This window comes from Mycobacterium sp. NPDC048908 (genome assembly GCF_043197955.1).
Classification (GTDB): Bacteria; Actinomycetota; Actinomycetes; order Mycobacteriales; family Mycobacteriaceae; genus Mycobacterium.
Genome location: NZ_JBICUE010000001.1, coordinates 84,239 through 140,109, shown reverse-complemented (window position 1 = coordinate 140,109; position 55,871 = coordinate 84,239). Strand labels below are relative to the sequence as shown.

The 55,871-nt window shown below is 66.0% G+C and carries 54 protein-coding genes, 1 other RNA gene and 1 pseudogene (1 of these 56 cut by a window edge); 32 read left to right on the top strand and 24 right to left on the bottom strand.

Going from position 1 to position 55,871, the window contains the following annotated elements:
• On the top strand, positions 1–1,840 hold the 3' portion of the coding sequence (locus tag ACGFK1_RS00645) for an ATP-binding cassette domain-containing protein (protein ID WP_393424065.1). It extends 512 nt beyond the left edge of the window; 1,840 of the gene's 2,352 nt are visible here — the last part of the coding sequence; its start codon lies beyond the left edge, outside the window; its stop codon occupies positions 1,838–1,840.
• Positions 1,841–2,432: 592 nt separating this feature from the next.
• On the opposite strand, the gene ACGFK1_RS00640 is transcribed toward ACGFK1_RS00645, so the two are convergent.
• Positions 2,433–3,164 (bottom strand): TIGR02206 family membrane protein, encoded by a 732-nt coding sequence (locus ACGFK1_RS00640; protein WP_393424062.1) that lies wholly within the window; start codon positions 3,162–3,164, stop codon positions 2,433–2,435.
• Positions 3,164–4,534 carry a wax ester/triacylglycerol synthase family O-acyltransferase gene (locus ACGFK1_RS00635; RefSeq protein WP_393424059.1) on the bottom strand — a complete coding sequence of 457 codons (1,371 nt, stop codon included), beginning with the start codon at positions 4,532–4,534 and terminating at the stop codon, positions 3,164–3,166. Before ACGFK1_RS00635 ends, ACGFK1_RS00640 begins: the two co-directional genes overlap by 1 nt.
• 75 nt (positions 4,535–4,609) lie before the next feature.
• On the opposite strand from ACGFK1_RS00635, the gene ACGFK1_RS00630 reads away from it, so the two are divergent.
• Complete coding sequence (locus ACGFK1_RS00630; RefSeq protein ID WP_393424056.1) at positions 4,610–5,455, top strand: mycofactocin-coupled SDR family oxidoreductase; 846 nt, start codon at positions 4,610–4,612, stop codon at positions 5,453–5,455.
• A gap of 97 nt (positions 5,456–5,552) precedes the next feature.
• Positions 5,553–6,683, top strand: a complete 1,131-nt coding sequence (locus ACGFK1_RS00625; protein ID WP_393424053.1) for an ABC transporter substrate-binding protein — start codon at positions 5,553–5,555, stop codon at positions 6,681–6,683.
• On the opposite strand, the gene ACGFK1_RS00620 is transcribed toward ACGFK1_RS00625, so the two are convergent.
• Entirely contained in the window at positions 6,676–8,046 is a 1,371-nt protein-coding gene (locus ACGFK1_RS00620) for an FAD-dependent oxidoreductase (protein WP_393424050.1), read from the bottom strand. The genes ACGFK1_RS00625 and ACGFK1_RS00620 overlap by 8 nt on opposite strands.
• 93 nt (positions 8,047–8,139) lie before the next feature.
• On the opposite strand from ACGFK1_RS00620, the gene ACGFK1_RS00615 reads away from it, so the two are divergent.
• Genes ACGFK1_RS00615 through ACGFK1_RS00605 form a run of 3 tightly spaced genes read left to right on the top strand, consistent with a single transcriptional unit; the run spans position 8,140 to position 13,409 of the window.
• Positions 8,140–9,876, top strand: coding sequence for a serine/threonine-protein kinase (locus ACGFK1_RS00615; RefSeq protein WP_393424047.1), 1,737 nt, complete (start codon positions 8,140–8,142; stop codon positions 9,874–9,876).
• A gap of 9 nt (positions 9,877–9,885) precedes the next feature.
• Positions 9,886–11,013 (top strand): DUF2855 family protein, encoded by a 1,128-nt coding sequence (locus ACGFK1_RS00610; protein ID WP_393424045.1) that lies wholly within the window; start codon positions 9,886–9,888, stop codon positions 11,011–11,013.
• Positions 11,014–11,069: 56 nt separating this feature from the next.
• Positions 11,070–13,409: an arylsulfatase gene (locus ACGFK1_RS00605; RefSeq protein ID WP_393424042.1), complete on the top strand. Its 2,340-nt coding sequence runs from the start codon at positions 11,070–11,072 to the stop codon at positions 13,407–13,409.
• Here the strand turns inward: ACGFK1_RS00605 and ACGFK1_RS00600 are convergent.
• On the bottom strand, positions 13,400–14,326 hold the full coding sequence (locus ACGFK1_RS00600; RefSeq protein WP_393424039.1) for an alpha/beta fold hydrolase: 927 nt from the start codon (positions 14,324–14,326) through the stop codon (positions 13,400–13,402). The two genes, ACGFK1_RS00605 and ACGFK1_RS00600, sit on opposite strands and share 10 nt — an antisense overlap.
• Before the next feature lie 80 nt (positions 14,327–14,406).
• Here ACGFK1_RS00600 and ACGFK1_RS00595 point away from each other — a divergent pair, with 80 nt between their 5' ends.
• Positions 14,407–14,913 carry a nuclear transport factor 2 family protein gene (locus tag ACGFK1_RS00595; protein ID WP_393424037.1) on the top strand — a complete coding sequence of 169 codons (507 nt, stop codon included), beginning with the start codon at positions 14,407–14,409 and terminating at the stop codon, positions 14,911–14,913.
• Positions 14,914–14,915: 2 nt separating this feature from the next.
• On the opposite strand, the gene ACGFK1_RS00590 is transcribed toward ACGFK1_RS00595, so the two are convergent.
• The 3 genes from ACGFK1_RS00590 to ACGFK1_RS00580 are packed head-to-tail and all read right to left on the bottom strand — an operon-like array spanning position 14,916 to position 17,695.
• Positions 14,916–16,136 carry an acyl-CoA dehydrogenase family protein gene (locus ACGFK1_RS00590; protein ID WP_393424034.1) on the bottom strand — a complete coding sequence of 407 codons (1,221 nt, stop codon included), beginning with the start codon at positions 16,134–16,136 and terminating at the stop codon, positions 14,916–14,918.
• Positions 16,129–17,316, bottom strand: coding sequence for an acyl-CoA dehydrogenase family protein (locus tag ACGFK1_RS00585; protein ID WP_393424031.1), 1,188 nt, complete (start codon positions 17,314–17,316; stop codon positions 16,129–16,131). The genes ACGFK1_RS00590 and ACGFK1_RS00585 overlap by 8 nt, the downstream gene beginning before the upstream one ends.
• Positions 17,317–17,374: 58 nt before the next feature.
• On the bottom strand, positions 17,375–17,695 hold the full coding sequence (locus ACGFK1_RS00580; protein ID WP_393424028.1) for a DUF732 domain-containing protein: 321 nt from the start codon (positions 17,693–17,695) through the stop codon (positions 17,375–17,377).
• A 179-nt stretch (positions 17,696–17,874) separates the two neighbouring features.
• On the opposite strand from ACGFK1_RS00580, the gene ACGFK1_RS00575 reads away from it, so the two are divergent.
• A complete protein-coding gene (locus tag ACGFK1_RS00575) occupies positions 17,875–19,239 on the top strand; it encodes an MFS transporter (protein ID WP_393426231.1) in 1,365 nt (454 codons plus the stop codon).
• A gap of 19 nt (positions 19,240–19,258) precedes the next feature.
• Here the strand turns inward: ACGFK1_RS00575 and ACGFK1_RS00570 are convergent, their stop codons facing one another.
• Genes ACGFK1_RS00570 through ACGFK1_RS00560 form a run of 3 tightly spaced genes read right to left on the bottom strand, consistent with a single transcriptional unit; the run spans position 19,259 to position 22,128 of the window.
• Complete coding sequence (locus ACGFK1_RS00570; protein ID WP_393424025.1) at positions 19,259–19,735, bottom strand: SRPBCC family protein; 477 nt, start codon at positions 19,733–19,735, stop codon at positions 19,259–19,261.
• 50 nt (positions 19,736–19,785) lie between these two features.
• A complete protein-coding gene (locus ACGFK1_RS00565; protein ID WP_393424022.1) occupies positions 19,786–21,225 on the bottom strand; it encodes an alpha/beta hydrolase in 1,440 nt (479 codons plus the stop codon).
• 48 nt (positions 21,226–21,273) lie between these two features.
• On the bottom strand, positions 21,274–22,128 hold the full coding sequence (locus ACGFK1_RS00560; protein ID WP_393424019.1) for an SDR family oxidoreductase: 855 nt from the start codon (positions 22,126–22,128) through the stop codon (positions 21,274–21,276).
• Between the two features lie 169 nt (positions 22,129–22,297).
• On the opposite strand from ACGFK1_RS00560, the gene ACGFK1_RS00555 reads away from it, so the two are divergent.
• From ACGFK1_RS00555 to ACGFK1_RS00545, 3 genes are read left to right on the top strand one after another with little or no spacing between them, the layout of a single operon-like run.
• Positions 22,298–23,155: an NmrA/HSCARG family protein gene (locus ACGFK1_RS00555; RefSeq protein ID WP_393424016.1), complete on the top strand. Its 858-nt coding sequence runs from the start codon at positions 22,298–22,300 to the stop codon at positions 23,153–23,155.
• A gap of 30 nt (positions 23,156–23,185) precedes the next feature.
• Positions 23,186–23,782 (top strand): TetR/AcrR family transcriptional regulator, encoded by a 597-nt coding sequence (locus ACGFK1_RS00550; RefSeq protein ID WP_393424013.1) that lies wholly within the window; start codon positions 23,186–23,188, stop codon positions 23,780–23,782.
• Entirely contained in the window at positions 23,779–25,152 is a 1,374-nt protein-coding gene (locus ACGFK1_RS00545) for an FAD-binding oxidoreductase (RefSeq protein ID WP_393424010.1), read from the top strand. Before ACGFK1_RS00550 ends, ACGFK1_RS00545 begins: the two co-directional genes overlap by 4 nt.
• 46 nt (positions 25,153–25,198) lie before the next feature.
• Here ACGFK1_RS00545 and ssrA read toward each other — a convergent pair.
• Both ssrA and ACGFK1_RS00535 read right to left on the bottom strand, forming a co-directional pair.
• Positions 25,199–25,567: a transfer-messenger RNA gene (ssrA, locus tag ACGFK1_RS00540) on the bottom strand.
• Positions 25,568–25,646: 79 nt separating this feature from the next.
• Positions 25,647–26,480, bottom strand: coding sequence for a maleylpyruvate isomerase family mycothiol-dependent enzyme (locus tag ACGFK1_RS00535; RefSeq protein WP_393424007.1), 834 nt, complete (start codon positions 26,478–26,480; stop codon positions 25,647–25,649).
• A 239-nt stretch (positions 26,481–26,719) separates the two neighbouring features.
• Here ACGFK1_RS00535 and ACGFK1_RS00530 point away from each other — a divergent pair, with 239 nt between their 5' ends.
• On the top strand, positions 26,720–27,220 hold the full coding sequence (locus tag ACGFK1_RS00530) for a DUF427 domain-containing protein (protein ID WP_393424004.1): 501 nt from the start codon (positions 26,720–26,722) through the stop codon (positions 27,218–27,220).
• Between the two features lie 31 nt (positions 27,221–27,251).
• Here ACGFK1_RS00530 and ACGFK1_RS00525 read toward each other — a convergent pair whose 3' ends face one another.
• From ACGFK1_RS00525 to prfB, 7 genes are read right to left on the bottom strand one after another with little or no spacing between them, the layout of a single operon-like run.
• A complete protein-coding gene (locus tag ACGFK1_RS00525) occupies positions 27,252–28,097 on the bottom strand; it encodes an EamA family transporter (protein WP_393426229.1) in 846 nt (281 codons plus the stop codon).
• Positions 28,098–28,102: 5 nt separating this feature from the next.
• The gene (smpB, locus tag ACGFK1_RS00520) at positions 28,103–28,594 is read right to left on the bottom strand and encodes an SsrA-binding protein SmpB (RefSeq protein WP_393424001.1); all 492 of its coding nucleotides are present in this window, start codon (positions 28,592–28,594) and stop codon (positions 28,103–28,105) included.
• A gap of 2 nt (positions 28,595–28,596) precedes the next feature.
• The gene (ftsX, locus tag ACGFK1_RS00515; protein ID WP_393423998.1) at positions 28,597–29,493 is read right to left on the bottom strand and encodes a permease-like cell division protein FtsX; all 897 of its coding nucleotides are present in this window, start codon (positions 29,491–29,493) and stop codon (positions 28,597–28,599) included.
• Positions 29,494–30,183 carry a cell division ATP-binding protein FtsE gene (ftsE, locus tag ACGFK1_RS00510; RefSeq protein ID WP_393426226.1) on the bottom strand — a complete coding sequence of 230 codons (690 nt, stop codon included), beginning with the start codon at positions 30,181–30,183 and terminating at the stop codon, positions 29,494–29,496. It abuts the gene before it with no gap.
• Positions 30,184–30,229: 46 nt separating this feature from the next.
• Positions 30,230–30,658 (bottom strand): hypothetical protein, encoded by a 429-nt coding sequence (locus tag ACGFK1_RS00505; RefSeq protein ID WP_393423995.1) that lies wholly within the window; start codon positions 30,656–30,658, stop codon positions 30,230–30,232.
• A complete protein-coding gene (locus ACGFK1_RS00500) occupies positions 30,658–31,635 on the bottom strand; it encodes a mechanosensitive ion channel family protein (RefSeq protein ID WP_393423992.1) in 978 nt (325 codons plus the stop codon). The genes ACGFK1_RS00505 and ACGFK1_RS00500 overlap by 1 nt, the downstream gene beginning before the upstream one ends.
• Positions 31,625–32,731, bottom strand: coding sequence for a peptide chain release factor 2 (prfB, locus tag ACGFK1_RS00495; protein WP_393423989.1), 1,107 nt, complete (start codon positions 32,729–32,731; stop codon positions 31,625–31,627). The genes ACGFK1_RS00500 and prfB overlap by 11 nt, the downstream gene beginning before the upstream one ends.
• Before the next feature lie 101 nt (positions 32,732–32,832).
• Here prfB and ACGFK1_RS00490 point away from each other — a divergent pair, with 101 nt between their 5' ends.
• Positions 32,833–34,197 carry an FAD-dependent oxidoreductase gene (locus ACGFK1_RS00490; protein WP_393423986.1) on the top strand — a complete coding sequence of 455 codons (1,365 nt, stop codon included), beginning with the start codon at positions 32,833–32,835 and terminating at the stop codon, positions 34,195–34,197.
• Between the two features lie 41 nt (positions 34,198–34,238).
• Here ACGFK1_RS00490 and ACGFK1_RS00485 read toward each other — a convergent pair whose 3' ends face one another.
• Positions 34,239–34,562 (bottom strand): hypothetical protein, encoded by a 324-nt coding sequence (locus ACGFK1_RS00485; RefSeq protein WP_393423983.1) that lies wholly within the window; start codon positions 34,560–34,562, stop codon positions 34,239–34,241.
• A gap of 23 nt (positions 34,563–34,585) precedes the next feature.
• Between ACGFK1_RS00485 and hisN the strand changes: the two genes are divergently transcribed.
• From hisN to ACGFK1_RS00465, 4 genes are all read left to right on the top strand, one after another.
• Positions 34,586–35,374: a histidinol-phosphatase gene (hisN, locus tag ACGFK1_RS00480; RefSeq protein ID WP_393423980.1), complete on the top strand. Its 789-nt coding sequence runs from the start codon at positions 34,586–34,588 to the stop codon at positions 35,372–35,374.
• A gap of 19 nt (positions 35,375–35,393) precedes the next feature.
• Positions 35,394–36,473: an AmmeMemoRadiSam system radical SAM enzyme gene (gene amrS, locus ACGFK1_RS00475; protein ID WP_393423977.1), complete on the top strand. Its 1,080-nt coding sequence runs from the start codon at positions 35,394–35,396 to the stop codon at positions 36,471–36,473.
• Between the two features lie 109 nt (positions 36,474–36,582).
• Positions 36,583–36,825, top strand: a complete 243-nt coding sequence (locus tag ACGFK1_RS00470; RefSeq protein ID WP_393423974.1) for a hypothetical protein — start codon at positions 36,583–36,585, stop codon at positions 36,823–36,825.
• Positions 36,826–36,866: 41 nt separating this feature from the next.
• On the top strand, positions 36,867–37,157 hold the full coding sequence (locus ACGFK1_RS00465) for a hypothetical protein (protein WP_393423971.1): 291 nt from the start codon (positions 36,867–36,869) through the stop codon (positions 37,155–37,157).
• A 3-nt stretch (positions 37,158–37,160) separates the two neighbouring features.
• Here ACGFK1_RS00465 and ACGFK1_RS00460 read toward each other — a convergent pair whose 3' ends face one another.
• On the bottom strand, positions 37,161–39,047 hold the full coding sequence (locus ACGFK1_RS00460; protein WP_393423968.1) for a CHASE3 domain-containing protein: 1,887 nt from the start codon (positions 39,045–39,047) through the stop codon (positions 37,161–37,163).
• Positions 39,048–39,196: 149 nt separating this feature from the next.
• On the opposite strand from ACGFK1_RS00460, the gene ACGFK1_RS00455 reads away from it, so the two are divergent.
• Positions 39,197–40,573, top strand: a complete 1,377-nt coding sequence (locus tag ACGFK1_RS00455; RefSeq protein ID WP_393423965.1) for an acyl-CoA dehydrogenase family protein — start codon at positions 39,197–39,199, stop codon at positions 40,571–40,573.
• A gap of 21 nt (positions 40,574–40,594) precedes the next feature.
• On the top strand, positions 40,595–41,806 hold the full coding sequence (locus tag ACGFK1_RS00450) for an acyl-CoA dehydrogenase family protein (protein ID WP_393423962.1): 1,212 nt from the start codon (positions 40,595–40,597) through the stop codon (positions 41,804–41,806).
• Positions 41,807–41,833: 27 nt separating this feature from the next.
• Here the strand turns inward: ACGFK1_RS00450 and ACGFK1_RS00445 are convergent, their stop codons facing one another.
• Together ACGFK1_RS00445 and ACGFK1_RS00440 are read right to left on the bottom strand one after the other, a co-directional pair.
• Positions 41,834–42,832, bottom strand: coding sequence for an MDR family oxidoreductase (locus ACGFK1_RS00445; RefSeq protein ID WP_393423959.1), 999 nt, complete (start codon positions 42,830–42,832; stop codon positions 41,834–41,836).
• A 67-nt stretch (positions 42,833–42,899) separates the two neighbouring features.
• Positions 42,900–43,874, bottom strand: coding sequence for an esterase family protein (locus ACGFK1_RS00440; RefSeq protein ID WP_393423956.1), 975 nt, complete (start codon positions 43,872–43,874; stop codon positions 42,900–42,902).
• A 292-nt stretch (positions 43,875–44,166) separates the two neighbouring features.
• Here ACGFK1_RS00440 and ACGFK1_RS00435 point away from each other — a divergent pair, with 292 nt between their 5' ends.
• The 11 genes and pseudogenes from ACGFK1_RS00435 to ACGFK1_RS00385 all read left to right on the top strand — a co-directional run bounded on the left by ACGFK1_RS00435 (position 44,167) and on the right by ACGFK1_RS00385 (position 54,059).
• On the top strand, positions 44,167–44,733 hold the full coding sequence (locus ACGFK1_RS00435) for a TetR/AcrR family transcriptional regulator (RefSeq protein ID WP_393423953.1): 567 nt from the start codon (positions 44,167–44,169) through the stop codon (positions 44,731–44,733).
• A 312-nt stretch (positions 44,734–45,045) separates the two neighbouring features.
• Positions 45,046–46,012: pseudogene (locus ACGFK1_RS00430) on the top strand (acyl-CoA dehydrogenase).
• Between the two features lie 11 nt (positions 46,013–46,023).
• Positions 46,024–46,413 (top strand): nitroreductase/quinone reductase family protein, encoded by a 390-nt coding sequence (locus ACGFK1_RS00425; RefSeq protein ID WP_393423950.1) that lies wholly within the window; start codon positions 46,024–46,026, stop codon positions 46,411–46,413.
• A gap of 65 nt (positions 46,414–46,478) precedes the next feature.
• On the top strand, positions 46,479–47,585 hold the full coding sequence (locus tag ACGFK1_RS00420) for a homogentisate 1,2-dioxygenase (RefSeq protein WP_393423947.1): 1,107 nt from the start codon (positions 46,479–46,481) through the stop codon (positions 47,583–47,585).
• A complete protein-coding gene (locus tag ACGFK1_RS00415) occupies positions 47,582–48,772 on the top strand; it encodes an alpha/beta hydrolase family protein (protein ID WP_393423944.1) in 1,191 nt (396 codons plus the stop codon). Before ACGFK1_RS00420 ends, ACGFK1_RS00415 begins: the two co-directional genes overlap by 4 nt.
• Entirely contained in the window at positions 48,769–49,974 is a 1,206-nt protein-coding gene (locus ACGFK1_RS00410; protein ID WP_393423942.1) for a CaiB/BaiF CoA transferase family protein, read from the top strand. Before ACGFK1_RS00415 ends, ACGFK1_RS00410 begins: the two co-directional genes overlap by 4 nt.
• Positions 49,971–50,879, top strand: coding sequence for a hydroxymethylglutaryl-CoA lyase (locus ACGFK1_RS00405; RefSeq protein ID WP_393423939.1), 909 nt, complete (start codon positions 49,971–49,973; stop codon positions 50,877–50,879). The genes ACGFK1_RS00410 and ACGFK1_RS00405 overlap by 4 nt, the downstream gene beginning before the upstream one ends.
• 1 nt (position 50,880) lies before the next feature.
• Positions 50,881–51,492, top strand: coding sequence for a TetR/AcrR family transcriptional regulator (locus tag ACGFK1_RS00400; RefSeq protein ID WP_393423936.1), 612 nt, complete (start codon positions 50,881–50,883; stop codon positions 51,490–51,492).
• Between the two features lie 16 nt (positions 51,493–51,508).
• On the top strand, positions 51,509–52,747 hold the full coding sequence (locus ACGFK1_RS00395) for an acyl-CoA dehydrogenase family protein (protein ID WP_393423933.1): 1,239 nt from the start codon (positions 51,509–51,511) through the stop codon (positions 52,745–52,747).
• A complete protein-coding gene (locus tag ACGFK1_RS00390; protein WP_393423930.1) occupies positions 52,744–53,697 on the top strand; it encodes a phosphotransferase family protein in 954 nt (317 codons plus the stop codon). Before ACGFK1_RS00395 ends, ACGFK1_RS00390 begins: the two co-directional genes overlap by 4 nt.
• Positions 53,694–54,059 (top strand): DUF6285 domain-containing protein, encoded by a 366-nt coding sequence (locus ACGFK1_RS00385; protein ID WP_393423927.1) that lies wholly within the window; start codon positions 53,694–53,696, stop codon positions 54,057–54,059. The genes ACGFK1_RS00390 and ACGFK1_RS00385 overlap by 4 nt, the downstream gene beginning before the upstream one ends.
• A 35-nt stretch (positions 54,060–54,094) precedes the next feature.
• Here the strand turns inward: ACGFK1_RS00385 and ACGFK1_RS00380 are convergent, their stop codons facing one another.
• The gene (locus tag ACGFK1_RS00380) at positions 54,095–54,724 is read right to left on the bottom strand and encodes a class I SAM-dependent methyltransferase (RefSeq protein ID WP_393423924.1); all 630 of its coding nucleotides are present in this window, start codon (positions 54,722–54,724) and stop codon (positions 54,095–54,097) included.
• 52 nt (positions 54,725–54,776) lie between these two features.
• Between ACGFK1_RS00380 and ACGFK1_RS00375 the strand changes: the two genes are divergently transcribed.
• Positions 54,777–55,166: a nuclear transport factor 2 family protein gene (locus tag ACGFK1_RS00375; RefSeq protein ID WP_393423921.1), complete on the top strand. Its 390-nt coding sequence runs from the start codon at positions 54,777–54,779 to the stop codon at positions 55,164–55,166.
• 11 nt (positions 55,167–55,177) lie between these two features.
• Positions 55,178–55,711 carry a YceI family protein gene (locus ACGFK1_RS00370; RefSeq protein WP_393423918.1) on the top strand — a complete coding sequence of 178 codons (534 nt, stop codon included), beginning with the start codon at positions 55,178–55,180 and terminating at the stop codon, positions 55,709–55,711.
• Positions 55,712–55,871: the final 160 nt, after the last annotated feature.

Here is a 55,871-nt window from a genome sequence, read left to right as displayed (position 1 = left end):
GCCGACACCGTCGGGCACGCGGATTCAGGACGCCCGCAGTATCAACGGCACGTTCGTCAACGGGCACCGGGTGAAAGACACCCTGCTGCGGGAGAACGACGTCGTCACGATCGGCAACATGGACCTGGTTTTCGCAGGGGGCACCCTCATCCGAAGCGCGGACCCGGCCACCACCACCGGCGGCCTCGAGGTACACGGCGTCAGCATGACGCGAAGACGCGGCACCGTGACGCTGCTGGACCGAGTGTCGTTGACCGCCAGACCCGGAACGCTGACGGCGGTGATCGGTCCGTCGGGCTCGGGCAAGACCACTCTGTTGACGGCGCTCGTCGGAACGTCGCATCCAAACGCAGGCACCGTGCTCTTCGACGGCCGCGACTTGCACGCCGACTACGCCGCACTGCGCAGCCGCATCGGCATGGTGCCGCAGGACGACGTCGCACACCGGGGACTCACCGTCGCCGAAACACTGAACTTCGCGGCGGAACTGCGGATGCCGCCCGACACCACCAAACACGATCGTCGACAAGTGGTTTCACGGGTGCTCGCCGAACTCGACATGACGGCGCACGCCGACAAGCGGGTGGACCAACTGTCAGGCGGGCAACGTAAGCGGGTGTCGATTGCCATGGAACTGCTGACCGAACCCTCGCTGCTCGTACTCGACGAACCCACAACGGGTTTGGACCCGGCGCTGGACCGTCAGGTGATGACCATGCTGCGCAAGCTCGCCGATGCGGGTCGCATCGTCGTGGTGGTCACACACTCGCTGACGTTCCTCGACGCGTGCGATCAGGTGCTGCTGCTGGCGCCGGGCGGGAAGACCGCCTACTGCGGTCCGCCCGAGGAACTCGGCTCGGCCATGGGCAGCACCGACTGGGCCGACATCTTCACCGGCCTCACCACCGACGCCGATGGGGCGCAACGGCGTTTCTTCGAACGCCAAGGCCCGCTGGCTGAGTCCCCCACCCCATCCGCGCCGTTCGTCAATGTCGGCAAGCCGGCGCGGACGAGCCTGTGGCGGCAGTTCTCGGCGTTGTCCCGCAGACAGGTTCGACTTCTGCTGAACAGCCGCCGCTACTTCGTGTTCCTGATCGCGCTGCCGATGCTCGTCGGGTTGCTGCCGCTGACAGTGGGCGGAACCGCGGGCTTCGGGAAGCCTCCGGCGGGTGCGGCGGCGCCGATGGAGCCGCGACAGATCATCGTCCTGCTCGGCTTCGGCGCCATCCTGATGGGCATCACGCTGACGGTCCGCGACTTGATCGGCGAGCGGGCCGCCTACCGACACGAGCAGGCAGCCGGACTGTCGGCGTCGGCGTACCTGTTGGCGAAGATCTTTGTATTCGGCGCGGCCGCAACGCTTCAGTCGGCGCTGCTGGTGCTAGTCGTCACGGCGCCGGGCATCGGAAAGCCCCCGCCGTCGAGTGCGGCGGCGCTCGGCAGCCCCATGCTGGAGCTGGTCGTGGACGTGGCGGCGACGGCAGTGGTGGCGGTCGTCCTCGGGCTGGTTGTCTCTTCGGTGTGCCGGTCCAGCGATCAATACATCCCGGTGCTGGCAGTGGTGTGCACAGCGCAACTCGTGCTTGCGGGCACCGTCGTTCCCGTTGCGGGCCGCCCCGTCCTGGAGGCGGTCGCGGCGCTCACCCCGGCCCGGTGGGGCGTCGCGGCGATGGCATCGACGATCGACCTACCGAATCTGGTGCCCGGCGCGACGGATCAACTCTGGGCACACAGCGCGTCGCGGTGGTTGGCGAACATGACGATGCTCGCGGTGCTCGGCGTGGTGTTCGCGGCATTCGTGCGCTGGCGGCTGCGGTTGAACGCCGCGTCGTCGCGCTGACCGTGGTTACGTCGGTGCGTCACTGCTGGGGTCGCCGGCTGTTTCCGTGGTTGTCGAAATCACCTCGGATCTCTTGCGAATCGCGATGATTCCGCCGCCGATCACCAATGCCATGCCAAGGATGACGAACATGGTCGGCGCCCGATCCCAAAGCACCCAGTCGATCAGTGCCGTGAAAACGATGACTGTTTAGATGAACGGGCTCACCTTGACCGCGGACGCGAAGCGGTTTGCTGCACATATTCCGCTCAGTCCGGGCCGGTGTCATCCGATCATGGCACCGACGAGAAGCCACGATCAACGATCCATCTACGCTTGGCCCGGTAACGCCCGACCTTCGGTTTGGTCACGACCGTCGCCGCGCACTACCGGGTCCCGGCGGGGCGATGGTTTCATGGCCCTATGAATGCGGCCGGACCGCTGCACTTGACCCTGCTCGTCGCGGTCGCGGGCGCAAGCGCACTGTCCGGCTTCATCGCCTCGGCGGTGGTTCTACAAAAGAAGCGTGCGCGCGGGTATTTCGTCCTCGGCATCCTGTCCGGGTTGATGGCAGGGGCTGTGACGCGGCGCAGGTATCGCAGGCTCAAGACCTTCAGAGCCGTAGCGCGTCGGCTGCCTTTCGCCGTGCCCGCTCCCACGGCCAGGTCATCAACGCCCACACGACGAGCACGATCGCGATCTCGGCGAGCAGATAGATCGGCCATGGGCCCAATACGTCAAGCACTGACGCGGTAGGCGGCTTCCTGTTGAGGTAGCCGTAGTTGGTGCCGGTGACTGCATTGAAGACGAAGGTGAACACCGCCCACGCCAAGGTCACCAGGACGGTGAAGCGGTAATCGCGCCAGCGTGGCCGATTCCGCTGCCCCCACGTGAGATAAATCGCGGCCCACACGACCAGAACGTGAAGTGTGAAGAACGTGAGGAAGAGGTGGTGCGGAAAATCCGGTGCGCCCTCCTCCGGCGTGCCGACGTCCGGGGTGATCAATGCCTGTGAACTCAGCACCAGTCCCCAGTAGTAGGCCAATGCGAAGGCCCAGTGCCGCTGCGACCACAACGCGTAAGCCGCAGTGAGTTCGGCGACGTCACAGAGTTGCAGCGGCACGGAGGTTTGGATGTCGGGCCGAATCAGCTTGTACATCAACGCCACCGCGAACGCCGCGACCAGCAGAACCGCCAGCACACGGCCGAGCACCCGCGATTGCGCTTCGGTCTGCCGCCGTCCGATCCAGACCAGCAGCACCGCGCCGACGGCGAACACCGCAAGCACCACCAAGTGCGACGGCCCGTACGCCGTGAACTCCCGTTGCGCAGCCAACGACAGCATCAGCCAGCGATTCCGACGGCCTGCTCCAGATCGGACAACGAGTCCTCGAGGTGAATGAGCAGGCGCTGCAGGTGGGGAACGCTGCGGCGGCACCCGACGAGGCCGAAGTCGAGGTTGTCGGCGTTGTTGGTCAACGTGATGTTGAGTGCTTGCCCGTCCAACGCGATGGACAGCGGATAATTGCCGTCGAGCCGAGCGCCGTTCCAGTACAACGGTTCTCGCGCGCCGGGAACGTTGGAGATGACAATGTTGAAAGGAGGCGGCGCCGACGAGACGAACCCCGGCACGAGGCCCAACGCGATGCCGGACATCAGGAACGCTGACAGCGCGAGCGCCTGGTTACGAGGCAACTCGGCGAACACCTTCTTGTTGTCGCGCATCGAGGTGTTGATTGCGTCCAGTCGCTTGGCGGGGTCAGCGGTATCGGTGGCGAGATTGCACAGGATCGTGCCGACCATGTTGCCGCCGGCGTCCTGCTCGTCAGCCGCGCGGAGGCTGATCGGAACCATTGCCACCAAAGGGGTTTGCGGCAGCGCATCCAACTCGACCAGGTAGGCCCGCAGCGCACCCGAGCACATGGCCAGCACGACATCGTTGACGGTCACGCCTGCTGCCGACTTGATGGCCCGGATCCGGGCCAACGGCCACGACTGTGCGGCGACCCGCCGCGCTCCCCCGATCGGCACGTTGAACATCGTCTTCGGCGCGCGGAACGGCAGCGTCAGCTGCTGCTCCAACAGCGCGGCCCTCGCGACCGAAAGAGTGGACGGCGCCAGCGAGGCGACCGACCCGACTGCCCCGGTGATCGACTGGAGAGCCGACTGCGACGCGCCCGAGTCCTTGCTTCTGCGTTTGGGGCCCAATGTCCACGGCACCCGGATCTCACGGTCGTCGGGGTCCGGCGTCATCGACCGGATGGTAAGGCGCTGCGCGGAGATACCGTCGAGCAGCGCGTGGTGGATCTTGGTGTAGATCGCGAATCGGCCGTCTTCTAGCCCCTCGACGAGATACGCCTCCCACAGCGGGCGGTGCCGATCGAGCAGCGTGCCGTGTAACCGCGAGGTGAGTTCGAGCAGTTCACGGATGCGCCCCGGACGCGGCAGTGCCGACCTGCGCAGGTGGTAGTCGATGTCGACGTCGTCGTCGAACGCCCAGGCGAGGTTTGCGACCGCGCCAAAAAGCCGACCCGGGTGCTTGCGGAACGTCGGCTGGAAGTCGTCGTTCTTGACGATCGTCTCGTGCAGGTCACGGACGAAATCCGGGCCGCTGCCCGTCGGGGGCTCGAATAGCGCCAGGCCCGCAACGTGCATGGGATGCTCGCGCGATTCGCCGATGAGGAACATCGAGTCGGTCGGCGATATCAGCTTCATTGATCCGACGGTACCTACGCCGGCTTTGCTTCGCGCAAGATATAGGAGCCAATCCTTTGCCCACGAGAGGTGACGATGACAAACGCAGTTGGCAGAGTGGCCGGCAAGGTCGCATTCATCACCGGTGCCGCGCGCGGACAGGGCCGTGAGCACGCGGTCCGGTTGGCGGAGGAAGGCGCAGACATCATCGCAGTCGATGTCTGCGCCGACATCGACGCCGCAGGTTATCCGGGCGCCACGGTGGCTGACCTCGACGAGACCGCGGCGCTCGTGGAAAAGCTGGACCGGCGCATCGTCACCGCACGAGCTGACGTCAGGGACCTCGACGGTCTACGCGCAGGGCTCCAGGAAGGCGTGGACGAGTTGGGCAGACCCGACATCGTCGTCGCCAATGCCGGCATCTCCGGGTCGCCCTCTCCGGCCGCCATGATCGACGAGACCGCTTGGCAGACAATGCTCGACATCAATCTGACCGGGGTCATGCACACCGTCAAGGTGGCGCTGCCGCACATGTCGGACGGCAGGGGCGGCTCCATCATCCTGGTGAGCTCGATGCTCGGATTGCGCGGCGGTGGCTACATGGCCGCCTACGCATCCGCCAAACACGCCGTGGTCGGCCTGATGAACTCGTTGGCCAATGAGCTTGCCCCGCAGTGGGTCAGGGTGAACTCCATCCATCCCGGCAACATCCTGACGCCGATGATCGACAACGATCACTTCCGTCGCACCGTGCGACCGGACGTCGCCCACCCCACAATGGCCGATGCGACACAAGCGATCGGACATTTCCACATGCTGCCCAAGCCCGTCATCGAGGCGCGCGCGGTCAGTGACGCCGTGCTGTTCCTCGCATCCGATGAGTCGCAGTACATTACCGGAGCGGCATTGCCCGTCGACGCCGGCGCGGTCGCAAAATTCTGACGCGCGCAAGCCGAAGGCCGGAAGCGGCCGCCCGCACCCAGATGTCGCGATAGTGTTCCAACGCCCAAGTCGGATCCGTTCAAGGCAGGTTCGGTTTATGACCACATCACGGCTTCTCGCAGCCGCAGCAGCGTCCGCACTCGTCGTCATCGGACTGGTAGGGTGCGCCCCGCCCGAGAAGAAGGACACCGGCGGCCAGACGGAATCCGGTGTGAACGCCAAAGAGGCCGCCTCGGCCGCCGACTTCGGTGGGATGGACGGCCTTGTGAAGGCGGCCAAGGCCGAGGGTGAGCTCAACGTGATTGCGCTCCCGCCGGATTGGGCCAACTACAAAGAGGTCATCGACACTTTCGCCAGCAAGTACGGCATCAAGGTGAACTCGGCTCAACCGGACGCCAACAGCCAGGACGAGATCAACGCCGCAAATCAGCAGAAGGGCAAGAGCACCGCGCCCGATGTCTTCGACCTCGGCCAGGCGATCGCGTTGGCGAACACCGCCATGTTCGCGCCGTACAAGGTGGCCACCTTCGACGACATCCCCGCGCAGTTCAAAGACCCGAACGGCACCTGGGTCAACGACTACGGCGGCTACATGTCCGTCGGCTACGACTCGTCGAAGGTTCCCGAGCTCACCGACCTCAACGACCTGATGAAGCCCGAGTTCAAGGGCAAGGTCGCGCTCAACGGCGACCCCACGACCGCGAGCGCCGCGGCCAACGGAGTGTTGATGGCCGCCATCGCCAACGGCGGGTCGGTGGACGACATCGCGCCCGGGGTCGAGTTCTTCGTCAAGCTCAAGCAGGCGGGCAACTTCGTGCCCGTCGATCCGACACCTGCGACCGTCGAATCCGGCCAGACGCCCGTCGTCGTCGACTGGGACTACCTCAATGCGGCCGAGACCAAGAAGCTGCCGACGTGGAAGGTGTTCGTCCCAGCCAACGCGCTCGTCGGCGGCTACTACTTCCAAGCCATCAACAAGGACGCGCCGCATCCGGCCGCGGCCCGGCTGTGGCAGGAGTTTCTCTACAGCGACGAGGGGCAGAACCTCTACCTGAAGGGCCTGGCGCGACCTGTGCGCGTCGACGCGATGGAGAAGGCGGGCACCGTCGACAAGAATCTGCTCTCCGCGCTTCCTGTTGTGCAGGGCACGCCGGTGTTGCCGACGGACGCGCAGAGCAAGAAGATGGCCGAGTACCTGGGGGCCAATTGGTTCAAGGTGATCAGCTGATCCGGACGCCCTGACGGGTCAGTTCCGCCTGCACCGCGACGATGTCCACCTCATCGAGGGCCAGGTCCGCACGGACCGACAGCGCGGCCGCGACTCCCGCGCCCTGCCCGGTGACGGCGCAGCATGACATGTTCCTGGTGGCGGCGTGCGCGATGCGGTCGCCTCCGGTCGCGCGCCCCGCGACGATCAGGTGCTGCACCGTCCGTGGCAGCAGCGAGCGATACGGGATCTGCAGGTAGCGCCCCGTGGTCGGCAGCACCAGCACGCCGTAGCCGTCGATGAACTCCGGGTAGATGCCGATGCTGTCGTCGAACCGGGCCTGCCCGCGCACATCGTCCTCGGTGAGGTTGTAGACCGCGTCGATCTTGCGGGTGTCGCGGATGCCGATGGTCATCCCGAAGTTGCGCAGGCGGGCGCCCTTACAACCCGGCGTGTAGCGCCGCAGCGCCTCGATCGCCAGCATCGCCTGCCTGCGGCCCTCGATCTCGAAGCGGGTCAGACTGTCGGGGTCGGTACCGTCGCACCCGGCGAGGTGGACGAGGTTCATATAGGTCAGTTCACCGGTGTCGTGCACCGCACCCCAGGTACCGCCGATGGTGTTGAGGTGAGCCGGAAGCAGGCCATCCGCAATGGCTTTCGCGAACGGCTTGCCAAGGTACGGCGAGTAGAGATCGGCATCCTTCTCGTCGGTATCGGCCGCGAATTCCCCTGCGGCCCAATCGCGGTACCGCTGCGGATCGTCGGCCACACCGGCGAGGAAAGCCGCCTTGTCGACACCAGCCAGATGGAACATCACCGATGCCGCCATCATCTGCTCAGGCGGAGTCTTGTGCACCGGCGCACCGGCGCGCGTCGCCACGTCGGCGTCCCCGGTGGCGTCGACGATCCGGCGGCCCAACACCGCCTCGCGGCCCGCCTTGGATTCGGTCACGATGCCGATGATCGTGTCCCCGTCCATCAGCGGTGCGACGAACTGACGGTGCAGCATCGGCTTGATGCCCGCCTCCTCGACAAGCCGGTCGGCAACCAGCTTGAACCCCTCCGAATCGAGTTCATATGACAGTGATTGGCTTTCCGGAACCGCTGCCCCCATCTCCTTCGCGCGCTGCTCGAACTCCCAACCGATGCCGCCGGCTTCCACTGTCCGCTCGTGGCGATACCAGGCGAACCCTTCGACGCCGACGGCGGTGAGGTTTCCGCCGAAACACCCGAAGCGTTCGACCAGAGCGACGTCTACGCCGGCCCGCGCCGCCGCGATGGCAGCAGCCAACCCGCCAGGGCCCGACCCGACGACGAGCACGTCGGTCTCGTGGACGACGTCGATCTCGCGGCTTGGCTCAGTGATGGTTCGGGGCGCCGACACGGAGCGACATCCTAACCGCGCGGCGTGGCGGGCCGGTGTCGTCCACCCGCGACGGATTCGCCGCCCTGCCGTGCCGGTTTGTAGGCTGCGGGGATGCCGTTCGACAACGGCGAGATTTTCGCTGGTTACGTGATTGAGCGGATGCTCGGAAAAGGCGGGGCGGGTGAGGTCTACCTCGCCCAGCATCCCCGCCTGCCGCGACATGACGCGCTCAAGATCTTGTCGGCTTCGAGCAACGACGACGAGTTCAGGGCGAGATTCAACCGCGAGGCCGAATTGGCCGCGTCGCTGTGGCACCCGCATATCGTGGGCGTTCTCGATCGCGGCGAGTTCAACGGCCGGCTGTGGATCTCGATGGAGTACGTCGACGGCACCGACGCGGGCCGATTGATCCGGGAGCGGTTTCCCGGCGGTATGCCCGAGCGAGATGTCACGGAAATCGTCACCGCAGTGGCCGATGCGCTCGACTTCGGCCATGAGCGCCGGCTGCTCCATCGCGACGTCAAGCCCGAGAACATCCTGGTGACCACGTCCGACGGCCACCGGCGAAGGGTGCTGTTGACCGACTTCGGCATCGCCCGCAGGATCGACGACGTCAGCAACCTCACCGACGACGGTGTCGCGCTGGGGACGATCAGTTACATCGCACCCGAGCAACTCCTCAACAAGCCGCTCGACGGGCGAGCCGACCAATACGCGCTTGCGGCCACCGCTTTCCACCTGCTCACCGGGGCGCCGCCGTTCGTCGATTCCAACCGCGCAGTCGTCATCAGCCACCATCTGTTCACGCCGCCCCCGCGAATCTCGGAGCGCCGACCCGACCTCGCGCACCTCGACGCCGTACTGGCCAGGGCGCTGGCCAAGGATCCCGGCGACCGGTACGCGAGTTGCATGGACTTCGCCCGCGCCCTCACGCGGCAGCACCGCCCACCAGCGGCAGGCCCGGCCGCTGATCCGTCGGGTAACCGCCCGCTCACCCAGCGTCTCGAGCGGGTGGTCGTGCACGGCACGGCGCGAGGTGTGCGGCGGCGCGCGGATAGCCGAAGCGAGTTCGGGACGCTGTCGTTTCACGTCGTGCCGCATGACTCGGTAGACACCCCGAGTGCGCCCATCCCCGTGGAGATCCAGACTCGACTGGTCGCGGATCAGCTTGCCGACGGGGACCAGGTCGAAGTCAGCGGGGTCTGGGACGGCGGCACTCTGGACGCCGACACGATCGTCAACATGTCGGCCGACGCGCGTCCCAAGCGGTCGCGAGCATGGACCCGCGGCCGGACGCGAACGGTCGCTGTGGCCGCACTCGCCGGTGTACTCGTCGTGTCCATAGCCGCCGCGCTGTGGTTCACCAACGGCTTCGGGCTTTTCAGAGGTGGCCCCGGGCCGGTCATCAAGCCGGCGAGCGCGACCGTGTTCTCGCCGACCGGCACCCCCGACAATCCGGACAAAGCGGGCTTGGCGATCGACGGCGACCCGGACACCGCGTGGTCCACCGTCACCTATCGGGACCCGGTTCCATTCCCGACTTTCATTGAGGGGGAAGGGCTTTTGCTGCATCTGGCGCAGCCGACCGCGCTCAGCGCCGTCACCATCGACTTGTCGAGCACGGGAACCGAGGTGCAGATCCGCTCGTCGCCGACCGAGCACCCGAGGACGTTGGCCGACACCGCCGAACTGACTCCGACAACGTCACTGCAGCCAGGGCACAACACGATAGAAGTTCACGACAGCACCAAGACGTCGAACGTGCTGGTGTGGATCACCAAACTCGGTACCACGGATGGACAGAGCAGGACCGCGATTTCCGAGGTCACGCTGCAGGCGGCCAAATAGGCTGGGCGAGTGGATCTTGAACTGCACCGCAATGATTTGCATCAGACCAGGTTTCTGCACGACGACCCGCCGTCACCGCAGGATGGGCGGGCACTCCTTCGCATCGAGTCGTTTGGCCTGACCTCCAACAACATCACCTACGCCGTATTTGGCGAAGCGATGAAGTACTGGGACTTCTTCCCGGCCTCCCATCCGGAGTGGGGCAAGCTGAACGTCTGGGGCTACGCCCATGTCGAGGATTCGCGCCATCCCGACCTGGCGGCGGGCACACGGGTTTACGGATACCTGCCGTGCGCCAGTCACCTGCTCGTGCATCCCGACCGCGTCGACGGCAACGGGTTCGTCGACGCCGCCCCGCACCGTGCCGACCTGCCGCCGGCGTATCAGAGTTACCGCAACGTCGAGACAGACGCCTTCTACTCGTCCGAACACGAGGCCGCTCACCTGGTGTTCTTTCCGCTGTTCATCACCGCGTTCTTGATCGACGACTTCCTCGCCGAAGAGGACTTCTTCGGTGCGGACACCGTCGTGATCTCCAGCGCCTCGGCGAAGACGGCGCTCATCGCGGCCCACCTCCTCGGGAAGCGCGACGGTGTCGCGACCGTGGGTCTGACCTCTGCGGCCAACAAGGAGTTCGTCGACGGCTTGCACGTCTACGATTCGGTGCTGCTCTACGACGACATCTCGGAGCTGCCAGGCCAACGCGCCGTCTATATCGACATCTCGGGCAGCGGCAAGGTGCGCACGGACGTCCACGCCCACTTCGGTAACCGTCTCGCCCACAGCGCAGCGGTCGGGGTGACCCATTGGACCGAGATGACGACCGGGGCAGGCCAACTCGAGGGCCCGAGTCCGGTGTTCTTCTTCGCGCCGGATCGAATCGTCAAGCGACGTGCGGATTGGGGCGCGACCCAACTGGACCGGAACCTGGCCGAGGCCTGGCATCCGTTCGCGAGTTGGTCGTCGGATTGGCTTCGCGTGAAGCGGGTTTCGAGCGAAGCCGATGTCCGCCGAGCCTACCTGGAGCTGCTCGACGGGAACGTCGACCCCGCTGTGGGGGCTGCGTCGTGGAGCTCTGAGGTTCGCTGCGGCCGCAGATGTTGTCAGGGTCGAGCAGTCCGCGAAGTTGCTGGGTGACACCTACTGACCGACTTCTGTGGCTAAGGTGACAAGACGCCGGTGAAAGGGACGAGATGGCCAAGGGCAACGACAGCAGCGTAGTGGCTCCGAAAACGCCTGGAGGCGAGACGTTGCCATTCGCACCCACTCCTTCGGCGAGTATTGCGGGGCGGACGCTGCAGGAGTCCACGTACGCACAGCGCGTCGTCCCGCGCCGCCTACCCGAGGACGCTCCGAACATCGTCATCGTGCTGATCGATGACGCCGGACCGGGGCTGCCGTCGACGTTCGGCGGTGAGGTGCGCACCGACACGATGGACCGGATCTGCGCCGAGGGGGTGTCCTACAACAGGTTTCACACCACCGCCATGTGCTCACCCACCCGGGCTTCGCTGCTGACCGGCCGCAACCACCACGAGATCGGCAACGGCCAGATCGCTGAACTGGCCAACGACTGGGATGGGTACGCCGGGAAGATACCGCGCAGCAGCGCAACGGTGGCCGAGGTGCTCAAACAGTACGGATACGCGACGTCGGCGTTCGGGAAATGGCACAACACCCCGGCAGAGGAAACGACCGCCGCGGGCCCGTTCGAAAACTGGCCGACCGGACTGGGATTCGAGTATTTCTACGGATTCCTGGCCGGCGAAGCCTCCCAGTACGAGCCGCATCTGGTTCGCAACACGACCGTCGTCGCACCGCCCAAGACGCCCGAGGAGGGCTACCACCTCTCCGAGGATCTCGCCGACGACGCCATCGGGTGGCTGCGCAGGCACAAAGCGTTCAATGCCGACAAGCCGTTCTTCATGTATTGGGCCAGCGGTTGTCTGCACGGTCCGCACCACATCATGAAGGAGTGGGCCGACAAGTACTCCGGAAAGTTCGACGACGGCTGGGACGCCTACCGCGAGCGGGTGTTCGCCCGGGCCAAAGACAAAGGCTGGATTCCGCAGGACTGCGAGCTCACCGACCGCGACGAATCGCTCGCATCGTGGGAGAGCATCCCCGACGACGAGAAGCCCTTCCAGCGGCGGCTGATGGAGGTGGCGGCCGGTTACGCCGAGCATGTCGACGTCCAGGTCGGCCGGATCGCCGACGAACTCGACGAACTCGGCTACGGCGACAACACGTTGTTCTTCTACATCTGGGGCGACAACGGATCGTCCGGTGAAGGTCAGAACGGAACGATCGCAGAACTGTTGGCGCAGAACGGGATTCCGACGACCGTCCGGCAGCACATCGACGCACTCGATGAACTCGGCGGGCTGGACGTGCTCGGCTCGCCGTTGGTCGACAACCAGTACCACGCCGCGTGGGCGTGGGCGGGCAGCACCCCGTACAAGGGGATGAAGCTCCTTGCCTCGCATCTCGGCGGCACCCGCAACCCGATGGCGGTCAAGTGGCCCACGAAGATCGGCGCCGACACCACACCACGGGATGTCTTCCTGCACTGCAATGACGTCGTGCCCACGATCTATGACGTGGTCGGCATCGCACCGCCACTGTTGGTCAACGGCGCACCGCAGATCCCGCTCGCGGGCGCCAGCTTTGCCAACACCCTGATCGACCGGTCCGCGGACGGCGGAAAGAAGACCCAGTACTTCGAGATCATGGGCAGTCGGGCGATCTACCACGACGGATGGTTGGCAAGCGCACGCGGTCCTCGACTGCCGTGGGTGCCCGGACAACCCGAGGGTATCGAAACCTGGACGCCAGACAACGATCAGTGGGAGCTCTACCATCTCGACGAAGACTGGTCACAGGCAAACGATCTCGCCGGAGAACGGCCGGACAAGCTCGCCCAGATGCGAGAGATGTTCGCGATCGAGGCGGCGCGCAACTCGGTGCTTCCCGTCGGCGGCGGCCTATGGGTACCCGTTTATCATCCCGAGTTACGCATCGCACCGCCGTACACGGAGTGGGAGTTCTCCGGTGACACCATACGCATGCCCGAGTTTTGTGCGCCTGCACTCGGCAACAAGAACAACACCGTCACGATCGACGCCGAACTGCCCGAAAACGCCAGCGGGGTGCTGTATGCCTTGGGTGCCGCCGCCGGAGGGCTGACGTGTTATCTCGACGACGGCTACCTCTGCTACGAGTACAACCTGTTCATCCTGATACGCACCAAGATCCGCTCGGCAGCGAAACTGCCCGCGGGTCAGGCCACCATCGTGGTCGACACCCGATATGCCGACCAGCGCCCCGCCGGGCCGCTCGACATCACACTGCGGGTCGGTGACGAAACCGTGGCCAGCGGACAGGTTCCGGTCAGCGCGCCGTTGCTGTTCACCGCCAACGACTGCCTCGACATCGGGACGTGCCTCGGCTCACCGGTCTCGCTGGACTACCGCGAGCGGGCTCCGTTTCCGTTCGAAGGTCGCATCAGTCGTGTCCACGTGGCCTACACGTGAGCGCGTAGGTCGGCGCCACGGCCGATGAATTCGAGGCCGGCGTTGATCGCGGGACGGTGCCGCAGAATGCGATAGTGCGCCAGCCGACCCAGCCCTCTAGTGGTGACGAGCTTCGCGTTGGGCCAAGCCGCCACGATCTTCTGGCTCATCTCGTACGGGCTGTCAGGGTCGTCGGGATCGTGGACGACCAGAAGCGGCGGCGGATTGTCCAGAGTGCCGGCGATTCGCGGGATGTCGGTGTCGAACAGAGGCATTTTCAACCGCCGATCCAGCCGGCGGTGCAGGCCGTCGAGGATGCGCGGTCCGAACCCATGCCGATCGGCGAAACTATCCAAGTACCAAGAGAAGTCGCCCATCGGCGCGAGAAACACCAGGCGTTCGACCTGAGCGCCGCGCGCCACCGCCAGTGCGGCCGCCTTGGCGCCAAGAGAATGCCCCACGATCGCACGCGCATCTCCGTGTGCGCGCACGACGGCTTTCACGGCTTCGGCGCACTCGGCGATTGTCGTGCGTCCCGGCGCGAGATCGCCGGGTTCGGAATCGTGGTGACTGGGCAGGTCGAAGGCGATAACCCGGTGGCCCGCCTCGACGAGCGGCTTGACGAAGACACCCAGATGCGCGCGGCAACCACCCCAGCCGTGCACGAGGTACACCGCGGGGCCGTTGCCCCAGGCTTCCCCCGCGACCCGGTGTCCCGACCACGTTGCCTCGACGGGCTCGCTCGGCGGCACTCCCGGCGGCATCCGCAGGCTGGCCTCCACGTCCGGCGGTGTACACCACAACTCGACGGCCCACTTGGAACCGATCGCGGGCGCAAACCGCTCGAGCAGCCCCAGTGCCCGCCGCACCCGCGGGTCAACGCGCGGTTCGATGCCAGATCCCGCCTCGTCAGGGGCCGGTTTCGTTCCGCTGGCCATCAACACTCCCCTCACGTTCGCCATCGCATCTTACTCATCAGTAGGTTTGGGGACGCTTGCCGCCCTGCTTGACTGTCGTGATGCAGGAGATGCTCGACGAGTTCGCGCTGCGAAAGCTCGTCCACACGTACTGCCGGGCAGTCGATCGCGGCGACTTCGCGACACTGCGGGGCCTCTACCATCATGATGCGCGCGACGCGCACGGCGAGTTCTCGGCCGGGTCAGTGGACGAGTTCCTCACGACGCTCGAAGCTTCCCGTCCGCATGTGCGGTCAATGCAGCATCACATCACCACCGTGAACTTCGTCGTCGACGGCGCCGCCGCGGAGGGCGAGATCTACACCATAGCCACGCACACGTTCGGGGCGGGTGACCGCGATGTTGACGTGATCGTCGGCGGCCGTTATCTCGACAAGTACGAGAAGCGCAGCGACACATGGAAGATCGTCGAACGCACGATCGTGACCGACTGGGCGCAGGTGAACGATCCGTCGTCAGTCGACCTCAGTCATCCGATCACCCGGGGCACGCTGGAAGGCAGTCCTGGACCCGATGATCCGTCGCACCAATTCTTTTCGCTGCTGTAGCGCTAGACCGCCGTGCCATCGGCCACCCACGGCACTCGGTCGGCGGTGGCCCCGTCGAGCACCATCGCGGCGACTCGATCCCGGTGCGCCTCGGCACCACCCAGCAGTACAGCGTCGGTGGCGGCGCGCTTGTAGTAGAGGTGCGCCTGGTGCTCCCAGGTGAATCCGATCCCGCCGTGCACTTGGATGGTGTCGGTGGCGACGTGGCTGAAGGCCGCCGAGCAGACCGCTTGCGCGATGGCTGTCGCCAACGCGGGATCGTCGGAGCTGTCGGTCAACGCCCAAACAGCATGATATGCAGTCGATCTGGCGTGCTCGACATCGACCAGAAGATCGGCCAGCCGGTGCTTGACCGCCTGGAACGACCCGATGGGCCTGCCGAATTGCAGACGTGACTTCGCATAGTCGACGGAGATGTCCAACAGATGCTGGGCGGCGCCGACCTGCTCGACGGCAAGCAACGCTGCGGCCACCTGTAACGCGTGGTTGAGCACACGTTCGGTCTCGTCGGGTCCGGCGATCAAGCTGCCACGGGCGTTGGAGAGCGTGATGTTGGCCTCCGACCGGGTCAGGTCGAGAGTGGCCAGCGCAGTGCGCTGCACGCCTTGGGCTGTGGCGTCGACGGCGTACAGGGCGACGCCATCGGATCCTCGGGCGGCGAGGAGCAGTATGTCGGCGATGCCACCGTCGACCACTTGAGTCACTGTGCCCGAGACCGCATCGCTGTCGGCGGTCACCGTGACCGCGTCAGGGTCGAACACGCCGGCCTTGTCGTTCACCGCGACGGCCGCGGTGCGCCGCCCTTCGATCAGGTCACCGAGCAACTCGTCACGCTCGGGACCGGACGACGCGGCGGCCAAGGCGGGCATCGCCAGATAGACGGTGCCGAATAGCGGTCCGCACGCCAGGTGCGCGCCGAGTTCCTCGACGGCCACCGCTTGGTCGACCAGTGTGCCGCCGACACCGCCGTCGGCTTCTGGCACGGACAGGCCGAGGACACCGAGCTCGCCGCCCAGTCGCGCCCAGACCTTCTGGTCGAACGGCGGATCGGACTCCATCAGCTTCCGGATCTTCTCCTCGGAGAAGTGCTCGGCGCTGAACTTGCGCACCGCGGCGCGTAATTGATTCTGCTCGTCGGTGAACTTGTACTCAGCCGAGTAGTTCGGCTGGTCGGAAAGCTTCTCAGCCCGGACTCCAGGCTGATCTGTGAACTTCTCAGCCACGGGGGATCTCCTTCCACGGCATTCCGGCATCGGCCCGCAAATCCCCGGGCAGCCCGAGAATGCGTTCGCCGAGGATGTTGCGCATCACCTCGGATGTGCCGCCTTCGATGGTGTTGGCTCGGCTGCGCAGAAACTTCTGCTGGATGGGGCCCTGCCAGTCGCGTTCGCCAGCGCCTTGCCCATATCCGCGATACAGAAGTCCTTCGGGCCCAAGAAAATCCATGCACCACTGATAGATGTGCTGATTCAGCTCGGCCCCAACAAGCTTGCCGATCGAGCCTTCTGGGCCTGGGCCTCCGACGGTCGCGGCGGCACGCGAGCGCTCTGAGGTGAGCCGCTGCGCCTCCGAGCGCAGCCACAGCTGGGTCAGCCGGTCCCTCAGCACCGGTGTCTGCCGCTCGGGTCGTGAGGCCCAGAGCGCGGTCGCGTCGGCAATGGTGCCCGCGCCGCGACGGCTACCGCTGCCTCCCAGGGCGGTGCGCTCGTTCATCAGCGTTGTCATCGCGACGCTCCAGCCGTTGCCCACGTCACCGAGGCGGTGCTTGTCCGGGATGCGCGCGTCGGTGAAGTACACCTCGTTGAACTCGGCCTGACCGGTCATCTGACGCAGTGGCCGGGTTTCGACGCCCGCGCCGTGCATGTCGATGACGAAGTAGGACAAGCCCTTGTGCTTGGGCACATCCGGATTCGTGCGCGCGAGCAGCAGCCCCCACCGCGCTCGGTGGGCGAGGCTGGTCCACACCTTCTGACCGTTGATCACCCAGTCGTCACCGTCGCGCACGGCGGAGGTGGCCAGCCCGGCCAGATCGGACCCGGCTCCAGGTTCGGAAAACAGTTGGCACCACAAGTCTTCGGTGGTGGCCAGCGGTCGCAGCCATTGCCGCTTCACGTCCTCGGACTGCGCGTGCTCGCGGATCGTCGGCGCGGCCATCCCGTATCCCATCGGATTGAGCCCGAGTGGCACCGGTCCGCCCGCCCCCTGCAGAATGCGGTCGGCGACCGCCTGTAGTCCGCGGGACACGCCCAGGCCGCCGAGGCCTTCGGGGAAGTGCACCCACGACAGTCCGGCGTCGTAACAGGCGCCGAGATACTCCTGGACCGGCACCTTGGTCGGGTCGTGATCGGCGACCACGGTCCGGGCCAAGTCGGCGACCCGTTCGGCATCAGCATCGTTGCTCATGCCAGTCACGATAGAAACTCGACACCCGTCGAGAATCAGCGGCCCCCCGTGGCGGCGCTCAGTTCGGGCAGTACGCGGCCTTCGAGATGGCGACAATGCGGGCCACCGTGTCGGGCTGCACGCCGGGTTTCTGTCGAAGGATCGCCTGCGACACCGCCAGCGAGGAGTTGCCATGGGTGAGTTGTCTGCATATCGCGCGCCCGATCGAGATCATGTCGCTGTCACCGGTAGGGCACTCGAAAGGTCCCTGCCCGCAGCCCAGCCCGCTGGCCTTGATCAGGCTGAGATAGTTGTCGTCGGCGGCGTCGGCGCTGGCCGGTCCCGCGAACAACAGCGAAGCGAACGCTGCAACGACGATCGATACGCACACGCCTCTCACGGGAACACCATAGATGGCGGCCGGGCCGCGCGCTCGTACCGCCCAGGATATTCCCAGGTGACGGGAACTACCCTGATGGCTTCGGCTTATCGGAGAAAGGGGCGTCGGCGTTGTCTCTGAGAAGCGACATCCCCGGCGAGGCAGCTGTCGGTTTCCGCTCCGAACGCGGACCGGTGCTCATGTCGGTGATGTTGAGCACCGGACTGGTCGCCATCGATTCGACAGTTCTCGCAACAGCGGTCCCGTCCATCGTCGGCGATTTGGGTGGCTTCAGCCAGTTCCCGTGGCTGTTCTCCGCCTATCTGCTGGGGCAGGCGGTCACCGTTCCCATCTACGCCAAGCTCTCCGACATCTTCGGCCGCAAACCCATCCTGCTACTCGGCATCGCGGCATTCCTTGCCGGCTCGATTCTGTGTGCGGTGGCGTGGAACATGCCCGCTCTGATCGTCTTTCGAGCCGTTCAGGGTCTCGGCGCGGGAGCCGTCCAACCGACCGCGATGACGATCGTCGGCGACATCTACACGGTCGCCGAGAGGGCAAGAGTGCAGGGCTATCTGGCGAGTGTGTGGGCGATCTCGCCGGTCGTCGGACCGCTATTGGGCGGCGTCTTCTCGCAACTGGGTATCTGGCGTGGCGTCTTCCTCATCAACATCCCGCTGTGCCTTCTGGCCGCATGGATGTTCAGCAGGCACTTCCGCGAGCAGGTCACCCACCGCCGTCGAAAAGTCGATGTCATCGGCGCGGCCCTGCTGGCCTGCGCGATGACATCGCTGATCCTGGCAATTCTCGGTGGCGGCCAGACATGGTCGTGGTCGTCGGCGCCCAGCATCACTGCATTCGCCACGGGCGCCGTGCTGCTCGCGGCTTTCGTCGTGGTGGAGCGCCGGGCCGCTGAGCCGATATTGCCGCTGTGGGTGTTCTCTCGCCGACTGTTGTCCGCGACCACCATCGTCGCGTTCGGCATCGGGGCCATTTTGATGGGCTTGACGTCTTATGTGCCAACGTTTCTCGAGGGTTCACTGCGGGTCCAACCGGTGATCGCGGGCCTCGCACTTGCCGCGCTGACGCTGGGCTGGCCTGCGACCGCCAGTGTCGCGGGGCGGTTCTATCTGCGGTGGGGCTTCAAGAACACTGCCGTCCTCGGCGTCACGCTGGTGATCGCCGGATCGGCAGTACTCGCCACGACCGCACACCGGCCCAACGTGGCGGTGGTGGCGTCGGTGTGTTTGGTGATCGGCGGCGGCATGGGTCTGCTCGCGGTGCCGACGCTCGTCGCGGCGCAGTCGAGCGTCGACTGGACCGAACGCGGCGTCGTCACGGGCAACAACATGTTCGCCCGGTCGCTCGGAAGCGCGGTCGGCGTCGCCGTTTTCGGCGCGATCGCCAACTCGATTTTCGGACCGGGCGACGTGCACTCGGTCGGCCCGGCGGCGATCAAGTCGGGTTCGGCGGCGGTGTTCATCGGTGTGCTCGTCGTCGCAGCGGCGACCGCCGTCGCGGTGCTGGCCATGCCACGGACTCCCCCGCACGCCGGCGCGAAGTGACGACGGCAGCAGTCAGGGCTCAGGCCGGCGAGGCGTACCGGTCGCGCAGCTTGCAGAGGGTTGCTTCGATGCCGACCGCATTGCGTTTGGCGAAGCCCATCCGCTCGTAATACCTCAGCCCGTCCTTGACCCGACCGGTGTCGCGGTAGTCGAACGTCTCGGTGACTCGGGTACACGTCGGTGACAACGCTTCGAACTCCCAGCGCCAACGGTGACCGACCGGGTGGCGCCACTCGATGAGCCTGTCAGGCTCGAGCTTCGTGACAGTGCTGGTAATGCGGTAGGGCAGTCCATACATCCGCATTCGCGTCGAGAATCGGGCACCCGCAACGAATTCCGCAGGAGCCCGAATGTTGTCGCGGACGGTGCCCGAACCGTCCACCTCGTGGTGACGCGTCGGGTCAGCCAGGATCGCGAATACCTCGGGCGCAGGGGCCTGCACCTCTACGGACCGGCTGACCTGTCGTGGACCAGCGTCGACTACCGTCACGCCCATACCGTGCCTGCCTTTCCTGTAGCGTGTCGATCTGCTGTTTCGAACAGTACTCAACTCGTTCGCGGCGCCCCGGGCGTTCGCACCCGCGCCGCCAACCACGGCAACGCGTTGGCAAACGCCGTAGCGGCGAACTGCCAGGTGTGATAGCCCGGATAGACGCGTAACGAGCATCCGATGTCGACTTTGACCGCGGCGGCGCACAGATCCGGCAGCGCGCCCTTCTCCCGGTATTCGTCGGCGTCGTCGTGGCCGCCGAATCCCACTGGCGCATCACGCTTCAGCTTGCGATCGGGCAGGTTTTTCGTCTTGTCATCGGCAGGTTCCTGCGAGTCGTCGAAGTATCCTGCGACACCGGCATAGGGTCCGTGCTTGGCCATCACGGTGCGCGGGTCGAACGCAGCCCAGGCGTCCGCGTTGCCGCCGTACAGACGCTCGATCGTCTGCTGCTTGGTTCCGGAGTTCGGGCCCCGATCACCGCCGATGTCATCGAAGGTGGTGAACAGGTCGGGGTGCATCACGGTCAAATCGATGGCGCAGGTGCCGCCCATGGACCAGCCGACCACGGCCCACCGAGAAGGGTCCGCCGAAGCGCCGAACCGCGAAATCACATAGGGCCGGACGTCTTTGGTCAGGTGGTCCGCGGCATTGCCCCGCGGGCCGTTCACGCATTCGGTGTCGTTGTTGAAGTTTCCGCTCGAGTCGACGAAGACGAACACCGGGGCCGCGCCGTTATGCGCCTTCGCAAACTCGTCGATCACCGATATCGAGTTTCCGGTCCGCATCCAGTTCGTCGGGTTGCTGAACTCTCCTGCGATCATCATCACCGCGGGCAGCGACGGCGGCGTCGCGCCTGCGAACCACATCGGCGGCAGATAGACGTATTCACGGCGATGCTTGAATCCGCTTGCGTCATCGGGAATGTCGACGGGGACCAATTTGCCGGTCACCGGGTGCGTGTTGCGCAATCCGTCGAGCGCGGACACGTCGGTTTGGTCAGGCAACGGTCCCGAGGTCAGGTCGCCCCAGGCCTTCTGCACTGTCGGGTAGTAGCCAACCCAGTTGTTCAACACCAGCAGGGCGCACAGCAACGTCAGCGGAACCGCCAGCAACGACATTCCACGCCGCCACCATGATGCACCGCGAAAACCCAACAGCGCCAAGGGGACTGACGCTGCGAATACCGCGGTCCACAGCCACAGTCGCAGCGGTGCCGGGTCCGACGCGAGCCCTTCGGAATTCAGGTAGGCCCGGGCACCAAGCGCCACCGCGACCCCGGCGGCCGCCGCGACCGGCACCCAGAGAATCCGCCAGCGCCGCGTTCGCCAACCCATTCCGACCACCAGCACGGCGACCGCCAGGATCTCGACGGTGAGCGGTAGCCATCCGCCCAACAGTGAGACGCCGTGGCCGAACCTGCTGAAATCCGGGTCAGGCAGCGGCGGCATCAGCGTCGGCGTTCCAGGTGTGTTCGAAGGACCGGTCGGCGGCACTCCGCCAGTCTCGAAGCGCTTCCTGTGAGGACGCTGGCGTCTACCACCTCACGTAAAGCGGGCGTACCTCGCGAACCGCCACAAGTAGGTGGGAAGGCGCCGCGCCGGGACGCTGCGCGGCCAATCCTTCGCGCGGAAGTAGGCGTCGGATCCACCGTCTACGAAGATGACGCTGCCGCAGAGGAAATCGGCGGGGTCCGACAGCATGAACAACATCCATTCGGCGAGCTGTCCCGGATCGCCGAATCCCCCGATCGGCACGGGAAACGCTTGGACGGCTTTGGCCTCGCGAGGCATCGACAGCTGCTTCTCGAGCAGAGGCGTCATGATGGCTCCCGGCGCCAGCGCGTTCAGCCGGATGCCCTCTCCCGCCCAGTCGCGTGTCACCGCAGTCTGCCTGACCCAGTGTGATACGGCGATTTTGGAAGCCGCGTAGGCGAGGGACCCTGCGGCCGGCCCGAGAAGTCGTACTGAGCGTGCGGCCTTGGCGACATCGCCTGCGAGCAACGCACGTACTGTGCGCTTTGGTACGACCGGGGTCGTGGTTGTCGAGTTGCTGCCGATCGCCACCACCTTGGCCCGGCCGGTCGCGGCCAGCGCCGGGCGCCAGCCCGTCAACAGTTCCACCACGCCGAGGTAGTTCACTTCGAAGATGCGGCGCGGGCCGTCCGGCCCCGGGGTCGGCCCGATACCGGCCGCCAGCACGGCTCCGTCGAGCCGGTTATCGGCAGCGGCCAGTACCGCGTCAGCGGCCGCTCGTCGACCGTCGGGCGTCGACAGATCAACCACGACGTCGGCTTGCTTGACGTCCACGCCGATCACGGTGTGGCCCGCGGCCCTCAGCTTGTCGGCGGCTTGGCCCCCCATACCGGACGCCGATCCGGTGACCGCGTACACGCCCATTCCACCTGTCCCCTCTGGTTGCTGACGCCATCAGCGTCGACGGGGAGCGTAACGGCGTGAGCGTGGCCGGGAGTCGCCGAACCAATTATCCGGAATAATTCGTCCGGATATTGGGTAGAAGCTACACAAGGTCGTTTTCGCAACCCGCACATGGGAAGGAGCCTCACTTATGACCATCGCCGTGATCGGCGCCACCGGCCAACAGGGCTCGGCGGTCGTCAATGCCCTGCTCGCCCTCGACGCACCGGTACGAGCAGCAGTCCGAGACCCCGGCGCAAAGCCCGCCAGCGACCTCGCGAAACGAGGCATTGACGTTGTCGCCGCCGACCTTGATGACCCCGCCTCGTTACGTGCCGCGTTCGAAGGTGCCTCAGCCGCCTTCGCCATGACCACATACTCAGGGCCGGAGGGCACTGACGGTGAGATCGCCCACGGACGCGCCCTCGCCGACGCTGTCGAGGCCGCGGCGCTGCCTCATCTCGTGTACAGCTCGGTCGGCGGCGCGGAGCGGAACACCGGGATCCCGCACTTCGAGAGCAAGCGCCGCATCGAGGAGTTCTTGCTGGATACCGGCACGCGGGTCGCGTTTTTGCGCCCGACGTTCTTCATGGACAACCTGATCAGGATGATCGACGTCGAGGCGAAGCCCGCCCGCATCGCGTTGCCGCTGCCCGACGGGGTGCCGCTGCAGATGATCTCGGTGCGCGACATCGGCAAGGCGGCGGCGGCGCTGCTGCTCAATCGCGACGACGCCCCGCAGAGCCTCGAGATCGCCGGCGACGAGATCACCGGTTCGCAGATCGCCGATATCGTGGCCGCACAACTGGGCGTCCCGGCCCGCTACGTGGAAGCACCGCTCGACGTGCTCGGTGACGACGAGGACCGCAAGTCGATGTTCCGCTGGTTCACCGACTTGCCTGCCTACCGCGCCGACTTCGCCGACACCCGGCGGTGGGTGCCCGACGCCGAAGACCTCGCCGCCTGGATGCGCCGCAGCGTCGCGACCCCCGCATCGATCTGGGAGTAACTCGTCCGGTTATTGGGATGGAAGCAGGCAATGATCGCGCATGACACCGACCGGCCGTTGCGCCGTGATGCTGCCGAGAACCGCGAACGCGTGCTCGCAGCGGCCGTGGCGATGTTCGCCCGCGAGGGCCGCGACATCTCCATGGCCGCGATTGCCGAGGCAGCCGGAGTCGGGGTGGGCACTTTGTACCGCCGATATCCGACCCGCGAACGGTTGCTCGAAGCGCTCACCGAGCGGTCATTTGAGTTGGTGCTGGCCGCAATTGACCGGGCCAACCAAGGCAACAACCCCGGCATCGCCAAGCTGGAGGCGTTCTACGACGCGACGATCGCGCATCGCCGAGAACTCGTGCTGCCCATGCATGGAGGGCCGCAACACGTGAGCGCCGCCGCGCAACATACCCGCCGACGCATCTGGGAGATCGCCGACGCCATCCTCGAGCAAGGCCGGCACGACCGCACCATTCGCGGCGACGTGACCGCCGCCGACGTCATCGGCTTCGGCGCCCTGCTGGCCCACACGCTGTCGCCGGACTCCTCATGGGTCGCCGTCCTACATCGACAAAAGCAGATCTACCTCGCCGGCCTCGCACCGCGCGGCGCGGCGCTGAAGGAGTTACCGACATGACCACCTCCGCCGTACTCAGCGCACTCGAAGCATTACTGCCGGGCTTGGTCCTCACACCCGGCCGCGACGGGTACGCCGAGGCGACCAGCCCCCAGAACGCCAGTTTTCCGCAGACCCCCGGTGCGGTGGTCTGGGCACGCACGGCCGGCGACGTTTCGCTCGCGGTCCAGGTCGCCGCGCAATACGGGCATCCGGTGCTCGTTCACGCCTCGGGTCACGGCGCCGCCCAGGCGATCACGGACGACACCGTGCTGATCGACACCTCCGCGCTGAACGACGTCACCATCGATGCGGTGTCGCGGACTGCCACCGTGGGCGCTGGCGCCACCTGGGCGAAAGTACAAACGGCCGCAACGGGTTACGGATTGCTGGGGCTGGGCGGGACCTCACCGTCGGTGGCCGTCGCCGGCTATGCCTTCGGCGGAGGGGTGGGCTGGTTCGTGCGCAAGCATGGCCTCGCCGCGGCGGCCTTGCGTTCGGTGGAGTACGTCAGCAGCACCGGATGCCTCCGTGTCGCTTCCGCCGACGCGTCTGAAGCCGTTGACCGCGAAGCACTTTGGGCGTTCCGAGGAGGCGCGCCGGTGGGTCTGGCCACCTCGATCGTGATGGACCTGGTCCCGGTTGCCCAGCTGTGGACCGGCAGCCTGCTGTGGCCAGTCGACGCCCTGGCCGACGTCGCCGCGGCGTGGTCGGCGGCGGTCGCCGACATCGACGACGACGTGACCAGCGATCTATCGCTGTTGCAACTGCCCGCGGATGGACCGTTTCCCGAGCATCTGCGCGGAAGCGCGGCGGTTCATCTGTCGTATGCCTCACCCGACGGCCCGGCCAACGTCGAGAAACTGCGGGCCTCCGTCGTCGGCGCCGCCTCGCCCGCGGTCGACACCACCGGGCCCGGCGATGTCGCATCGCTGACGACGATCCATCTCGACCCACCCGTGGCGGTACCGGCGCGCGGAGTCGGTCGCTGGCTTCACACGCCTGACGCGGAGGCAATCGTGGCAATGTTCACCGCCGCCGCGATCGGTTCCCCCGACGGGTTGAACATGATCGAGTTGCGTCACACCGCCTCTGCGGCGCAGGCACCAGACGGAATGCAGACACGGGTGAGCGGACCGTTCCTGCTCCACGCCGTCGGAGCGGCACCCGACGAGGCGGCCCGCCAACGCGTCGATGCGGTGTTGTCACGAGTCCGGGCCGCAGCACGCCCAGTCGATACGGGCCGTTCGGCGCCGTCGTTCTGCGAGGGCATCCTCGGCGCCGTCGAAGCCTTCCCGGCGTCCGACATCGACCGCCTGCGCGCCGCCAGGGACGCGCTGGATTCGGACCGTCTGTTCAGATTCCAGCGCGACCCGCTGACCGACAAGTGACGGAAAAGCGAAGCGGGCCAAAACCTTTCGTCCTGACCCGCTTCTGTTGTGGAGCTGCCGGGAATCGAACCCGGGTCCTACGGCATTCCCTCGAGGCTTCTCCGTGCGCAGTCCGCTATGCCTCTACTCGGATCTCCTGATCACGCGAACAAGTCAGGATGACGATCCCAGTCGCTGTTTGGTGTCCCGATGAGTCCCGCGACCGAACTCATCGGTTGATCCCTCTAGATGACGCCAGGATCCGGGTCGAGGGCGTTCCCGGACTGACGGACTCACAGTCGCTTAGGCAGCGAGTGCGAAGTCGCGCTGATGAGAATCGGCGCTTAATTGGTTGCAACGACGCTTACGGTGGTCTCTTGCCTGCACCGGCACGCTTCCCTTGATTCGATGCGCGAAGTCGAAACCGTTCAGCCCCTCGCGCCCCCGCCGACGTTCGGCAGGACACTCCATTCTACCTGGCCCTACAACACAGACCAGCGATTAATTAATCCCAGCTAGATCACGTAATTGAGGCGCTCGACGATGCGCCTGCCGACCGCCTCGTCGCCGCCGTAGCCGATCGCGGCGTGGTCGACGGCGGTCCTGCCACCCGCCAGCCGGGTGAACAGCAGTGCGTCCAGGCTGATGCTCGCCGTGGGCTGTTGATCCCCGAAGTCGTCGACCACCTGACCCCTACCGTCGACGGCGATGTTGATCGTCCTGGCCAGCGGCCCCGTCAACTCGATGGCCACCCGCGATCCGTCCGGCGCGCCGCCGAGTTTGCCGACGACGAAACCCATGCTGGCGGTCATCTCATCGAGCGCCAACGAGGCCGCAGGTCCCGCTGGATCGGCGGCCGGTTGACCGAGCGCGTCACGCACGTCCTGCAGGTGCATCCAGCAGTCGAAATTACGCACCCGCATGAACCGCCCGTAGGTGTCGGGCCCGGCGGGCGTTGCGGTGACCTTATTCCAGTCGTCATCGGACATCGCCGTCAGTTGCTCGCGGCGTTGGCGCGTCGTGGTGCGGAACCTGTCCAGCAGATCGGTGGGGCTAATGCCACGCAGCGTGCGGACCCAGCGCTCATTCAGCACGCCGATATCGTTGTGCACGTGCTCGAGCGTCGAGATGTCGACGTCGACCTCGGGCGGCGCGGCGCCTCCCAGCATCGATTCGGTGCCGACCAGGTGCGCCGTCACATCGTGAACCGTCCAACCCGGCAGCGGCGTCTGCGCACGCCATTGTTCATCGGTCAGGCCCGCGAGGACCGTGTCGATCTCGTCCCACACGGCGAACAGGCCCGCAAGGACGTCGGATTTGTCGAGGGTCGTCACGGGTCGGGAGCTCATTGGGCTGAACGTAGCCGTCGCGACGCGGGAGCGTGCGCGAAACACGCGGGTGCCCATCCAGGCCGTGAGCCGCCACGAATCCCTCCAGAACGGCGAAGCCGTGGAGGGAGGCGAAGTGGACGGTGTTCGAGCGGTTTCGCGACTGATCACACGGACCGTGGTGACGTCGGCGGCCGTCACCTGGGCGATCCTCAGCAACATGAGGTCGGATATGAGGTCGGACGAGGAAAGAGAGTGCGATGGCACAACTTCGGAGGCCGGAGCCGACGAGGCCCGGTCAGGAATCGGTGTGGGATTACCCCCGCCCGCCACGCGTGGAAGAGTTCATCGGCTCGATCACGATCGAGCTGGGTGACCAGACGATCGCGTCCACCACTCGCGCATGGCGGGTGCTCGAAACCAGTCATCCGCCCACGTACTATCTGCCGCCGGACAGTTTCGCCGACGGCACTCTACGAGCGGCCACGGGCTCGTCGTGGTGTGAATGGAAGGGTCGGGCCGACTACTACGACTTGGTGACCGCGGCGAAGACTGCCCCGCGGGCCGCGTGGAGCTACGCGCATCCAGCGCCAGCATTTCGGGTCATTGCCGGCGCCGTCGCCGTGATGGCCGCGCTCGTCGATCGTTGCACCGTCAACGGTGAACAGGTCATCCCGCAACCGGGCGGCTTCTACGGTGGCTGGATCACCAGCTGGGTGGCGGGGCCCTTCAAGGGCATCCCCGGATCGAGCAGATGGTGACACAGCAGCGCCTCGCCGAAGAGAGGGCCGATCAGCCGATGGCGATCATCGCGACGGCGACCAGTGCCAACACCATGCCGACCGCCTGCCACACCGTCACCCGTTCGCGCAGCACCACGATCGCCAACATCACCGTCGCGGCTGGATAGAGCGACATCAGCACGCCCGCCAGTGACAGGAACGACGCGTGCAGCGCCAGCAGCATCGCGATGTTGGCGATGGCGTCCAGCACCGCCGCCAGCACCGCGAGCTTCAACGGCGTGCCGGTCGGTGGGCGCAGATTCGCGCTGACCGCGGCGACGACGAACACCACGACGCTGGCCGACAGTCGCGCGAACACCAGCGGCCACAGTTCCGCGTCGACCGGGGCCTGGTGGATCATCACGAAGTTCAGCCCGAACGCCACGCCGGAGCCAACCGTCAGCCAGGCCACGGTCGGGGTGAACCTGTGCGGTGTCGCGTCCTCGTCAGTGGCCTGCCGCGACACCAACACGACCGCCACCAACGCAACCACCACACCGACCGCCGCGAGAGCGCCCGGCCGCTCCCCCAACGCGAGGCCGGCGCCAACCGGGATGCCCGCCACCAGAATCGCGGTCAGCGGCGAGACCACCGAGATCGGCCCGGCGCCCAACGCCGCGTAGAACCACCAGATGCCGAACGCCTGGCTGATGCCGCACAGGCCGCCCCACAACACTGCGCCCTGGTTGATTTCTCCGCCCACGATCATGGCCAGCACCGCGAGGATCACCAGCGCCAGCGGATAGGACACCAGCACCACGCGCAGGGCGGCGACCCGACGGGATGCCAAGCCGCCGATGAAGTCGCTGACGCCGTAGCCGAGTGCTGAGGCCAGCGCGAAGCCCGGTCCCTCCAGCCCGGTCAGCGCATGCCCTTGACGCGCCGCCCCAGTTCCCGTGTCACTTCACGCTGCGCGTCACGCTTGGCCATGTCCTGGCGCTTGTCGTGGGCCTGCTTGCCGCGCACCAATGCGAGTTCGACCTTGACCTTGCCGTCGGAGAAGTACAGCGACAACGGCACCAGCGTCAGGTTGCCGTCTCGGACCTTACCGACCAGGTTGTCAATCTCGTTGCGGTGCAAGAGCAATTTGCGGTTGCGCCGCGGCGGATGATTGGTCCAGGTGCCGTGGTGATATTCCGGGATGTGCAGGTTACGCAGCCAGATCTCGCCGTCGTCGACGGTCGCGAACGCATCGGCCAACGACGCCTGGCCCTCTCGCAGGCTCTTCACCTCGGTGCCCACCAGTTGGATGCCGGCTTCGTACGTGTCGAGAATCGAATAGTTGTGCCGCGCTTTGCGGTTCGTCGCGACGACCTTGTTGTTGGACCTCGAGGGGTCGGCCTTCTTCGCCATGGTTATCTTCGAACGTACAGACGCAGCGTGACGTAGGCGGTGATGCCTGACATCGCCAGGCCGAGGAACAACATCAACGGCGCGCTGAAGTAGAGCACGTCGGCGTAGTCCACCTTGGCGATCAGATTCGCTTGATAGAACTGGTTGAGAGCGTTCTCAAGGAACAATGCTCGCACGACGATCAGGCCGACGATCGCGATCACCACACCGATGAACGCGGCCAGCATGGCCTCCACGAGAAACGGCAACTGGGTGTACCAGCGGGTGGCGCCCACCAGTCGCATGATGCCTATCTCGGTGCGACGGGTATAGGCCGCGACTTGAACCATGTTGGCTATCAACAGCACTGCGCCGATGGCCTGAACCAGCGCAACAGCGAACGCGGCATTACTGATCCCGTCGAGCACCGCGAAGAGTCGGTCGATCAGATCCTTCTGGTTCAGCACATTGAGCACGCCTGGCTGACCGACCATCGCCTGGTCGAAATCCTTGTGCTGCTCGGGATTGTCGAGTTTGACGATGAACGACGCCGGGAAGGCGTCCTTGCCCGCCACATCCTTGTATTGCGGGAACTTGCGGATCGCGTCGTTGTAGGCGTCATCGCGGTTCAAGAACCGCACGGACTTCACGTCGTCGCGGCCTTCGATCTTCGCGCGCAACGCCTTGCACGCATCGCCGTCGCAGGTGGGGTCGTTGGCCGACACGTCATTGGTCAAGAACACCTGACTCTCGACGCGGTCGAGGTAGATCTTGCGCGACTGGTCGGCCAGCCGCACCACCAGCAATCCACCGCCGAACAAGCCGATGGAGATCGCGGTGGTCAGGATCATCGCAATCGTCATCGTGACGTTGCGGCGAAGTCCGGTCAGGACTTCATTGACGAGGAAGCCGAAGCGCACTTAGCGGTCCATTCCGTAGACGCCGCGCTGCTCGTCTCTGATGAGCCTGCCGAGCTCGAGTTCGACGACGCGCTGACGCATCGAGTCAACGATGTGGTGGTCATGGGTGGCCATCAGCACCGTGGTCCCGGTGCGGTTGATCCGCTCGAGCAGATCCATGATGTCTTTACTGGTCTCGGGGTCCAGGTTGCCTGTCGGCTCGTCGGCCAGCAGCACCAGCGGCCGGTTGACGAACGCACGGGCGATCGCGACACGCTGCTGCTCGCCGCCGGACAGCTCGCCGGGCAGCCGGTTGGCCTTGCCGGACAGCCCGACCATCTCCAGCACGTCGGGCACCACCCGGTTGATCACCTCGCCGCGCTTACCGATGACCTCCAGCGCGAAGGCGACGTTTTCGAACACCGTCTTCTGTTGCAGCAGCCGGAAGTCCTGAAAGACGCAGCCGATGACCTGGCGCAGGCTCGGGATGTGCCGGCCGCCCAGCTTGTTGACGTGGAACTTGCTCACCCTGATGTCGCCCGACGACGGGTGCTCTTCGGCCAGCAACAGCCGCATGAACGTCGACTTGCCCGATCCCGACGGACCGATCAGAAAGACGAACTCACCCTTGTCTATCTTGACCGAGATGTTGTCGAGGGCCGGTCGCGCCGACGACTTGTACTGCTTTGACACATGGTCGAGGGTGATCATCACGGCACGCCAGTGTAGCGGTGGCCGAGGTGCACGCCGCTCAACGCTAACTCGGGGCCGGCGTCGCGGGTGCCGGCCCCGGCCCCGGCGGCGGGGCGGGCGTTGGCGGCAGGGTGACGGTCTGCGGCCCGAGCAGACCCGGGACCACCGTCGTCGTCGGTGTCGGCGACGTCGGGCTGGTGGTGTCGGTCGGTGACGGTGTGGTGGTCTCCGTCGGGCTGGTGGTGGTCGGCGTGGTCGTGGTGGTCGTGGTGACCGCGGGCTCCTTGGGCCTTCGTACGTTGGTCCTCGGCACCCAGGTGTAGTTGGGGTCGGGCACGAACCCGGGCGGGACCACCGCGGCGGGCGGCGCCGCCGGCCGCGTCGGCTGCGGTTCGAAGTTGTGATACACCCAGAACAGCGCCAGGAAAGCGACGATCAGCGCGATCGTCGACACCCGCATCCTGCCGAGCCGGGCGGTGAACCACGACTTCATCACTTCTGCTGCTCCGGCGGTGCCTGCGTCTCCTCGGCACCACCGATCCGCGCCGGGTGCGGGATCGCCTCGACCAGCGGGCTGTGCCCGTCGGTCGGTGACACGATGCCTGCCCGGCGCAGCGCGCGGACCACCAGCACGCGGATCCGCCTGCCGACTTCGAACTGCTTACCGGGCAGCGTGCGCGCGACCATCCGCAGGTTCACGGTGTCCAACTCGATGCTCTCGACACCCATCAACTGAGGCGCGTCCAACAGCAGCGCATCGAGGCTCGGATCCTCCACGGCTTTCTGGGCGACCCCGTGAAGCACGTCGTTCACCATGTTCAGATCGGCAGAGGCAGGAACCGGGATGTCGATCACCGCGCGCGCCCAGTCCTTGGACAGGTTCACGGTCTTGACGATCTGCCCGTTCGGGATGGTGTACACCTCGCCCTCGGTGGACCGCAGCTTGGTGACGCGCAACGTGACGTCCTCCACGGTGCCCTCAGCCGGGGCGGCGATACCGGACACCGTCAGGGCCACCAGGTCACCGAAGCCGTACTGCTTCTCCGTGATGATGAAGAACCCGGACAGCAGATCCTGCACCAGGCGCTGCGCACCGAAACCGAGCGCGGCGCCAAGGACCGCGGCCGGCGCCACCAGCGATCCGACCGGGATCGCCAGAATCGACGTGACCTGCACCAACACCATGACGAACAGCAGCGCGACCGACACCCACGAGATGACGGATGCCACGGCCTGACGATGCTTGGCGCTCTCCGAACGCACCAGTTGGTCGCTTTCCCGGTAATCCGCATCGATGCGGCGCACGATCCGGTTGGCACCCCAGTTGATGAAGCGCGCCGCCAGCAGGCCGCCGATGAGATAGAGCGCTATCGGCACACCGCGTTCGAGGATCCAGATGCCGATATTGCCGATCCAGAAGCCATGCCACCGGTCGGCGAAACTCTCTGCTAATACGGTGCTATTCGTCATCTCGTCTGTTGCGCCAACGAATTCCCGCTTCGAGGAATCCGTCGATGTCTCCGTCCAGTACTGCCGCGGGATTGCCGACCTCGTACTCGGTGCGCAGGTCCTTCACCATCTGGTACGGATGCAACACGTAGGAGCGCATCTGGTTTCCCCACGAACTGCCACCGTCGCCCTTCAACGCATCGAGCTCGGCACGTTCTTCTAAACGCTTGCGTTCCAACAACTTTGCCTGAAGCACGCGCATTGCCGACACCTTGTTCTGCAATTGCGACTTCTCGTTCTGGCAAGTCACCACGATACCGGTCGGGATGTGCGTGAGTCGAACCGCAGAGTCGGTCGTGTTGACCGATTGGCCGCCGGGCCCGCTGGACCGGTAGACGTCGACACGCACATCGGTTTCGGGGATGTCGATGTGGTCGGTGGTTTCGGTGACCGGAAGCACTTCGACTTCGGCGAACGACGTCTGGCGCCGACCCTGGTTGTCGAACGGGCTGATGCGCACCAGCCGGTGCGTGCCCTGCTCGACCGACAACGTCCCGTACGCGTACGGCGCATGCACCGCGAATGTCGCGCTCTTGATGCCCGCCTCTTCCGCGTAGGACGTGTCGAACACCTCGACCGAGTACTTGTGCGCTTCCGCCCAGCGTAGGTACATCCGCATCAGCATCTCGGCCCAGTCGGCCGCGTCCACCCCTCCGGCGCCGGAGCGGATGGTGACCAGCGCCTCGCGCGCGTCGTACTCGCCCGAGAGCAGCGTGCGCACTTCCATCGCCTCGATGTCCTCACGCAGCTTCCTGCGCTCGGCGTCGGCTTCGGCGACATCGTCGGCGCCTCCTTCGTCGGCGGCGAGCTCATACATCACGGGCAGATCGTCGAGGCGCTGCCGGAGTTCCTCGACCCGGCGCAGCTCACCCTGGGTATGCGACAGCTCGCTGGTGACCTTCTGGGCGCGTGCTTGGTCGTCCCACAGATTCGGGTCGGAGGCCTCTTGCTCGAGCTTCTCGATCCGACCACGAAGCCCGTCGACGTCGAGCACCCTCTCCACCGTGGTCAGGGTGGCGTCGAGGGCGGCGATGTCGGCTTGACGGTCAGGATCCACGGGAGTTCAGGGTACCGGCGGTTTACCATCGGACTGGCAACCAGCCTGGCCACGACGCGACAGCCCCCTGCGGGTGACCGGGCAGCGACAGAAAGCTGTATATGCGCCCATATCACGTGGCGGTCGTCGGGTCAGGGCCTTCGGGCTACTTTGCCGCTGCCTCGCTTCTTAAGTTCGCCGACGCCAGCGAGGACGCAGACGTTCGGGTCGACATGCTGGAGATGTTGCCAACGCCGTGGGGACTGGTTCGCTCGGGCGTCGCGCCCGACCATCCGAAGATCAAGTCGATCAGCGGCCAATTCGAGAAGACCGCGCTGGATCCGCGGTTCCGATTTTTCGGCAACATCGTCGTCGGGGATCACGTGCACGCCGCCGAGTTGGCCGAGCGCTACGACGCGGTGATCTACGCCGTCGGCGCGCAGTCCGACCGGTCACTGGGTATCCCCGGCGAGGACCTGCCCGGCAGCGTCGCGGCCGTCGACTTCGTCGGCTGGTACAACGCGCACCCGCATTTCGAGGAGATGGCGCCCGACATTTCAAGCGGACGGGCGGTGGTGGTCGGCAACGGCAACGTCGCGCTGGACGTGGCGCGCATTCTGGTCACCGACCCCGACGTGCTGGCCACCACCGACATCGCCGATCACGCATTGAAGTCGTTGCACGATCGCGGCGTCGAAGAGGTGCTCATCGTGGGCAGGCGCGGGCCGCTGCAGGCGCCGTTCACGACACTGGAGCTGCGCGAGCTCGGCGACCTGGAAGGCCTCGGTGACGTCGACGTGATCGTCGACCCGGCCGACTTCGCCGACATCTCCGACGAGGACCTCGAAGCCGCGCCCAAGACGGTGCGTAACAACATCAAGGTGCTGCGCGGGTACTCCGAACGAGCGCCGAAGGGCGCGAAGCGGCGCATCGTCTTTCGCTTTCGCACATCGCCGATCGAGATCAAGGGCGACGGTCGCGTGCAGTCAATCGTGTTGGGGCGCAACGAACTGGTCAACGACAACGGCCGCGTCGTCGCCAAGGACACCGGCGAGCGTGAGGAAGTGCCCGCTCAACTGGTGGTGCGCGCGGTCGGGTACAAGGGTGTCCCGACGCCGGGGCTCCCGTTCGACGAGCGCAGCGGCACCATCCCGCACACCGACGGCAGGGTAGAAGGCAGCCGCAACGAATACGTGGTGGGCTGGATCAAGCGTGGTCCCACCGGCGTGATCGGCAGCAACAAGAAGGACTCGCAGGACACCGTCGACACTCTGCTCGCCGACCTGGCCGGCGCCGAGCTGGCCGATGTGGGCGAGGACTATGCGGACACGCTGGTCGAGTGGCTGCTGTCGCGGCAGCCCAAGCTGATCACCGACGACCACTGGAAGCTGATCAACGATTACGAACGGTCAGCAGGCGAGCCGCACGGCCGGCCGCGAGTGAAGGTCACCAGCGTCGCCGAACTGCTGCGCATCGCACACGGCTGAGGGCCGCGCCACCGCGGCCGCAGTCGTCCCACGCTGGGTGGCTAGGCCTGCGGCGGCGCGAACGCCCAGCGGTCCGGGTTGGTCGGCGAGTACACCACGGGGAACAGCTGGCCCATCGTCGGCCAGTCGGCGACGTCGATGGCCAGCTGTTGGTACACGACATGTTCATCGACCGTGGGGCCGTTGATCACGCCGGTGATCGTGACGAATTGCTCGCCGGTGGCCTCGGGTTTCGGGCTCACCCCGGTGACCAGCAAGTTGCCCTGCACCCAGTCGGCGCCCGCACCCCGCCGTCGCATGATCCAGGGCGCCGCGAACGCGACCAAGGCCCCGATGAGCACGATGATGATCACGAACTCCAGCACACCGACATGGTAGGACTGCTGCCATGTATGCGGTCGCAGATGACGTGGCCCTCGCGCGCCGACTTGCCGACCAAGCCGATGCGCTGACCATGGAGCGCTTCGGCGCGTTGGACCTTCACGTCGACACCAAACCGGACCTGACGCCGGTCACCGATGCGGACCGCGGAGTCGAGCGGACACTGCGAGACGTCCTGTCGCACGAGCGGCCCGACGACCTCGTCCTCGGTGAGGAGTTCGGCGGTACCGCGGCGTTCACCGGTAGACAGTGGGTGATCGACCCGATCGACGGCACCAAGAACTTCGTTCGCGGGGTGCCGGTGTGGGCGACCTTGATCGCGCTGCTGCAGGACGGGGTTCCGGTCGCGGGCGCCGTGAGTGCGCCTGCGCTGCAACGGCGTTGGTGGGCAGCCGCAGGCGAGGGCGCGTTCACATCGTTCGCCGGTGCGCCGCCCCGGCGTATCTCGGTGTCGTCGGTGGGCGACCTCGAGTCGGCCAGTCTGTCGTTCTCCAGCCTGTCGGGGTGGGCCGATCTGGGTTTGCGTGACAGCTTCATCGACCTGACCGATGCGGTATGGCGGGTCCGCGCCTACGGCGACTTCCTGTCCTACTGCCTGCTCGCTGAGGGTGCTGTCGACATCGCCGCCGAGCCGGAAGTGTCGCTGTGGGACCTGGCCGCACTCGACATCGTCGTGCGCGAGGCCGGTGGCGCGTTCACCGACCTGACCGGCAATCCCGGCCCGCACGGCGGCAGCGCGGTAGCCACCAACACGCTGCTGCACGAGGCCGTTCTCGGCAGGCTCGAACGCCGGTAGCCTGGCGGGTGGAGGCGTCATGACCTTCGATTCGTTCACGGTTCCCACCACACACTGGCATCGCCTCGACGACGGCAGGATCCAGTGCGATGTGTGCCCGCGCGCATGCCGATTACATGACGGCCAGCGCGGCTTGTGCTTCGTCCGCGCCCGGTTCGACGACCAGATCGTGCTCACCAGCTACGGACGCTCAAGCGGGTTCTGCGTCGACCCCGTCGAGAAGAAACCCCTCAACCACTTCCTTCCCGGCTCCCCGGTGCTGAGTTTCGGCACCGCCGGCTGCAACCTCGCGTGCAAGTTCTGCCAGAACTGGGACATCTCCAAGTCCCGAGCGACCGACACCCTCGCCGACCGCGCGAGCCCCTCAGAACTGGCCCGCGTTGCAGACGAAACAGCCTGCCGCAGTGTGGCTTTCACCTACAACGATCCAACGGTCTTCTGGGAGTACGCGGCCGACGTTGCGGATGCCTGCCATGACCGCGGGATCCGCGCCATCGCAGTGACCGCGGGTTATATGTGCCCACCCGCGCGCGCGGAGTTCTACCGGCACATCGACGCTGCCAACGTCGATCTGAAGGCGTTCACGGAGGAGTTCTACCACCGCGTCTGTGCCGGACACCTCGCCGACGTGTTGGGCACCCTCGTATACCTGCGTCACGAAACCGACGTATGGCTCGAGATCACCACGCTGCTGATCCCCGGCCACAACGACAGTGACGCCGAAATCGCAGCGGAATGTGCCTGGGTTCGCGACCACCTCGGTCCCGAGGTGCCGGTGCATTTCACCGCGTTCCATCCCGACTACCGGATGCGGAACACTCCGCCGACCCCGCCCGAGGCGCTGAGCCGGGCCCGCCGGATCGGGCTGGGTGAGGGACTGCAGTTCGTCTACACCGGCACTGTTCATGACCGCGCCGGCGGCACCACGGTTTGTCCCGGATGCGGTAGCCCCGCTGTGGTACGCGATTGGTATGCGATGCGCCACTACGGGTTAACCGATTCCGGCCGCTGCAGACGCTGCGATACGCAACTGCCAGGCGTCTACGACGGCCCGGTCGGCAGCTGGGGCGCTCGCCGACTGCCGGTAGTCGTTCGTTAGCCGACTACCAGTTAGCCGGGGGCCTCAACGGGTGACAGCAGGGACGACACCGGCTCGTGCGTGACGCAGTCTGTAACTGCATCCAGGCAAACCAATGGAAGGGGACGCGATGCGCACGAGACTCCCTCACGTCACACCGGTGTTAGGCGCGGCCGCGGTCGCGGCAGCGATCTTCGCAGCGCCGGTCGCATCGGCCGCCCCCGGCACGTCAGCGCCCGCGGCACAGCCGCACCAGGCGTGCGCCGGGACCGGAGGCGCGACCGTGTGTCAGTCGCCGGGCAACGTGCAGATCAATGATGCGCCGCCGCCTGTCCAGTACTACCCCTACGGCGGTATCGGTTTCCTGTTCTGACGATGAATCACACTGCGCGACAACGACTAAGGAGAATCACAATGAAACGCAAACTGGGCTACCTCCCGCCGGTGTTGGCGGCAGCCGTCGCGGCCGCAATCGCGGCGGCACCCATCGCGTCGGCGTCCACCACCGGCGACGACTGTGACTCCACCGGCGGCGGAACTGTGTGTCAGTCGCCTGGCAACGTTCAGATCGACGCCACCCCCGGACCGCTTTCGTTCAACCCGTACGGCGACGAGGCGTTCCTGCTCGGGGACGGCTTCGTCGGCGGCGGGTTCGCCGGCGACGGTTTCCACGGCGGAGGTTTCCACGGCGGCGGGCACCGCTGAGGTCTAGTCGATCGCGACCGCGGACTGCCATGGAAGCTCGGCGCGCAGTGTCGTTCCTTCGCCGCGCAGGCTGGTGACGGTCAACGTGCCGCCGACAGCCTCGACGCGGTCGGTGAGCCCGACCAGTCCTGAGCCGCGCGACGGGTCGGCCCCGCCGTCGCCGTCGTCCTCAACCGTCAAGACCAGGCGGCCATCTTCGACGACGGCGCACAGCGACACAACCGACGCGTTCGCGTGTTTGGCGGCATTCGTCAGGGCTTCTGCGGCCACGTAATACGCCGCTCCCTCGATGTTCTCCGGAAGCCGATCCTCGACGCGGACATCCAATTCGATCGGCACGGCACAGCGGCGCGACAGCGAGCGCAGCGCCGGCCCGAGCCCGCCCTTGGACAGGATCGCCGGGTGAATGCCACGGGACAGCTCACGCAGTTCCTCGACGGCCTCCAGTAGCCCGGCGTCCAGCGCCGCCAAGTTCTTTCGCAATTCGGGCGCGCCGGCGGGCACCGCAGGCTCGACCAGCCGCAGCTTCAGCGCGAGTGCGACGAGGCGCTGCTGGATGCCGTCATGAAGATCGCGCTCGATGCGTCGACGCGTCTCGTCTGCCGCGGTGACGATGCGGGCGCGCGACGCCACCAGGTCGGCGTGGGCTTGCACATTGGCGATGGCCGTTCCGACCAGGTCGGTGAATTCCACCATGTGGGTTTCGGTGTCGTCGGGCAGCGGGCGGTCGAGCGGCGAGAGGGCAGTCATCGCGCCCCACATCGAACCGCTCACCATGATCGGGGCGCCGACCGCCGAATACGTGCCTGCTGACAGGCCGGGCGGCGACTCCTCCGTTGCGCGGGCCGACAGACCGCTCTGCCGCACCCGGCCCGCAACGGTGACGTCGACGTCGATGCGGGTGCCGACCGCCACGGGATTTCCGGTGCGAGTCCACGCGGCGGCGACCGTTGCGCTTCCGTCCGGCTCGAATCGCAACAGGCGCGTGATGTCGGCGCCGAGCAACAAACCGACTTCCTCAGTGACAGAGGTGAATATCTCGCGGGCCGGTCGTCCCTGTGCGACACGCGTCGCCACGCGCCGCAGCGCGGCCTGCTCGTCGGTGATCCGGGCGAGCGCAGCGCGCCCGTGTTGCAGGGATTCGCCCATCGCATTGAAATTGCGCTCGAGCACCGCGATCTCGGCCTTGCCGGTTTCGGGCACTCGCGCCTGCAGGTCCCCCGCGGAAAGGCGCTCGGCCATTCTGGCGGTGCGCCGCACGGGCCCGACGACGCCTCGGGCCAGGTACAGGGTGCTCAGCGCGGTCACCAGCAACGAGGCGCCAAGGCCGACCGCGGCCATGATCGTCGCGTGCTGGTAGTCACGGTCGGCCTTCACCTGCTCCGCGTTGCTCAGTGCGAACTCGGCCATGAGGAATTCATCCAACTGCCGGCGCAGCGCGTCCATCCTCTGCTTGCCTTCGTCACTGGCCGGAATGCCCCTCACCCAGGAATCGCCGCGCCGCGCCCCGGCCACCAGTGGCACCGCGTAGTCGTTGACGTAGGCCAACGCGCCGGCCTGTAATGCCGCTGCCCGGTCGGCCTGGGCGGGGTCGTCGACCATGGTGCGCAGCGTCGTCAGCCGCTCGGGAAGTTTCTGCCGTGCGGTTTCCCAAGGGATCAGGAAATTCTGCTCACCGGTGATGATGTAGCCGCGCTGGCTGGTCTCCATGTCGCCGAGCATTCTCCTGGCGTCGCGGGCGACGTAGGACACGTCCGCGGAGTGCGTGGCCATATCCCTGGCGCGGTGCACGGACGCCATCGCGAAGAAGAGGAACACGAAGGCGGCGGTGACGATCGCTGCAACCACGCCCGTCGCCACCAGCAGGCGCGTGGTCAGCCCGACTCGCACACCACTCCTTCCGGTTCGCCTAAAGGTAGAGCATGCGCATGTGAGGTTCGCAACAAAACGGGGGACCTTACTCAAGAGTCAGTTCGAATACCTTACTCTGGAGTCAGTTGCGTGTTCGCGCACGTCCACCAGCAAGCGAGGCAGCTGAAATGACCAACACACTGCCGTCCAACAAGCGCTCCGGTAAAGAGAGCGCCGTCGGCATGCACAAGCACAAGAGGACCGCGACCGACATCGGGTTGGCGGTGATCACCCCCATCGTCGGGCAGGAGTTCTTGGACCGCTACAACCTGCGGGATCCGCTGAATCGAGGCCTGAAGTACGGCGTGAAGCAGGTGTTCGCCGCCGCGGGTGCGGCGAATCGGCAGTTCAAACGGGTGTCGGGGCCCCCCGGCGGGCCGACCCGGCTGAAGAAGAGCGGGGCCGATTACTTCGACCTGACACCCGATGACGAACAGCAGATGATCGTCGACACCGTCACCGAATTCGCAGAAGAGGTGATACGTCCGGCGGCCCACGACGCCGACGAAGCCACCACCTATCCGCCCGACCTCGTCGCCAAGGCGACCGAGCTGGGCATCACGGCGATAAACGTGCCGGAGGATTTCGACGGCATCGCGGCACATCGGGCCGCGGTGACCAACGTTCTGGTGGCAGAGGCGCTGGCGTACGGCGATATGGGTCTGGCGCTGCCGATCCTCGCACCGGCGGGCGTCGCGTCAGCGCTCACCCACTGGGGTAGCGCCGACCAGCAGACGACCTATCTCAAGGAATTCGCCGGCGAGAACGTGCCCCAGGCGTGCGTGGCGATCGCCGAGCCGCATCCGCTTTTCGATCCCACCGCCTTGAAGACCACCGCGGTGCGCACCCCCAGCGGCTATCGACTCGACGGCGTCAAGTCGTTGGTGCCCGCGGCTGCGAATGCCGAATTGTTCATCGTGGCAGCACAACTCAACGGCAAGCCCGCGTTGTTCATCGTCGAATCCTCGGCCAAGGGCCTCACCGTCACCGCCGACCCGAGCATGGGTATCCGGGCGGCGGCGCTCGGCAAGATCGAACTCGACCGGGTCACCGTGCCGTTGAGCGCGCGCCTCGGCGAGGACGCCGCGACCGATGAGGACTATTCGGAAGCGGTCGCGCTGTCCCGACTTGGCTGGGCGGCACTGGCCGTTGGCACCGCGCACGCGGTACTCGACTACGTGGTGCCCTACGTCAAGGAACGTCACGCCTTCGGCGAACCGATCGCGCACCGCCAGGCGGTGGCATTCATGTGCGCCAACATCGCGATCGAGTTCGACGGCCTGCGACTCATCACCTGGCGCGGAGCGTCGCGCGCCGATCAGGGCCTCCCGTTCATCCGCGAGGCCGCGTTGGCCAAGCGACTCGGCACCGACAAGGGCATGCAGATCGGACTGGACGGCGTGCAACTGCTCGGCGGCCACGGTTACACCAAGGAGCACCCGGTCGAACGCTGGTACCGCGACCTGCGGGCCATCGGCGTTGCCGAGGGTGTTGTCGTCATCTAACTTTCGAGCGAAAGTCGAACCATGGCAATCAATTTGGAACTGCCGCGCAAGCTGGAAGCGGTTATCGAGAAGGCGCATCAGGGCGCCGCCGAAATGTTGCGGCCGATCGCACGCAAGTGGGACCTTCGGGAGCACGAGTACCCCGTCGAGCTGGACACGCTGGCGACCCTTTTCGAAGGCATCTCAGATGCAAAGGCATTCGCGTTCGCCGGCGCCGAGGCATTCGCAGGCACCGATGCCAAGGACACCAACCACAACGGCGGCAACATGTCGGCGGTCCTCAATGTGATGGAGATCAGTTGGGGCGACGTCGCTTTGATGCTGTCGGTGCCGCGCCAGGGGCTGGGCAACGCGGCGATCTCCAGCGTGGCCACCCCAGAACAGCTGGAGAAGCTCGGCAAGGGCGTGTGGGCCGCGATGGCCATCACCGAGCCCGGATTCGGTTCGGACTCCGCGGCGGTGTCGACGACGGCCAAACTCGACGGCGACGAGTACGTCATCAACGGCGAGAAGATCTTCGTCACCGCCGGTTCGAGGGCCACTCACATCGTCGTCTGGGCGACGCTGGACAAGTCATTGGGGCGCGCGGCGATCAAGTCGTTCATCGTGCCGCGCGAGCATCCCGGCGTCAGCGTCGAGCGTCTCGAGGACAAGCTCGGCATCAAGGCCTCCGATACGGCGGTGATCCGGTTCGACAACGTCCGCATCCCCAAGGACAACCTGCTCGGCAGCCCAGAGATCCAGGTGGAGAAGGGCTTCGCCGGCGTGATGGAGACGTTCGACAACACCCGCCCGGTGGTGGCCGCGATGGCGGTCGGCATCGCCCGCGCCGCGCTAGAGGAACTCCGCAAGATCCTCACCGAAGCGGGTGTGGAGATCTCCTACGACAAGCCCTCGCACGCACAGAGCGCGCCTGCAGCCGAGTTCCTGCGGATGGAGTCCGACTGGGAGGCCGCCTATCTGCTGATGGTCCGCTCCGCCTGGCAGGCCGACAACAACATCCCGAACTCGAAGGAAGCGTCGATGGGCAAGGCCAAGGCGGGCCGGGTCGCAAGCGACATCACCCTCAAGGCCGTCGAATTGGCCGGAACCGTCGGCTATTCGGAGCAGACCCTGCTGGAGAAGTGGGCGCGCGACAGCAAGATCCTCGACATCTTCGAGGGCACTCAGCAGATTCAGCAGCTCGTGGTGGCCCGCCGGCTGCTGGGCCTGTCGTCATCGCAGCTCAAGTAAGCCGGCGTGAGCGGTACCAACCGGCGGTCAGAAGCCGTCTTTGACGACCACCCGGGTGCGCCCTGTGACGCCGCCGCCCATGATGGTGCGCAGGGTGTGTGGTGCGTCGCGGATCGAGACGTCGCGAGTGATGTCGTCGAGATGCCGCGGCAACAGATCGGTCGCGATCGACTGCCACAGCTCGCGACGCTTGCCGATCGGCAGCAGCACCGAGTCGATGCCCGCCAAGGTGACACCGCGCAAGATGAACGGCATCACCGTTGTCGGCAGATCGGCTGACCGGGCGAGTCCTGAAATCGCCGCCACCCCACCGTAATTGAGCGTGCTCAGGGCGTACGCGAGGGTGTCGCCGCCGACGCTGTCGACCACCGCGGCGTAGCTGGACTTGCCGAGCGGGCGGACCTTCTCGCCCTCGGCGGGCAGCCTGCCCACCACATGGTACGCGCCGAGGCCCATCAAATAGTCGTGCGCCTCGGCCTTACCGGTGGATGCGATCACCTCGTAGCCGAGACCGGCCAGCAGGTCGACGCTGACGCTGCCGACGCCGCCCGTCGCGCCGGTGACCAATACCGGGCCGTCCTGAGGCAGGACACCGTGCGCGCGAATTGCGTTGATGCTCATGGCGGCTGTGAACCCCGCAGTGCCGATGGCCGCCGCCTGCGCGGTGGTCAGCGTATCGAGCTTGACCAGATAGTCGGCCGGGAAGCGGGCGGTGTCCGCGTATCCGCCGTGGCGAGCGGTGCCGATGTCGTATCCGTGAGCGACCACCCGGTCCCCGACGGCGAAGTCGTCGACGGCGCTGGCGGTCACCGTCCCGGCGACGTCGATACCCGGAATCAGCGGATAGGCCCGCGCCACACCACCCTTCGGGGTGATGGCCAGTGCGTCTTTGTAGTTGACGCCGGAGTATTCGACGGCGACGGTGACCTCACCCTCGGGCAGGAAGCTGTCGTCGACGACCTCGCGTGCGAGCGTGATCGTTCCCTCGGCGTCCTGATGTGCGACCAAAGCGTTGACTGCGACCATGCGGCTCAGTATTCACCAAACACAAAAGCCCCCGACTAGGTGCCGGGGGCCTTCGCGTGTTCGGTGATCAGCCGAGGTAGGAGATCAGGTCGGGCTTCATCTGCTGAAGCTGCGCACCCCAGTAGCCCCAGCTGTGCGTGCCGTTGGGCGGGAAATTGAACACCGCGTTGTGGCCGCCCGCGGCGATGTAGTTGTCACGGAACGTCTCGTTGGTGCGGATGGTCAGGCCTTCCAGGAATGTGGCAGGAAGGTCGGCGCCGCCCAACTCGTTGGGCGTGCCGTTGCCGCAGTACACCCACAGTCGGGTGTTGTTGGCCACCAGGGCCGGGATCTGCAGCATCGGGTCGTTGCGCTTCCAGGCACTGTTCGGGTCCTCGGTGGGGCCCCACATGTCGTTCGCCTTGTACCCGCCTGCGTCGCCCATCGCCACGTTGATCAGGAATGGCCAACTGCCCTCGGACGGATTGAGGAACGCCGACAGCGAGCCCGCGTAGATGAACATCTCCGGGTGGTACACCGCGAGGATCATCGCGGAGTTGCCCGACATCGACAGCCCGACCGCGGCATTGCCGTTGGTGGACACGCCCTTGTTGGCTGCCAACCATTGCGGCAGCTCACTGGTCAGGAAGGTTTCCCACTTGTAGGTTTGGCAGCCGCTCTTGCCGCACGCGGGCGAATACCAGTCGGAATAGAAGCTCGACTGGCCACCGACCGGCATGATGATCGACAGCGGGGTGTCCAGGAACCACTCGAACGCCTGGGTGTTGATGTCCCAGCCGTTGTAGTCGTCCTGAGCACGCAGGCCGTCCAACAGATACACCGCGTGCGAGCCAGTGCCCTTCTGGAACTGGATCTTGATGTCCCGGCCCATCGACGGCGACGGCACCATCAGGTATTCGACCGGCAGGCCTGGCCGGGAGAAGGCACCCGCGGTCGCGGACCCTCCAGCTAGGCCAACCACGCCCGGCAGGACGGCCGCCGCTATGGCTGCCACCGCAAACCGGCGCGCCCAATGGCCACGAATCTTGTCAACGAACCTCATAGAGCAATTCCATCCATCTTCCGGTTACCGCTACAGCTGTAACTAGTTCCCCCGACGATCACAGATCGTCATTCGCCACCGCAGCACTGTCTCTACTGCGCTGTCGCGCCCGCTCTACTGAGCCCGGTTCGGCGGAAGAGCGGACCGAGAAAATTTCAGTTGTGCGTGAGCAGTAAAACATGTGACCAGCACTGGAGAAACCCCGACCGGCGCTGACTGCCACATTCCTGTGAAATATCGGCGGTTTCTCCGGCGTTAGTGGCTGGCTGCGCGGGACCGTAGGCTGCGGCTCATGGGGAGGGCTGAGATGCCGGCGAGTAACCGGTTGTCGGTCGACGACTGGATCCAGGCGGGCTTCGCCATCCTGGCTGAGGAGGGCATCAAAGCGCTCAAGATCGACCGGTTGTGTCGCCGCCTCGAAGTAACCAAAGGCAGCTTCTACTGGCATTTCACCGACATCGCCAGCTACCGCAGCGCCCTGGTGCAGGCGTGGGGCGAGATGCGTGGCAACGATCGCAGTGACCTTGTTGAATTGGCCAGCCTTACCCCGCGGGAACGCCTCTCACGGATGATGTCGTCGCTGGTCAGCCCACGTCACTGGACCTTGGAGCGAGCGATGCGGGAGTGGGCCCGCACCGACGCCGACGTAGCCGCCAGCGTGCGCGCCGCCGATCTGCGCGTGCTCGCCGCGGTGCGCCAGGCCTTCCTTGACTACGGGTTCGACGCCGACGATGCCGAACTGCGCGCCAACGCCACGTTCGCCGCAGGCATCGGCTTCTTGCACCTCGCCGGTCCGCAGCCCAACGCTCGCGCGGCGGCCGCCCGCGAAGGGTTCCTCGGCATCATGCTCAAGCGCTGACAGCCCGACCGGCGAACCCGCGGCGAGATCGCGAAAATCCGGAGGTCACGATCTGGGCGCAGTTCGGCGCGTCAACCATACCAAAAGGTATGGTAGGGTCGCGCGATGCCCGCCGGAACGGCAGCCCGACCGATCAGCCCGGAGTTCGTGGCCCGACTGGGTGAACGGGCGCAAGAAGCGGAACGACTGCGCCGCCTGCCGCAGGCCACGCTCGACGACCCCGTCGCGTCGGATTTCTTCGACCTGTTGGTGCCGGCTCGCTACGGCGGCAGCCAGGCCGAGTTTCCAGCCATCCTCGACCCCGTTCGCCGGATGGCGCATGGCTGCGCCTCGAGCGCATGGACGCTCGGGTTCTATGCCTTGTACAACTGGATGCTCGCCCTGTTCGGCGAACGCGCCCAGGAAGAGGCGTTCGCGACGCGCCCATTTCTCGCCCCCGCTCCCCTGGCTCCGACCGGTCGAGGGGTGCCCGCCGACGACGGCATCCTGTTGACGGGACGATGGTCGTGGGCGACAGGCGTGATGCACGGCAACTGGATCATCGTGGGCGCCCTGTGCGGGCCCGAGCAGGACCCCGCCGGTATCTACCCGGCGCTTGCGCTGCTGCCGATCGAGGATGTTCAGGTCGAAGACGTCTGGCACACCGACGGCATGCGCGCCACGGGCTCCAACGACGTCGTCGTCACCGACGTGTTCGTGCCCGCTCACCGGTTGGTGCGCGTAACCGACATCTACACCGGTACGGCACCCGGCGCGGGACTGCACGACGCCGACGCCTATCGCTGGCCGATGGTGCCCGCGCTGGCATTGCTGGCGGCCATGAGGGCATTGGGCAGCGCCGAACGCGCAGCCGACATCTATGCCGAGCGACTGTCACAGCGGGTGCTGGCCTACGAGGGCGTCGTCCAGAGGGACAAACCGATCGCCCAGGCTCACCTCGCCGACGCCCGCGTCCGGCTGCGCGCCCTGCACGGTCTGCTCGCCGATACCGTCGGTGAGATCGAAAACCATCATTGCCACAGGCGATCCCGTGCCCCGACCGGTTCGCGGCGAAGCCCGGCTGGCGGCCGCGCACCTCGTGCACGAGTCGTGCGCGGTGATCGGCAACCTGCTGGAGGCGTCCGGGGCCAGCGCCCACTTCCTCGCCAATCCACTGCAGCGGATCAAGCGCGACGTCGATGTCATCTGCGGGCATGTGGTCTTCGACTACGACACCAGCCGCGAACTCGCCGGAGCCCTCACACTGGGTGTGAAAGTGCCACGAACCGCGATGGTGTGAGAGGACCCCCGATGGCCGACCAACTCCGTGACCGCGTCACGGCCAATCTGCAGAAGCGGGTGGCCAATCCGCTGATGCGGCTGATGCCGTTTCAAACCCTGCTGGAGACGAGGGGCCGCAAGTCGGGTGAACCCCGGCGCACACCGCTGGGCGGCAGTCGGGTCGGCGACCAGTTCTGGTTCGTCTCCGAGTTCGGCGAGAAGTCGCAATACGTGAAGAACATCAAGGCCGACCCGAATGTGCGGGTGCGGCTCAAGGGGCGCTGGCACAGGGGCGTCGCGCATCTGGTGCCCGACGACGATCCACAGGAGCGATTGAAGTTGCTGCCGCAATTCAACAGCATGGGCGTGCGCACCTTCGGCACCAACCTGCTGACGATTCGTGTCGACCTCACCGATTGACGCCCGCACTGAAGTAAAACTAACATCACTTTTAGTTTCTGCCGTCGGCGCCGATGGAGCCCGCCATGGAATCGTTCGTTCACCTGCGAAAAGGCCGCACTCCCAAGCGATTGCACGCCGATCTGGACGGCCTGAAGGACGATGAACTGGGTCGTGGCGGCTTCACAGGTCGAACAGCGATCATCTATCGGCGCAACGACCCCACGGCATACCGCGCGTCCGGTCCGCTGCGCCCCGTGGACGTGCTGGCCGATCAACTGAAGCCTGCCGATGCCACCGACGCGGCGGGCGGCCCGCTGTTGATGTTCGCCAACGCCGACTGCCAGGTGCTGTTGTCACGACGCGGCGAGGCCATGCCGTTCTTCGTCCGCTACGTCGATGGAGATCTGCTCAGCTTCGTGCACGCCGGCTCTGGCCTGCTGGAGACGGAGTTCGGTCCATTGCGATATCGAAAGGGCGATTGGGTTTACATCCCCAAAGCGTGCACCTTTCGGCAGGTGCCCGACGAAGAGTCGGTGCTGCTGATGATTCAGGCCACCGACGAGTTCCGGGTGCCACCGCCGGGATATCTGGGACGGCACTTCCCTTTCGATCCGTCGCAGGCCACCATCCCCGAGCCCGCGCCCATCGACGATGACGGACGAGACGAATACGAGGTTCGGCTCATCCACTTCCCAATAGACGGTGTTGGGACGACAATCCTTACCTACCAACATCATCCACTCGACGTGGAGGGATGGCGCGGCGACAACTTCGCGTTCACCTTCAACATCGACGACTACAACGTGGTGACGTCCGACAGCGTGCACCTACCACCCACCGTGCACCTCTTCATGCAGGCCACCGGCGTCTACGTGATGAACTTCCTGCCCAAGCCCGCCGAGAGGGTGCCGGGCACCGAGCGCACACCGTGGTATCACCGCAACGTCGACTACGACGAGATCGCGTTCTTCCACGGGGGGTCGCTGTACGGAATCCCGATGCCGCCGGGGCTGATTTCCCACGCCCCTCAAGGGGTTCACCACGGCGCACCCGAGAAGGCGCGCGAGCGGGCGCGCCGAAAATTCGACGAGTACGACTCGGTGGACTGGTCGGTGATCGCGGTAGACACCAGGCGCAGGCTGGTGCCGTCACCCGAGGTCCTGGCCAACGATTTGGGGCAGCACTCATGACATTGACCGACGCACCCGTCAAGTTCGAGTACGACCGCATTCCGTATCTGATTGCTTATCAGAATCTTTCGGGTGTGCGCGACGTCTACGGCGGCGTCTCCGAGCTGATCGTCCTTGCAAGTTACCTGCTCAAGCCGAAAACAAAGCCGTCCGATACGGTTCTAGTGTTCATGCACCCCATCGGTGGCGGTGCGTACCTACCGATGATCAACGCGCTGGCCCGCGCTGGACACCACGTCATCTACTGCAACAGCCGCTTCCGTGGGACGGATTCCGCGCTGTTGATGGAGAAGGTCGTCGAGGACCTCGGCGAATGCATCAAGGACGCCAAGAACCGGCTCGGCTACCAGAAGGTGGTGTTGGCAGGCTGGAGCGGTGGGGGCTCGCTGTCGGTGTTCTACCAGCAGCAGGCCAAACGTCCGACGGTGACCGCGAGCCCTGGCGGCGACGGGCCCGACCTCACCAAACTCGGCCTCCTCCCCGCTGACGCCATCATGCTGCTGGCCGCACACATCAGCAGGCACGGCACCCTGACGGAATGGCTGGACGCGTCCATCCTCGACGAATCCGACCCGTCGAAGCGGGATCCCGAGCTTGACCTCTATGACCCGGACAACCCCAACCAGCCGCCCTACACCGAAGAGTTCCTGCTGCGCTACCGTGAAGCGCAGATCGCCCGCAACCGCCGAATCACCAATTGGGTCAAGGACAAACTGGCCGAGCTCAAGACGGCCGGACGGCCCGATGACGAGTTCGCCTTCGTCGTTCACGGCACGATGGCCGACCCACGCTGGCTAGACCCCACCGTCGATCCCAACGAGCGAGAGCCGCACACCACCTATCTCGGCGACCCGCAGGTGGTCAACATGGGCCCGTTCGGTCTCGCCCGGTTCTGCACGCTGCGCAGTTGGCTGTCGCAGTGGAGTTACGACGACGCCAACGGTGACGCCGTCAAAGCCGGTCCGGAGATCGACGTGCCCACGCTGGTGATCGGCAATCTGGCCGACAATGCCTGCACGCCCAGCCACACCCGCCGCCTCTTCGACGCCATCGGGCATCCTGATAAGGAGATGCACGAAATACACGGCGCCAACCACTACTACTCCGGGCCGGACCAGCGCGACACGCTGCGGCAGGCCGTCGGTGTCTGCACGGACTGGCTGCAGCGGCACGGGTTCTCGCTATGACGGTGGCCGGGCCGCTCGACGGCATTCGGGTCATCGAGGTCGGCACGCTGATCTCCGGGCCGTTCGCCGGCAGGCTGCTCGGCGACATGGGCGCCGAAGTCATCAAGATCGAGCCGCCGGGCGCGCCCGACCCGCTGCGTACCTGGGGTCAGGCCGAACTCGACGGCCACCACTTCTTCTGGACCGTGCACGCGCGCAACAAGAAAGCCGTCACGCTGAACCTGCGCGAGGAGGCCGGCCGGGCGCTGTTCCTCGACCTGGTCGAGCGCTCCGACATCATCGTGGAGAACTTTCGGCCCGGCACGCTGGAGAAGTGGAACCTGGGTTACGACGTGCTGCGCGAACGCAACCGCGGCATCATCCTGGTCCGCGTCTCCGGCTACGGCCAGACCGGACCCGAGGCGCACAAGGCCGGCTACGCCTCCGTCGCCGAGGCGGCCAGCGGGCTGAGGCACATGAATGGCTTCCCCGGCGGCCCGCCACCCCGGTTGGCCCTGTCACTGGGCGACAGCCTGGCCGGAATGTTCGCCGCGCAGGGCGCGCTGGCAGCACTGTATCGGCGCACGGTGACCGGTGAAGGTCAAATCGTTGACGCCGCACTTACCGAATCGTGTTTGGCCGTACAGGAATCCACAATCCCTGACTACGACGTCGGCGGCGTGGTGCGCGGCCCGTCAGGCACCCGGCTGGAAGGCATCGCCCCGTCCAACATCTACCCGACCGCTGACGGCAGCTGGGTGGTGATCGCCGCCAATCAGGACACGGTATTCCGCAGGTTGTGCGCGGCGATGGGGCAACCCGAGCTGGCCACCGACGATCGGTTCGCCAATCATGTTGCACGCGGTCGTAATCAGGACGAGTTGGACAAGATCATCGGCGCGTGGGCCGCCGAGCGGCAGCCCGCGGACATCATCTCCACACTCAGCGATGCCGGGGTGATCAGTGGGCCGATCAACACCGTCGCCGAGGTGGTCAACGACCCGCAGCTGCAGGCCCGCGGCATGATCGCCGACCACTTCGACGACCGAGTCGGGCGAAACGTCAAGGGTCCCGGTGTCGTTCCCGTGCTGTCGCAGACCCCGGGCACCATTCGCAGCGCGGGCCCTGCCCGCCCAGGGCAGCACAACAACGAGATCTATCGGGGGCTGCTCGGCAAGACGTCCGAGGAACTGGAGGCGCTGCGGGCGGAGGGCGTGCTATGACCGGTTTACCCGCCCATGTCGACATCCGTGATGTGTCGTTGCGCGACGGCTTGCAGATCGAACAGCCGATTCCGTTGTCCGCCAAGCTCGAATTGCTCGCCGCGGTCGCCGCCACGGGAGTTCGGGAGATGGAGGCGACGGCGTTCGTGTCACCGTCGAAGGTACCCGCGCTGGCCGATGCCCCCGAATTGGCGGCAGCACTGGGCTCCTTCCCCGGCATCGACTTCTCGGCGCTGGTCGCCAGCCCCAACGGCGCCAAGCGAGCGATCGTCGCGGGGCTGAGGTCGATCGAGTACGTGGTGTCGGCCGCCGACGGCCACAGCCGCTCCAACGTCGGGCGATCGACAGCCGAATCCACCGCCCTGATTCCGGAGATTCTCGCGATCGCCCACGACAGCGGCGCGACCGTCGAGGTCATCATCGCCACCGCGTGGGACTGCCCGTTCGACGGACCCACTCCGCCACAACGCGTCATCGACGTGGTGGGTGCGGCGTGCGGCGCGGGCGTCGACCGACTTGCCGTGGCCGACACCATCGGCACCACCACCCCGCGGCGGGTTGTCGACTTGGTGGAGCGAGTCCGCCCGCTGATCGGTGGCATACCGCTGGGCGCGCATTTCCACAACACCCGCGGAGCCGGGTTGGCGAGCGCCTACGCGGCGGTCGGCGCGGGTGTCACCCGGCTGGACGCCTCTGTCGGCGGCCTCGGCGGCTGCCCGTTCGCGCCTGGCGCCAGTGGCAACATCGCTACCGAGGACCTTGTCTATCTGTTGCGTGACAGCGGAATCCACGTCGACGTCGACTTGCAGGCCGCGATCGCCGCCGCAGAGGTGGCCCAACGCGTGGTCGGCCACGAACTGCCCAGCTCACTGCTGCGGGCGGGCGACCGCATCCTCGGCGGGTAACATGCCGGCCGAAACGCTGAGCGCCAAAGGCAGGCTGACTCGCGACGCCATCGAGCAGGCGGCTCGGAAGCTGTTCGCCGAGCGTGGTTTTCACGGCACCACCCTGGCCGACATCACCTCAGCGGCAGGCAAGTCGCCCGCCGTCTTCTACCGCTACTTCGATGACAAAGAAGATTTGCTCGCCGCGCTTGCCGAGTCATTTCTGCACGACACCGTGGCGCCGCTTGGAGTGAACCTCGACCTGCCCGAGTCACCCGACGACAATGTGTTCTTCGCTTCCGTCGTTGCCGGCTACTGGAACATCTTCAAGCAGAACATCGGTGTGATGATCGCCGTCGCCCAACTCGCCGCCACCCAGCCACGATTCGCCGCTGTGCAGAACGAGTTCCGCCGCTTCGGCATGGACATCGTGGCCGCGTCCGTGCGGCGCGCGCAGGAGCACGGCTATGGGACCGAGCTCGTGCCTGAACACACCGCCGCGGCGATCGCCCTGTTGTTCGAAAACTTCACCACCGTCTTCGTCGGCGCCTCCGGACTCGGCCTACAGATCAGCGACGAGGATGCCATCGCCACACTGGCCAGGATTTGGAAGAAGACGTTGTACGGCTTCTGATACAGAGGAGAATCACGTGGATTTCACCCTGCCAGAACACCTTCCGGGGTTGCTTGCGGAGATGGACGCGTTCATCGAGGCCGAGATCAAACCGCTAGAGCGCGAGCACATTCAGTACTTCGACCAGCGCCGGGAACATGCCCGCACCGACTGGGACAACGGCGGCATCCCGCGGCGGGAGTGGGAGGACCTGCTGGGCGAGATGCGAAAGCGGGCCGACAAGGCCGGGTGGTTGCGCTACGGCCTGCCGTCACAGTTCGGCGGCCGCGACGGCACCAACATCGACATGGCGGTGATTCGGGAGCACTTGGCACACAAGGGGCTCGGGCTGCACAACGACCTGCAGGACGAGTCATCGATCGTCGGCAACTTCCCGCAGGTGATCATGATGGATCGGTTCGGCACACAGGCGCAGAAGGCGGAATGGACCGAGGCCCTGATCACCGGTGAGCGGTCGATGGCGTTTGGGCTGACCGAGCCCAACCACGGCTCTGATGCGACGTGGTTGGAAACCCGCGCCGATTTGGACGGCGACGAGTGGGTGATCAACGGTGCCAAGCGGTTCAACACCGGTGTGCACCGGGCGACGCATGATCTCGTCTTCGCGCGCACATCCGGCGAACCCGGACAGGCCCGCGGCATTACCGCATTCCTGGTCCCGACGGACAGCCCCGGCTTCACGGTGCCCTACTACTGGTGGACCTTCAACATGCCGACCGACCACGGCGAGGTTGAACTGAACGACGTCCGCGTGCCCCATGACGCGGTGCTCGGCGAGGTGGACCGCGGCCTCGAGGTCGGGCAGACCTTTTTGCACGAGAACCGTATACGGCAGGCGGCCAGCAGCCTCGGCGCCGCGCAGTACTGCATTGACCGGGCGGTCGGCTACGCCAACGACCGGTCTGTGTTCGGTAAGCCGCTGTCCGTCAACCAGGCCGTGCAGTGGCCGCTCGTCGAACTGCAGACCGAAGCCCAGATGGTGCGGCTGTTGGTGTACTACGCGGCGACCCAACTGGACGGCAACCACCACATGGAAGTCTCCGACAAGGTCTCGATGGCCAACTACCGCGCCAATCGGCTGGTCTGTGAGGCCGCCGACCGCGCCATGCAGGTATTCGGCGGCGTCGGCTACAGCAGGCACGAGCCGTTCGAGCACATCTACCGGCACCACCGGCGTTACCGCATCACCGAGGGCGCCGAGGAGATCCAGATTCGACGGGTGGCTCAGCGGCTCTTCGGGTTCGGACGCAGGTGAGAGAACAACTCGTCGCGGTGCTGCGGCCGGTGCTCGGCGAGGTCGCCGTCGAGAACCTGCGCGCCCTGACCGGCGGTGCGAGCCGGACCACATGGGCGTTCGACGCGGTCAGCGATGGTCGGCGGGCGTTGATCTTGCGGACCGGCCCGCCCGACGACGTACAAGCGGGGATGGAACTGGAGGCCGCGGCGCAGCGGCGGGCAGCGGCCGCAGGCGCACCCGTGCCACACATCCTGACCGCCGACAATTCGCCAGCCGCACTTGGCAATCCGTTCCTCATCTGTGACGCGATCGCCGGCGAGACGATCGTCAGAAAGATCCACCGTGGGCTCGACGACGCGGGCAGGGCGCGACTGCTGCGGCAGTGCGCGGAGGCGCTGGCCGCCATCCACCGCGCCGACCGCGAGGGTATCGGTCTTGCCGAGACCGACCCGCTCACCGGATGGCGGCAGCGCCTCGACGAGATGGGCGACACCACAGCCACATTCGAATGGGCGTTTCGCTGGCTGGATCGCCACCGCCCGCCGCCGTCGCCGCGGGTGCTCGTGCACGGGGACTTCCGGATGGGCAACCTGATCGTCGACGAGGCCGGGCTGGCGGCCGTCCTGGATTGGGAGTTGGTGCACACCGGCGAGGTCTACGAGGATCTCGCGTGGTTCTGCATCCGCGCCTGGCGGTTCGGCGCGCCCGCGTCCCTGGGCGCGGGCGGGCTGGGCAGCGTCGATGCCTTCCTGTCCGCGTACCAGGCGGCGGCGGACGTCACGCTCGATCGGGATGTCTTCCGCTGGTGGCTGATCGTCGCCACGCTGAGCTGGGGCGTCATCTGCCGGTTTCAGGCTGAGCGCCATCTGTCGGGGCAGACGCCGTCAGTGGAGCTGGCAGCGATCGGCCGTCGCGTCGCCGAAACCGAATGGGACCTGCTGGATCTCTTGGAAGGTGCCCACCAATGAAATGGCTCTACGGACGGCCGACCGCCGCCGAACTCGTCGCAGCGGTCGCCGACTTCCTCGACAAGGACGTGCGGTCGAATACGGCGCCCGGCGGCCGCCCCGCCGACGCGGCTCAGGTCAACTTCCACGCCCGCGTCGCCGCCAATGTGCTGCGCATCGTCGAGCGCGAGTTGAAAGACGACTCGGCCGCCGAGGTCACCGACGGGCTCGCCGAGCTCGGCTTCACCGACGAACCTCAATTGGCGGCCGCGATCCAAGCCGGGTCGTTGGACCAGCGCGCCGCCGATGTGCTGCCCGTGCTGCGCACCCTGGTCCGCTGTCGACTGGCCGTCGCGCACCCCGGCTACGACCAGTCGGTCTAGCGGGCGACCAGCGCTCGCTCGAAAATGTGAGCCGGTCACAGTCGACGGGCCCGCGCCAGCCAGGCGGGCTCATCGACCCGCGTCCCAGCCCGAAGGCCGATCGCTTCGGCCTGCGCTTCATTCACGACGCCGCGGTATGTGGTGGTGTCCAGTGCCTCAAGCGCCCACCCTTCTGCGAACGCCCCGCGGATATCGGCCTCGCCGACCTGCGGCCCGAAGCCGCGGCCCGCGTCGGACAGCGCGAGCACGTGCATCATGCCGCCCTGCTGGAGCGCAGCGCGCACGCTGCGCACGTAGCGGGCCCGGTCGCCCTGGTCGAAGATGTGGAACAAAGCGCTGTCGAGGATAGTCTGGTAGCGAGAAGCCGGGTCGAGATTCATCGCGTCGGCAACCTCGAAACGAGCCTCGACGTCCTTCTGGGCGGCGTTCGCTCTGGCCTCCTTGATCGCGGCCTCAGAGAAGTCGATGCCCAGTACGTCATACCCCAACCGAGTGAGCATGATGGTGTGTTCGCCTGTGCCGCAGCCGATATCGAGGACTTTGCCGTGAAACCCGCCGGCACGTTGCAACTCGACGATCGCGGGCTGCGGCTCGCCGATGACCCACGGCGCGGTCCTAGTCTTGTAGGCGTCGTCAAACCTGGACAGGGTTGGTGTTGAATCCATAGAAACCAGGGTTCTACCTCAACCCACCTTGAGGTCAAGGGAGACGACAGAGATGACCGTTGCGAAGTCCGAGACCGTCGCCGACGTCGCGGATCGGCTGTTTGCGGCCATCGAGAACGGCGACATTGCGGCGGTCGAGCAGTTGTGGAGTCCTGATGTCATCGTCTGGAAGGTTGGTGATCGCGATCGGGACAGGGCGCGTGCGCTGCGCGTCATCAACTGGTTCGTCGACACGACGACCGACCGCCGCTACGAGATGCTCGAGCGCAAATTCTTCGACGGCGGATTCGTCCAGCAGCACATCCTGCACGCCAGTGGCCGCAACGGCGGAGTGATCTCGATGCGGGTCTGCATCGTGATCAAAGTGGGCGCCGACGGTTTGATCAGTCGTATCGACGAGTATTTCGACCCAGCAGAGATCGCCCCGCTGCTGCAGTCGTAGCAGAAGGGGACATGCCAAGCACACAACGACTTCTCAGCGACCCGGCGGCTGTCGGGATCTGGGCCCTTGATCCGAGCCTTTCGACGATAGGGTTCACTGCCAAATCGATGTGGGGCCTTTCCGCGGTCAAGGGCCGGTTCACCCGCTTCGCTGGTGACGGCCAAATCACGGACAGTCGAACAGTTTTGGGCCATATCGAGATTTGCGCCGCATCGCTGGACACCAAGCTGCGCTGGCGCGACAGGCACTTGCGCTCGGCTGAATACTTCGACGCGCAGACGTTTCCCGCCATCAGCGTCGTGGTCACCGGCGCCGACACCCTCAATGGCGACACGGTCGAACTGAAGGCGCAACTCACCGTCAAAGGCGCTACCGCGCCCCTGCCGCTGCGTGCCACGCTCGCAATGGTCGCCGATGATGCGGTGCGGTTGAGCGCGCAGGCGACCGTTGACCGCCAGCGCTTCGGTGTCGACGGAAACCTGATGGGAATGCTGCCCGACGACGTGACGATTTCCGGCGACGTCGTGTTCCGTCGAGCGGGCTAGGCGGTACAAGCGGGTGAAAGCCGCGTTGAGGAGTGCGGCGGTTGGCACTAGCCGTACGACGATCAAGCGGGTGAAAGCCGCGTTGAGGAGTGCGGCGGTTGGCACTAGCCGTACGACGATCAAGCGGGTGAAAGCCGCGTTGAGGAGTGCGGCGGTTGGC

What these genes read in the sequence shown, in the direction of transcription:
- ACGFK1_RS00640 (WP_393424062.1), bottom strand. Translation starts at nt 3,164, where the DNA reads ATGCTGTCGTTGGCTGCGCAACGGGAGTTCACGGCGTACGGGCCGTCG.
- ACGFK1_RS00635 (WP_393424059.1), bottom strand. Translation starts at nt 4,534, where the DNA reads ATGAAGCTGATATCGCCGACCGACTCGATGTTCCTCATCGGCGAATCG.
- ACGFK1_RS00630 (WP_393424056.1), top strand. Translation starts at nt 4,610, where the DNA reads ATGACAAACGCAGTTGGCAGAGTGGCCGGCAAGGTCGCATTCATCACC.
- ACGFK1_RS00625 (WP_393424053.1), top strand. Translation starts at nt 5,553, where the DNA reads ATGACCACATCACGGCTTCTCGCAGCCGCAGCAGCGTCCGCACTCGTC.
- ACGFK1_RS00615 (WP_393424047.1), top strand. Translation starts at nt 8,140, where the DNA reads ATGCCGTTCGACAACGGCGAGATTTTCGCTGGTTACGTGATTGAGCGG.
- ACGFK1_RS00605 (WP_393424042.1), top strand. Translation starts at nt 11,070, where the DNA reads ATGGCCAAGGGCAACGACAGCAGCGTAGTGGCTCCGAAAACGCCTGGA.
- ACGFK1_RS00600 (WP_393424039.1), bottom strand. Translation starts at nt 14,326, where the DNA reads ATGGCCAGCGGAACGAAACCGGCCCCTGACGAGGCGGGATCTGGCATC.
- ACGFK1_RS00595 (WP_393424037.1), top strand. Translation starts at nt 14,407, where the DNA reads ATGCAGGAGATGCTCGACGAGTTCGCGCTGCGAAAGCTCGTCCACACG.
- ACGFK1_RS00585 (WP_393424031.1), bottom strand. Translation starts at nt 17,316, where the DNA reads ATGAGCAACGATGCTGATGCCGAACGGGTCGCCGACTTGGCCCGGACC.
- ACGFK1_RS00575 (WP_393426231.1), top strand. Translation starts at nt 17,875, where the DNA reads ATGTCGGTGATGTTGAGCACCGGACTGGTCGCCATCGATTCGACAGTT.
- ACGFK1_RS00570 (WP_393424025.1), bottom strand. Translation starts at nt 19,735, where the DNA reads ATGGGCGTGACGGTAGTCGACGCTGGTCCACGACAGGTCAGCCGGTCC.
- ACGFK1_RS00560 (WP_393424019.1), bottom strand. Translation starts at nt 22,128, where the DNA reads ATGGGCGTGTACGCGGTCACCGGATCGGCGTCCGGTATGGGGGGCCAA.
- ACGFK1_RS00555 (WP_393424016.1), top strand. Translation starts at nt 22,298, where the DNA reads ATGACCATCGCCGTGATCGGCGCCACCGGCCAACAGGGCTCGGCGGTC.
- ACGFK1_RS00550 (WP_393424013.1), top strand. Translation starts at nt 23,186, where the DNA reads ATGATCGCGCATGACACCGACCGGCCGTTGCGCCGTGATGCTGCCGAG.
- ACGFK1_RS00545 (WP_393424010.1), top strand. Translation starts at nt 23,779, where the DNA reads ATGACCACCTCCGCCGTACTCAGCGCACTCGAAGCATTACTGCCGGGC.
- ACGFK1_RS00535 (WP_393424007.1), bottom strand. Translation starts at nt 26,480, where the DNA reads ATGAGCTCCCGACCCGTGACGACCCTCGACAAATCCGACGTCCTTGCG.
- ACGFK1_RS00530 (WP_393424004.1), top strand. Translation starts at nt 26,720, where the DNA reads ATGGCACAACTTCGGAGGCCGGAGCCGACGAGGCCCGGTCAGGAATCG.
- smpB (WP_393424001.1), bottom strand. Translation starts at nt 28,594, where the DNA reads ATGGCGAAGAAGGCCGACCCCTCGAGGTCCAACAACAAGGTCGTCGCG.
- ftsE (WP_393426226.1), bottom strand. Translation starts at nt 30,183, where the DNA reads ATGATCACCCTCGACCATGTGTCAAAGCAGTACAAGTCGTCGGCGCGA.
- ACGFK1_RS00505 (WP_393423995.1), bottom strand. Translation starts at nt 30,658, where the DNA reads ATGAAGTCGTGGTTCACCGCCCGGCTCGGCAGGATGCGGGTGTCGACG.
- ACGFK1_RS00500 (WP_393423992.1), bottom strand. Translation starts at nt 31,635, where the DNA reads ATGACGAATAGCACCGTATTAGCAGAGAGTTTCGCCGACCGGTGGCAT.
- ACGFK1_RS00490 (WP_393423986.1), top strand. Translation starts at nt 32,833, where the DNA reads ATGCGCCCATATCACGTGGCGGTCGTCGGGTCAGGGCCTTCGGGCTAC.
- hisN (WP_393423980.1), top strand. Translation starts at nt 34,586, where the DNA reads ATGTATGCGGTCGCAGATGACGTGGCCCTCGCGCGCCGACTTGCCGAC.
- amrS (WP_393423977.1), top strand. Translation starts at nt 35,394, where the DNA reads ATGACCTTCGATTCGTTCACGGTTCCCACCACACACTGGCATCGCCTC.
- ACGFK1_RS00470 (WP_393423974.1), top strand. Translation starts at nt 36,583, where the DNA reads ATGCGCACGAGACTCCCTCACGTCACACCGGTGTTAGGCGCGGCCGCG.
- ACGFK1_RS00465 (WP_393423971.1), top strand. Translation starts at nt 36,867, where the DNA reads ATGAAACGCAAACTGGGCTACCTCCCGCCGGTGTTGGCGGCAGCCGTC.
- ACGFK1_RS00455 (WP_393423965.1), top strand. Translation starts at nt 39,197, where the DNA reads ATGACCAACACACTGCCGTCCAACAAGCGCTCCGGTAAAGAGAGCGCC.
- ACGFK1_RS00450 (WP_393423962.1), top strand. Translation starts at nt 40,595, where the DNA reads ATGGCAATCAATTTGGAACTGCCGCGCAAGCTGGAAGCGGTTATCGAG.
- ACGFK1_RS00445 (WP_393423959.1), bottom strand. Translation starts at nt 42,832, where the DNA reads ATGGTCGCAGTCAACGCTTTGGTCGCACATCAGGACGCCGAGGGAACG.
- ACGFK1_RS00440 (WP_393423956.1), bottom strand. Translation starts at nt 43,874, where the DNA reads ATGAGGTTCGTTGACAAGATTCGTGGCCATTGGGCGCGCCGGTTTGCG.
- ACGFK1_RS00435 (WP_393423953.1), top strand. Translation starts at nt 44,167, where the DNA reads ATGGGGAGGGCTGAGATGCCGGCGAGTAACCGGTTGTCGGTCGACGAC.
- ACGFK1_RS00425 (WP_393423950.1), top strand. Translation starts at nt 46,024, where the DNA reads ATGGCCGACCAACTCCGTGACCGCGTCACGGCCAATCTGCAGAAGCGG.
- ACGFK1_RS00420 (WP_393423947.1), top strand. Translation starts at nt 46,479, where the DNA reads ATGGAATCGTTCGTTCACCTGCGAAAAGGCCGCACTCCCAAGCGATTG.
- ACGFK1_RS00415 (WP_393423944.1), top strand. Translation starts at nt 47,582, where the DNA reads ATGACATTGACCGACGCACCCGTCAAGTTCGAGTACGACCGCATTCCG.
- ACGFK1_RS00410 (WP_393423942.1), top strand. Translation starts at nt 48,769, where the DNA reads ATGACGGTGGCCGGGCCGCTCGACGGCATTCGGGTCATCGAGGTCGGC.
- ACGFK1_RS00405 (WP_393423939.1), top strand. Translation starts at nt 49,971, where the DNA reads ATGACCGGTTTACCCGCCCATGTCGACATCCGTGATGTGTCGTTGCGC.
- ACGFK1_RS00400 (WP_393423936.1), top strand. Translation starts at nt 50,881, where the DNA reads ATGCCGGCCGAAACGCTGAGCGCCAAAGGCAGGCTGACTCGCGACGCC.
- ACGFK1_RS00385 (WP_393423927.1), top strand. Translation starts at nt 53,694, where the DNA reads ATGAAATGGCTCTACGGACGGCCGACCGCCGCCGAACTCGTCGCAGCG.
- ACGFK1_RS00380 (WP_393423924.1), bottom strand. Translation starts at nt 54,724, where the DNA reads ATGGATTCAACACCAACCCTGTCCAGGTTTGACGACGCCTACAAGACT.
- ACGFK1_RS00375 (WP_393423921.1), top strand. Translation starts at nt 54,777, where the DNA reads ATGACCGTTGCGAAGTCCGAGACCGTCGCCGACGTCGCGGATCGGCTG.
- ACGFK1_RS00370 (WP_393423918.1), top strand. Translation starts at nt 55,178, where the DNA reads ATGCCAAGCACACAACGACTTCTCAGCGACCCGGCGGCTGTCGGGATC.